This is a genomic window from Azospirillum oryzae, from assembly GCF_008364795.1.
Classification (GTDB): domain Bacteria; phylum Pseudomonadota; class Alphaproteobacteria; order Azospirillales; family Azospirillaceae; genus Azospirillum; species Azospirillum oryzae.
Window position 1 is genome coordinate 115,344 of sequence record NZ_VTTM01000011.1, and the last position, 57,049, is coordinate 172,392.

The 57,049-nt window shown below is 68.5% G+C and carries 50 protein-coding genes (2 of these 50 only partly in view); 34 read left to right on the top strand and 16 right to left on the bottom strand.

Features of this window, described 5'->3' with window-relative positions; translation table 11 throughout:
* Both FZ938_RS24300 and FZ938_RS24305 read left to right on the top strand, forming a co-directional pair.
* Nucleotides 1-781, top strand: the 3' portion of a protein-coding gene (locus tag FZ938_RS24300) for a cysteine peptidase family C39 domain-containing protein (RefSeq protein ID WP_174757016.1). Its footprint begins 1,223 nt before the window's first position; the window shows 781 of its 2,004 coding nt (coding positions 1,224-2,004); its start codon lies off the left edge, out of view; it ends in the stop codon at nt 779-781.
* Nucleotides 778-2,739 (top strand): ATP-binding cassette domain-containing protein, encoded by a 1,962-nt coding sequence (locus FZ938_RS24305; RefSeq protein WP_149200987.1) that lies wholly within the window; start codon nt 778-780, stop codon nt 2,737-2,739. Before FZ938_RS24300 ends, FZ938_RS24305 begins: the two co-directional genes overlap by 4 nt.
* A 19-nt stretch (nt 2,740-2,758) precedes the next feature.
* Here FZ938_RS24305 and FZ938_RS24310 read toward each other — a convergent pair whose 3' ends face one another.
* Complete coding sequence (locus tag FZ938_RS24310; RefSeq protein WP_149200988.1) at nt 2,759-3,658, bottom strand: LysR family transcriptional regulator; 900 nt, start codon at nt 3,656-3,658, stop codon at nt 2,759-2,761.
* A 135-nt stretch (nt 3,659-3,793) separates the two neighbouring features.
* Here FZ938_RS24310 and FZ938_RS24315 point away from each other — a divergent pair, with 135 nt between their 5' ends.
* Both FZ938_RS24315 and fghA read left to right on the top strand, forming a co-directional pair.
* Nucleotides 3,794-4,912 carry an S-(hydroxymethyl)glutathione dehydrogenase/class III alcohol dehydrogenase gene (locus tag FZ938_RS24315; protein ID WP_149200989.1) on the top strand — a complete coding sequence of 373 codons (1,119 nt, stop codon included), beginning with the start codon at nt 3,794-3,796 and terminating at the stop codon, nt 4,910-4,912.
* Between the two features lie 84 nt (nt 4,913-4,996).
* Nucleotides 4,997-5,848, top strand: a complete 852-nt coding sequence (gene fghA / locus FZ938_RS24320; protein ID WP_149200990.1) for an S-formylglutathione hydrolase — start codon at nt 4,997-4,999, stop codon at nt 5,846-5,848.
* Nucleotides 5,849-5,864: 16 nt separating this feature from the next.
* Here fghA and FZ938_RS24325 read toward each other — a convergent pair whose 3' ends face one another.
* The 9 genes from FZ938_RS24325 to FZ938_RS24365 all read right to left on the bottom strand — a co-directional run bounded on the left by FZ938_RS24325 (nt 5,865) and on the right by FZ938_RS24365 (nt 17,152).
* Nucleotides 5,865-7,010 (bottom strand): DUF1513 domain-containing protein, encoded by a 1,146-nt coding sequence (locus FZ938_RS24325; RefSeq protein WP_149200991.1) that lies wholly within the window; start codon nt 7,008-7,010, stop codon nt 5,865-5,867.
* A 2-nt stretch (nt 7,011-7,012) separates the two neighbouring features.
* Nucleotides 7,013-8,128, bottom strand: a complete 1,116-nt coding sequence (locus tag FZ938_RS24330) for an imelysin family protein (protein ID WP_149200992.1) — start codon at nt 8,126-8,128, stop codon at nt 7,013-7,015.
* A 51-nt stretch (nt 8,129-8,179) separates the two neighbouring features.
* Nucleotides 8,180-9,454 carry a di-heme oxidoredictase family protein gene (locus tag FZ938_RS24335; protein ID WP_149200993.1) on the bottom strand — a complete coding sequence of 425 codons (1,275 nt, stop codon included), beginning with the start codon at nt 9,452-9,454 and terminating at the stop codon, nt 8,180-8,182.
* On the bottom strand, nt 9,447-10,931 hold the full coding sequence (locus FZ938_RS24340) for a multicopper oxidase family protein (RefSeq protein ID WP_149200994.1): 1,485 nt from the start codon (nt 10,929-10,931) through the stop codon (nt 9,447-9,449). The genes FZ938_RS24335 and FZ938_RS24340 overlap by 8 nt, the downstream gene beginning before the upstream one ends.
* Before the next feature lie 140 nt (nt 10,932-11,071).
* On the bottom strand, nt 11,072-12,346 hold the full coding sequence (locus tag FZ938_RS24345) for an imelysin family protein (protein ID WP_149200995.1): 1,275 nt from the start codon (nt 12,344-12,346) through the stop codon (nt 11,072-11,074).
* Nucleotides 12,347-12,503: 157 nt separating this feature from the next.
* A complete protein-coding gene (locus tag FZ938_RS24350) occupies nt 12,504-13,661 on the bottom strand; it encodes a trans-sulfuration enzyme family protein (RefSeq protein WP_149200996.1) in 1,158 nt (385 codons plus the stop codon).
* A gap of 115 nt (nt 13,662-13,776) precedes the next feature.
* On the bottom strand, nt 13,777-14,859 hold the full coding sequence (locus FZ938_RS24355) for an AbrB family transcriptional regulator (protein WP_246457203.1): 1,083 nt from the start codon (nt 14,857-14,859) through the stop codon (nt 13,777-13,779).
* A gap of 128 nt (nt 14,860-14,987) precedes the next feature.
* Nucleotides 14,988-16,349 carry a globin-coupled sensor protein gene (locus tag FZ938_RS24360; RefSeq protein ID WP_149200997.1) on the bottom strand — a complete coding sequence of 454 codons (1,362 nt, stop codon included), beginning with the start codon at nt 16,347-16,349 and terminating at the stop codon, nt 14,988-14,990.
* 185 nt (nt 16,350-16,534) lie between these two features.
* Nucleotides 16,535-17,152, bottom strand: coding sequence for a TetR/AcrR family transcriptional regulator (locus tag FZ938_RS24365; protein ID WP_246457202.1), 618 nt, complete (start codon nt 17,150-17,152; stop codon nt 16,535-16,537).
* Between the two features lie 237 nt (nt 17,153-17,389).
* Between FZ938_RS24365 and FZ938_RS24370 the strand changes: the two genes are divergently transcribed.
* A complete protein-coding gene (locus FZ938_RS24370; protein ID WP_149200998.1) occupies nt 17,390-18,973 on the top strand; it encodes a fatty acyl-CoA synthetase in 1,584 nt (527 codons plus the stop codon).
* Nucleotides 18,970-20,742, top strand: coding sequence for an acyl-CoA dehydrogenase family protein (locus FZ938_RS24375; protein ID WP_149200999.1), 1,773 nt, complete (start codon nt 18,970-18,972; stop codon nt 20,740-20,742). Before FZ938_RS24370 ends, FZ938_RS24375 begins: the two co-directional genes overlap by 4 nt.
* 7 nt (nt 20,743-20,749) lie before the next feature.
* On the opposite strand, the gene FZ938_RS24380 is transcribed toward FZ938_RS24375, so the two are convergent.
* Both FZ938_RS24380 and FZ938_RS24385 read right to left on the bottom strand, forming a co-directional pair.
* The gene (locus tag FZ938_RS24380; protein ID WP_149201000.1) at nt 20,750-21,211 is read right to left on the bottom strand and encodes a DUF4126 domain-containing protein; all 462 of its coding nucleotides are present in this window, start codon (nt 21,209-21,211) and stop codon (nt 20,750-20,752) included.
* Nucleotides 21,212-21,240: 29 nt separating this feature from the next.
* Nucleotides 21,241-22,713, bottom strand: a complete 1,473-nt coding sequence (locus tag FZ938_RS24385; protein WP_246457201.1) for an aldehyde dehydrogenase family protein — start codon at nt 22,711-22,713, stop codon at nt 21,241-21,243.
* A 63-nt stretch (nt 22,714-22,776) separates the two neighbouring features.
* On the opposite strand from FZ938_RS24385, the gene crtI reads away from it, so the two are divergent.
* Genes crtI through FZ938_RS24410 form a run of 5 tightly spaced genes read left to right on the top strand, consistent with a single transcriptional unit; the run spans nt 22,777 to nt 28,959 of the window.
* Nucleotides 22,777-24,330, top strand: coding sequence for a phytoene desaturase family protein (crtI, locus tag FZ938_RS24390; RefSeq protein WP_149201001.1), 1,554 nt, complete (start codon nt 22,777-22,779; stop codon nt 24,328-24,330).
* The gene (locus tag FZ938_RS24395; RefSeq protein WP_149201002.1) at nt 24,327-25,856 is read left to right on the top strand and encodes a phytoene desaturase family protein; all 1,530 of its coding nucleotides are present in this window, start codon (nt 24,327-24,329) and stop codon (nt 25,854-25,856) included. The genes crtI and FZ938_RS24395 overlap by 4 nt, the downstream gene beginning before the upstream one ends.
* Nucleotides 25,857-25,886: 30 nt before the next feature.
* On the top strand, nt 25,887-26,702 hold the full coding sequence (locus FZ938_RS24400) for a lysophospholipid acyltransferase family protein (protein WP_149201003.1): 816 nt from the start codon (nt 25,887-25,889) through the stop codon (nt 26,700-26,702).
* On the top strand, nt 26,699-27,850 hold the full coding sequence (locus FZ938_RS24405; RefSeq protein WP_149201004.1) for a glycosyltransferase family 2 protein: 1,152 nt from the start codon (nt 26,699-26,701) through the stop codon (nt 27,848-27,850). The genes FZ938_RS24400 and FZ938_RS24405 overlap by 4 nt, the downstream gene beginning before the upstream one ends.
* Entirely contained in the window at nt 27,847-28,959 is a 1,113-nt protein-coding gene (locus FZ938_RS24410; protein ID WP_149201005.1) for a sulfotransferase family protein, read from the top strand. The genes FZ938_RS24405 and FZ938_RS24410 overlap by 4 nt, the downstream gene beginning before the upstream one ends.
* Before the next feature lie 4 nt (nt 28,960-28,963).
* On the opposite strand, the gene mazG is transcribed toward FZ938_RS24410, so the two are convergent.
* Nucleotides 28,964-29,773, bottom strand: coding sequence for a nucleoside triphosphate pyrophosphohydrolase (gene mazG / locus FZ938_RS24415; protein ID WP_149201006.1), 810 nt, complete (start codon nt 29,771-29,773; stop codon nt 28,964-28,966).
* A gap of 240 nt (nt 29,774-30,013) precedes the next feature.
* Between mazG and FZ938_RS24420 the strand changes: the two genes are divergently transcribed.
* From FZ938_RS24420 to FZ938_RS24450, 7 genes are all read left to right on the top strand, one after another.
* Nucleotides 30,014-30,466 carry a MarR family winged helix-turn-helix transcriptional regulator gene (locus FZ938_RS24420; RefSeq protein WP_149201007.1) on the top strand — a complete coding sequence of 151 codons (453 nt, stop codon included), beginning with the start codon at nt 30,014-30,016 and terminating at the stop codon, nt 30,464-30,466.
* A 106-nt stretch (nt 30,467-30,572) separates the two neighbouring features.
* Nucleotides 30,573-31,490, top strand: a complete 918-nt coding sequence (locus FZ938_RS24425; protein WP_246457199.1) for an efflux RND transporter periplasmic adaptor subunit — start codon at nt 30,573-30,575, stop codon at nt 31,488-31,490.
* Between the two features lie 10 nt (nt 31,491-31,500).
* A complete protein-coding gene (locus FZ938_RS24430) occupies nt 31,501-33,588 on the top strand; it encodes an FUSC family protein (RefSeq protein WP_149201008.1) in 2,088 nt (695 codons plus the stop codon).
* Nucleotides 33,585-33,794, top strand: coding sequence for a DUF1656 domain-containing protein (locus tag FZ938_RS24435; protein ID WP_149201009.1), 210 nt, complete (start codon nt 33,585-33,587; stop codon nt 33,792-33,794). The genes FZ938_RS24430 and FZ938_RS24435 overlap by 4 nt, the downstream gene beginning before the upstream one ends.
* 44 nt (nt 33,795-33,838) lie before the next feature.
* A complete protein-coding gene (locus FZ938_RS24440; protein ID WP_149201010.1) occupies nt 33,839-35,230 on the top strand; it encodes a sensor histidine kinase in 1,392 nt (463 codons plus the stop codon).
* Nucleotides 35,227-36,237 (top strand): NADH-quinone oxidoreductase subunit B family protein, encoded by a 1,011-nt coding sequence (locus FZ938_RS24445; protein WP_149201011.1) that lies wholly within the window; start codon nt 35,227-35,229, stop codon nt 36,235-36,237. The genes FZ938_RS24440 and FZ938_RS24445 overlap by 4 nt, the downstream gene beginning before the upstream one ends.
* A 4-nt stretch (nt 36,238-36,241) precedes the next feature.
* Nucleotides 36,242-37,705, top strand: a complete 1,464-nt coding sequence (locus FZ938_RS24450) for a nickel-dependent hydrogenase large subunit (RefSeq protein ID WP_149201012.1) — start codon at nt 36,242-36,244, stop codon at nt 37,703-37,705.
* 257 nt (nt 37,706-37,962) lie between these two features.
* Here FZ938_RS24450 and FZ938_RS24455 read toward each other — a convergent pair whose 3' ends face one another.
* Nucleotides 37,963-38,433 (bottom strand): hypothetical protein, encoded by a 471-nt coding sequence (locus FZ938_RS24455; RefSeq protein ID WP_149201013.1) that lies wholly within the window; start codon nt 38,431-38,433, stop codon nt 37,963-37,965.
* A gap of 19 nt (nt 38,434-38,452) precedes the next feature.
* Nucleotides 38,453-39,094, bottom strand: a complete 642-nt coding sequence (locus FZ938_RS24460; RefSeq protein ID WP_174757011.1) for an NlpC/P60 family protein — start codon at nt 39,092-39,094, stop codon at nt 38,453-38,455.
* A gap of 389 nt (nt 39,095-39,483) precedes the next feature.
* On the opposite strand from FZ938_RS24460, the gene FZ938_RS24465 reads away from it, so the two are divergent.
* The 13 genes from FZ938_RS24465 (at nt 39,484) to FZ938_RS24525 (ending at nt 51,826) form a co-directional block, all read left to right on the top strand.
* A complete protein-coding gene (locus tag FZ938_RS24465) occupies nt 39,484-40,110 on the top strand; it encodes a HyaD/HybD family hydrogenase maturation endopeptidase (RefSeq protein ID WP_149201015.1) in 627 nt (208 codons plus the stop codon).
* 15 nt (nt 40,111-40,125) lie between these two features.
* On the top strand, nt 40,126-40,437 hold the full coding sequence (locus FZ938_RS24470) for a HypC/HybG/HupF family hydrogenase formation chaperone (protein WP_149201016.1): 312 nt from the start codon (nt 40,126-40,128) through the stop codon (nt 40,435-40,437).
* A 5-nt stretch (nt 40,438-40,442) separates the two neighbouring features.
* Nucleotides 40,443-40,886, top strand: a complete 444-nt coding sequence (locus FZ938_RS24475; RefSeq protein WP_149201017.1) for a thioredoxin domain-containing protein — start codon at nt 40,443-40,445, stop codon at nt 40,884-40,886.
* Nucleotides 40,883-41,752 carry a hydrogenase expression/formation protein gene (locus tag FZ938_RS24480; protein ID WP_149201018.1) on the top strand — a complete coding sequence of 290 codons (870 nt, stop codon included), beginning with the start codon at nt 40,883-40,885 and terminating at the stop codon, nt 41,750-41,752. The genes FZ938_RS24475 and FZ938_RS24480 overlap by 4 nt, the downstream gene beginning before the upstream one ends.
* Nucleotides 41,749-42,585 carry a [NiFe]-hydrogenase assembly chaperone HybE gene (locus FZ938_RS24485; RefSeq protein WP_149201019.1) on the top strand — a complete coding sequence of 279 codons (837 nt, stop codon included), beginning with the start codon at nt 41,749-41,751 and terminating at the stop codon, nt 42,583-42,585. Before FZ938_RS24480 ends, FZ938_RS24485 begins: the two co-directional genes overlap by 4 nt.
* Entirely contained in the window at nt 42,578-42,919 is a 342-nt protein-coding gene (hypA, locus tag FZ938_RS24490; protein WP_149201020.1) for a hydrogenase maturation nickel metallochaperone HypA, read from the top strand. Before FZ938_RS24485 ends, hypA begins: the two co-directional genes overlap by 8 nt.
* Nucleotides 42,920-42,935: 16 nt before the next feature.
* Nucleotides 42,936-44,423 (top strand): sigma-54-dependent transcriptional regulator, encoded by a 1,488-nt coding sequence (locus tag FZ938_RS24495; protein WP_149201021.1) that lies wholly within the window; start codon nt 42,936-42,938, stop codon nt 44,421-44,423.
* 53 nt (nt 44,424-44,476) lie between these two features.
* A complete protein-coding gene (locus tag FZ938_RS24500) occupies nt 44,477-45,025 on the top strand; it encodes a HupE/UreJ family protein (protein WP_149201022.1) in 549 nt (182 codons plus the stop codon).
* A gap of 192 nt (nt 45,026-45,217) precedes the next feature.
* The gene (locus FZ938_RS24505; protein WP_174757009.1) at nt 45,218-46,291 is read left to right on the top strand and encodes a hydrogenase small subunit; all 1,074 of its coding nucleotides are present in this window, start codon (nt 45,218-45,220) and stop codon (nt 46,289-46,291) included.
* Between the two features lie 2 nt (nt 46,292-46,293).
* On the top strand, nt 46,294-48,108 hold the full coding sequence (locus tag FZ938_RS24510) for a nickel-dependent hydrogenase large subunit (RefSeq protein ID WP_149201023.1): 1,815 nt from the start codon (nt 46,294-46,296) through the stop codon (nt 48,106-48,108).
* A 24-nt stretch (nt 48,109-48,132) separates the two neighbouring features.
* Nucleotides 48,133-48,927: a Ni/Fe-hydrogenase, b-type cytochrome subunit gene (gene cybH / locus FZ938_RS24515; RefSeq protein ID WP_149201024.1), complete on the top strand. Its 795-nt coding sequence runs from the start codon at nt 48,133-48,135 to the stop codon at nt 48,925-48,927.
* Nucleotides 48,928-49,038: 111 nt separating this feature from the next.
* Entirely contained in the window at nt 49,039-51,327 is a 2,289-nt protein-coding gene (locus tag FZ938_RS24520; RefSeq protein WP_149201025.1) for an FkbM family methyltransferase, read from the top strand.
* Between the two features lie 136 nt (nt 51,328-51,463).
* Nucleotides 51,464-51,826 (top strand): hypothetical protein, encoded by a 363-nt coding sequence (locus FZ938_RS24525; protein WP_149201026.1) that lies wholly within the window; start codon nt 51,464-51,466, stop codon nt 51,824-51,826.
* Here FZ938_RS24525 and hypF read toward each other — a convergent pair.
* A complete protein-coding gene (gene hypF / locus FZ938_RS24530; protein ID WP_246799099.1) occupies nt 51,796-54,066 on the bottom strand; it encodes a carbamoyltransferase HypF in 2,271 nt (756 codons plus the stop codon). The genes FZ938_RS24525 and hypF overlap by 31 nt on opposite strands.
* Before the next feature lie 326 nt (nt 54,067-54,392).
* Here hypF and FZ938_RS24535 point away from each other — a divergent pair, with 326 nt between their 5' ends.
* The 3 genes in view from FZ938_RS24535 to FZ938_RS24545 are tightly spaced (at most 26 nt apart) and all read left to right on the top strand, a layout consistent with a single transcriptional unit that may run on beyond the window.
* The gene (locus FZ938_RS24535) at nt 54,393-55,451 is read left to right on the top strand and encodes a type III polyketide synthase (protein ID WP_149201027.1); all 1,059 of its coding nucleotides are present in this window, start codon (nt 54,393-54,395) and stop codon (nt 55,449-55,451) included.
* Nucleotides 55,452-55,453: 2 nt separating this feature from the next.
* The gene (locus tag FZ938_RS24540) at nt 55,454-56,047 is read left to right on the top strand and encodes an isoprenylcysteine carboxyl methyltransferase family protein (RefSeq protein WP_149201028.1); all 594 of its coding nucleotides are present in this window, start codon (nt 55,454-55,456) and stop codon (nt 56,045-56,047) included.
* 26 nt (nt 56,048-56,073) lie between these two features.
* On the top strand, nt 56,074-57,049 hold the 5' portion of the coding sequence (locus FZ938_RS24545) for an SDR family oxidoreductase (protein WP_149201029.1). Its footprint extends 50 nt past the window's final position; the window shows 976 of its 1,026 coding nt (coding positions 1-976); its start codon is at nt 56,074-56,076; the stop codon falls past the right edge of the window.

A 57,049-nucleotide genomic window follows, 5' to 3' on the forward strand; every position in this document is an offset into this window, starting at 1 on the left:
GGTCCTGCGCCTGGACCGCGTCATGCCGGCATTGCAGGATTTGAAAGCCGCCCTGCATCGCCTGGACGATCTGGAGGCGGCGGCGCCCGAGGCGGAGATTCACCCTGTGGCGGAGCGTCCGGCCGCCCGCCTGTGCGTCCAGTCCGCCGGGTTCCAACCAACGCCAATGGCGCCGCCGGTGCTGTCCGGAGTCGATCTGCGCCTGGAACCAGGGGAACGGTTGGGAGTTTGCGGTCCCTCCGGTTCCGGAAAGTCGGTGCTGGCCAAGCTCGCCTGCGGACTGCTGGAACCTTCGTCCGGAGGCATTCTGCTGGATGGTCGGCCGGTGGCGACGGTTTCCCGCCAATATCCCGGCGCGGTGGCCCTGGTCGACCGCTCCAGTCCGGTGATCGCCGGCACGGTTGCCGAAAATCTGCGGGTCGGCGACCTTTCCGCAAGCGATGCGGCGTTGGTGGCGGCGCTGGAGCAGGTCCGGCTTTGGAGCGATCTGGAACCGCGCGGCGGCCTTTTCCTGGAACTGGCCGAAGGCGGCCCGGAACTCAGCGGCGGACAGCGACGCCGGTTGACCTTGGCGCGGGTGCTTCTGCGCGATCCGGTCCTGCTGGTGATCGACGATGCTCTGGATGCGCTGGAGCCGGATTTGGCGCATCGGATTCTCGACGGGGTGCGGCGACCCGACCGTATCGTCCTGGTGACCAGCCGGCGCCCGGCGACGCTGGAAGGCTGTGAACACCGCCTTCAACTCGACCCGTCGGCGGGCGGTGCGGAGACGACGTCGTGACCGGCAATGCCCGCGACATCGTGGACGGACTGCGCACCCTGATCCGTGACGGGACCCGCGATGGCGGTCGGGAAGCGGACTTGCGTGCGGCGGCCCCGGCCTTTGGAATGCGCCTGCGCCGGGTGCGCTTGCCGCCGGGCAGCCGGGGAACGACGCCCTGGTGGCAGCGCGACCATGGGCCGCTTCTGGCCTTCCGGCAGTCCGATGGCGAACCGGTGCTGCTGCTCCCCGACCGGCGTGGCGGCTATCGTCTGGAGGAGGCCGACGGGCGGTCCCGCCCGCTGGATGCCACTCTCGCCGCGGCGCTTTCCCCCGATGCCTGTGCGCCTGTCCGCACCGGAGGTGTCGGGCCGCTGATGCCTGAGCGCTGGCTGAAGATCGCGCTGAGCGATGGCCGGGCCGACCGGATGCTGGCGCTGCTCGCGGCGTCCTGCGGTGGCGTGGCGGCGGTGCTGCCGGCGGTGGCGGTGCTGCTGCTGGGCGAGCGCGCCTTGGCGGGCGGCGCGACGGCGGTCGCCGCCCTGGCGGGGGTTATTCTGCTCGCGGCGACGGCGGCCGGACTGTGCGAACGGGTGCGGCGGGTCGCCTCGGCACGCTCCGGCGCGGCATCCGACCTCGGGCTGCAAGGCTTGCTGTGGGAGCGGCTTCTGGCCGTAGCGCCCGGCATGCTGCGGGCGGTTCCCGGTGCCGTTCAGGAAGACCGGCTGCGCGACGGCATCACCGCGATGCAGCAGGCGGTCGCACGCCGCCAAGCGATGGTCGAAACCTTGGTCCGGTTGGGGCCGGCGCTGGCGGTGATGGGATGGGCTGCACCTTGGCCGGCGCTGGCGGGCGGATGCGTGACCGTCGTCGGCGGGCTGCTGCGCGCGTGGCTGTTGCGCCGGTCTGCTCGGGCACGGAGGGCGGGGAGGGATGCTGCGGCCGCTTCCTGGCACAGGATCGAACTGCCCTCTGCCAGCCTGCCGCAGCTTCGCCTGCTGGGGGTCGACCTGTGGGCGACGGATCGGGCAGTGTCGGCCTTGCGCAGGCTGTCCACCCAGGTCGGCATCGCGGCGGCACGCAGGGCCGACGCCGATGCGGTCGCGCAGACCCTGATGCTGGGAGTGCCGCTTCTGGTCGGCGGGCTGGCGATACGGGAGGGCGGCGGCCTGCCGGTCGCAGCCGCCGCAGCCTTGGCGGCGTTGCCGGCGGTGCGGGCCGTGCTGGGTTTGGCAGGTGCGTTCGGCCGTCTTCCAGGTGGTGAACTGATCACCCCCCTGCGCCCGCTGCTTGAGGCAGCGCCCGACAGCCCGGTTGGCGCGCCCGATCCGGGACCGGTCGAGCGCCTTGATCTCTGTGACATCACCTTCACCCATCCGGGGGCGCCGGCGCCCTGCCTGCGCGGCGTGTCGCTCGGCCTTGCGCGGGGGCAGGTGGTGGCGGTCGCCGGCCCGTCCGGCAGCGGGAAATCGACCCTGATCGCGCTGGGGCTCGGCCTGCTTCGGCCGGATTCGGGGATAGTGCGGATCAATGGCCGCGACCTTCGCAGCCTGGATGCCGCCGCCGTCCGTGGCCGCATCGGCGCCGTTCTGCAGGACGAGCAGATCGGGGTGGCGACCATCAGGTCGGTCATCCTGGGCATGGCGCCGCTGCCGGTCGAGCGTGCATGGGAGGCGGCGCGGCTGGTCCGGCTCGACGCCGACATCGCGGCCCTGCCGATGGGCATCCAGACACTGGTGGGCGAAGACTCCTTCCCGGCCGGATTGATGCAGCGGCTGCTGATCGCCCGCGCGCTGGCCCGCGATCCGGACCTCCTGGTTCTCGACGAGGCGACCGCCGCGCTGGACGAGGAAATCCAGGCCGCCCTGTTCGCCGACCTGCGCGCCCGCGGCATCGCCGTGCTGGTGGCGAGCCATCGCCCGTCCACCCTCGCGCTCGCCGACCATGTGCTGGACCTGTCCAACTCCGCACCAAGCTGACCGTCCGGCTGCAGGCCGTTCACCGGTATTCCGGCCGCCGCGCCAGCCCGTCCTTCAAGTGCCGGATGGCCGCATGGACCTTCGCCGGCACATGCCGTTTCTGCGGATAGACCGCCCACACCGCCGTGTTCGGCGGCCGGTGCCGGTCCAGCAGGGAAACCAGCCGTCCCTCCGCCACCGGCCCGCGCACATAATAGTCCGGCAACTGGCACAGCCCGAATCCGCGCAGTGCCGCGTCCAGCACCGAGAATCCGCTGTTGCAGCGCCAGCGTCCGCGCGGACGGAACAGCCAGTCCTGACCGTTGTCGTCGAACAGCCAATGGTCGGTGGTGCCGATCAGGCATTGATGGGTGGCGAGGCTCGCCAGACTCTCTGGCGCACCATGGCGCTCCAGATAGCTCGGGGCGGCGCACAGATGCATGACGCGCGGGGCTATGCGGGTCGCCACCAGACTCGATTCGCTGAGGCGTCCGAGGCGGATCGCCAGATCATAGCCTTCCTGCACCAGATCGAGCTGGCGGTTGGTCAGTTCCACCTCGATGCTCAATTGCGGGTGGCGCTCCATCAGGTCGTTGATCAGCGGCATGATGAACTGCTCGCCATAGGCGGTGGCGCTGGTCATGCGCAGCAGCCCCTTCACCTCGCTGTCGCTGCCGCCCTGCAATGCGCCGACCGCGAGAAATGCGTCGTCGCGCTGTTCCGCCAGCCGCTGGCAGCGGGCGAGGAAAGCCCGGCCGCTCTCGGTCAGGCTGACCTTGCGGGTGGTGCGGTAGAACAGGCGGGCCTGCAGCCGGTCCTCCAGCCGCGCCACGCTGCGGCTGACATGGGAGGAGGAAACGCGCAGCCGTTCCGCCGCGCGGGAAAAGCTGCCGCTCTCCGCCACCGCCACGAATTCGTCGATGCCGTCCCAGCCGCTCATCGAATTACACCCTGAACCCGCAGCATTATCCCCGTACCGCAAAAATCTATTCCCGAAATCGCCGTTCTGGCAATGACCCGAGGCGTTTACACTGTGGGAATCAAAAAGCCATCCGCATTGGGGAAGGAAACCCACATGGTTCTGTCACGCGCCGCCGTCGCCTGGGAAGCCAACCGTCCGCTGGAGATCGAAGAAGTCGAGGTCGCGGCGCCCAAGGCCGGCGAGGTGATGGTCCGCATCGTCGCCACCGGCGTCTGCCACACCGACGCCTACACGCTGTCCGGCAAGGATTCCGAAGGCGTGTTCCCCTGCATCCTCGGCCATGAGGGCGGCGGCGTGGTGGTGGAGGTCGGCCCCGGCGTCACGTCCGTGGCGGTCGGCGACCACGTCATCCCGCTCTACACGCCGGAATGCGGAAAGTGCAAATTCTGCCTGTCCGGCAAGACCAACCTGTGCCAGGCGATCCGCGCCACCCAGGGCAAGGGCCTGATGCCGGACGGCACCAGCCGTTTCTCCCTGAAGGGCAAGCAGATCGCCCACTACATGGGCACCTCGACCTTCTCCGAATACACGGTGCTGCCGGAGATCGCGCTCGCCAATATCAACAAGGCCGCCCCGCTGGAGAAGGTCTGCCTGCTGGGCTGCGGCGTCACCACCGGCATGGGTGCCGTGATGAACACGGCGAAGGTGGAGCCGGGTTCGACCGTCGCCGTCTTCGGCCTGGGCGGCATCGGCCTGTCGGCCATCATCGGCGCCACCATGGCGAAGGCCAGCCGCATCATCGGCGTCGACATCAATCCGTCGAAGTTCGAGATCGCCAAGCAGTTGGGCGCCACCGACGTCATCAACCCGATGGACTATGACCGCCCGATCCAGGAAGTGCTGGTCGAACTGACCGACGGCGGCGTCGATTACAGCTTCGAGTGCATCGGCAACGTCAAGGTGATGCGCGCCGCGCTGGAATGCTGCCACAAGGGCTGGGGCGAGTCGGTCATCATCGGCGTCGCCGGCGCCGGCGAGGAGATCTCCACCCGTCCGTTCCAGCTGGTCACCGGCCGTGTCTGGCGCGGGTCGGCCTTCGGCGGCGTCAAGGGCCGGTCGGAGCTGCCGGAGTATGTGGAGCGCTACCTGCGCGGCGAGTTCGAACTGGACACCTTCATCACCCACACCATGGGTCTGGAGGATATCAACCACGCCTTCGACCTGATGCATGAGGGCAAGAGCATCCGCTCCGTCATCCTCTACAACCAGTAAGGTGACGAGGGCTCCCTTCTCTGCACCGGGCCTCCGCACCGGGAGAGGGAGCCTTCCCGCCATCGATTTTCAAAAGGCGTTTCCATGACCGACCCCCTGACCACCCTGTCGGAAGCCCGCGTCTTCGGCGGCCGGCTGAAACGGGTGCGGCACCAGTCCGCGGCGGTGAATTGCGAGATGACCTTCGCGATCTTCCTGCCGCCGCAGGTTGAGACCGGCGCGACGGTTCCGGTCTTCTACTGGCTGTCGGGCCTGACCTGCACCGACGAGAACTTCACCCAGAAGGCCGGCGCCTTCCGCGTCGCGGCCGAACTCGGCCTCGCCATCGTCGCCCCCGACACCAGCCCGCGCGGGGAGGGGGTGCCCGGCGATCCCGACGGCGCGTGGGACTTCGGCCAGGGCGCCGGATTCTATGTCGATGCGACCGAGGAGCCATGGGCGCACAACTACCGCATGCACGACTACGTGACGCGGGAACTGCCGGCGCTGATCGAGGCGAATTTCCCGGTCACCGACCGCCGGTCCATCGCCGGCCATTCGATGGGCGGGCATGGCGCGCTGGTTTGCGCGCTGAAGCATCCCGGCTTCTACAAGGCGGTATCGGCCTTCGCCCCCATCGTCAACCCGGCGGCGGTGCCCTGGGGCGAGAAGGCTTTCGGGCGCTATCTGGGGCCTGACCGCGACCGCTGGCTGGAGTGGGACGCCTGCGCGCTGATCAGGACCGCGCCGGAGCGGCTGCCGATCCTGATCGACCAGGGCGACCGCGACAGCTTCCTGGAAACGCAACTGAAACCGGAGGCACTGGTCACGGCGGCTCAGGAGGTCGGGCACCCGGTGACGCTGCGCATGCAGCCGGGTTACGACCACAGCTATTTCTTCATCAGCACGTTCATCGAGGACCATCTGCGCCACCATGCAGCGGCGCTGGTGGGGTAGGGTCTAACTCAGCCCCTCACGCCACCCGCCGCGTCAGATGGTTGTCCCAGCGGAAGGCCGGGGCCTTGCGCTCCGGTCCCGCTTCGACGCTGACCGACACCGGCTCGATCACGCCCAACCCGCTGGTCGCCAGATAGCCCTCGCCGTTCGGAGCCAGACCACAACCGTCGGCCAGCGCGGTGGAGCCCAGCCATGCCCCGTCCGCCGCATTCCACAGCCCGATGAGCCCGCCCATCGGCGAACTGGCGGCAACCGTCTTTCCGTCCGACGCGACGCTGCCGATATAGCCCTGCATGCGCGACAGCACATCCTCCGGTGCGTCGAACAGGCTGACCGCGCCGCCGCCGGGACGGTGGGCGCCGGTCAGGGGCTGCAGCATGCCGATGGGGCGCTCGTCCTGCACACCGAAGGCGACCCCGCCGTCGTCCAGCAGGGCGATGTGGCGGATGCCGAGGTTGGCGTGTTCCTCCGGCAGGCGGACCTTGTCGAGCAGCTTGCCGGTCGCCGCCTCCACATAGGTCAGCGAGCTGTCCATGCTGTCGAGGTTCAGCTTGGCCCGGCCGGTGTCCGGGTGGGTGATGACGCCGCCGTTGGCGACGGCCAATGTCGTGCCGTCGCGCATCAGGATCAGCTCGTGCGGACCAAGCCCATGGGTCGGGATGACGCCGATCCGGCGGTAGCCGTCGGTGGCGTCATAGACGCCGATGGCGCCCTCCTCGCGCGGGACGTCGTCCTCGGCGACATAGAGGATGCGACCATCGGCGGAATAATCGCCATGGCCGGTGAAGCGGCGGTCGTCGGGTGCCCGCACCACCGGGCCGGGGGTGCCGTCGGCCAGCGACAGGGTCTGGAACCAGCGGCCGGGACGGCGGGCGAAGACGACCGCCTCGGCCACGCCCGGCCGCGGCATGATGGCGTGGGCGCGGCCCGGCGTGGCGGTGGTGAACAGCACCTTGCCGCTGCGGTCCAGCGCCGCGACGCCGAAGCTCGGCTCCGCCCCGGCGGTGGCATAGGCGTTGAGGTAGAGCGTACCGGTGTCCGCCGCATGGGCCTTGCCGGTCAGCACCGCCAGCAGCCCACCGAAGATGCGCCCGCCCAGGGTGCGCCCGCCGAAGACCGGCCCTGCGACCATGCCCAGGATGTTCCTGCGGTCAATCGCCATGGTCAGTCTCCGTCCAACTCGTTGAAGCCCAGCGTGATGTCCAGAAGCGGGGCGAGCGTGCCCAGCATCTCCACCCGCGCCGCCTTGATCAGCCGCAGCGCGCTTTCGGTCTTCTTGCGAGTGGCGGGGTCGGTCACCGCCTTGTCCAGCGGACCGGGGATCGCCTCCACGGCGCCGATGGCGGCGGCGAAACTCTCGTCGATCGCTTGCTTGGCGGTGGCGCCGTCGTCGTTGGCCGGCAGCAGCGAGACGAAGCCCGGCCCGCCATGCTCCCCCATCAACAGGGCGCGCAGCCCCTCCAGGTTCAGTGCGATGTTGCGGAGCGACCGGCCGCTGCGCAGCGCCTCAACCACCAACGGCTTGGCGTCCTCGATGCCGGCGCCGAGCGGCGCCATCAGCTTCTGGTCGATCACCACCTGCATGGCGGTGATGGCGGCGGAGTAGAGCGTGTTGACCGCTTCCGAGGCGGTCGGGCCGAGGACGGTCGGCTGGCCGGCGGCGAGCGGGGCCTCCAGTTCCTTCCAGCCATCGCGCGCTTCGGTGGCGATGGCGGCGATGTTGCGGGCGGCGGCGACGGCCAGCTGCCCGCGGTACGTCTTGGTGTCGCTGCCGGTGAAATTATCCGCGGTGACGCCCTCGTCGAACAGCAGCCGTTCCAGCACGGTCAGCCCCTGCACCGCAGCGCTCTGGCGGGCTAGCGCGCCCGGCTGCAGCAGCTTCGGGTCATGGTCGCGCAGGATCTGGCCGATCTGGCGCTGGACCACGCCCGGCCGTTCCGGCCAGAAGGACATGCGGTCGGCGCGCAGGTTCATGGTCAGCGGACCCGGCCGCAGATGCTGCACGGAGGCCCAGGCATCGGTGACCTTGGCGTGGGCCGCGCGCGCCTCCTCCAGGCCGGCGGCGGTTGGACCGGCGGCGAAGCGGTCGAGCGTGTCGACATAACCGGTGGCGGCGGCAACCAGCGCGTCGAAGCGCGGCAGGGCATGGGTGCGGACCATGCCGCCCAGGAAGGCGGCATCCTTGTCGGACTGGCGGGCGGCGAAGGCCGGCGTCCGCGGCAGCAGAGCCGCCACGGCGGCGGCGGCCGACATCAGTCCAAGCACTATGCGGCGTCGCATACGATCAAATCCCTTCTGCCGTTGGCGCGGATCGAAGCCCCCACCCTTCCTTTACAAACCCAGCACGTAACGCACCAGCCGTTTCCGCTCGTCGCCCGGCAGCGACATGAAGCGGTCCTTCGCCCCTTCCGCCTCGCCGCCATGCCACAGGATCGCTTCGGTGACGCTGCGGGCGCGCCCGTCATGCAGGAGCGACAGCTGCCCGTCCTTGGCCGCCAGCCGGCTCAGGCCCCACAGCGGCGTGGTGCGCCAGTCCGACCCGCGCGCCTCGCCCATCGGCAGCTCGTCCCCCAATGCGGGACCGAGTTCGTGGAGAAGCATGTCGCTGTGCGGGAAGATCTCGCGGTTGGAAAGGGCCGGGTGATCCGGGTCCTCCGCCGTGCGCCAGGACGGACGGTGGCAGGCGGCACAGCCGGTGTCGGCGAACAGCTTGGTTCCCGCCTTGTCCTTCGGCGCCTCCAGGCTGCCGTCGGGCGGCAGGTCGCGCAGGTAGCCGTCGATCAGGCCGATGATCGTGCTGGGGATTTCCAGCCCCTCGAACTGCTTGGAATCGCCGTGCGGCGCCTCGCGGCAGGCGGTCTGCGCCGGGGTGCAGTCACCCCAGGGCTCGCGATAGGCCGGGGTCGACATGCCGATGTCGAGACTGAAGGCCTCCGAATTCTGATGCTCCAGCGTCGGATGCATCGCTTTCCAGCCGAAACGGCCGACCTGACGTTTGCCGTCCACCGTCACATGGTTCACCCGCCCGGCGACGGGACCGCCGGACGCGTGCTGCCGCGCCGCCTCGGCCTCGATGTCCTCGGACGGGATGCGGTCGAGCAGGCCCATGCCGTGGACGCGCGGCGGCACGCGGGCGGACATCACCGTCGCCTCGGCCAGCGGGCCATAGCCGAGATCCTCGACGACCGGCGTCGGATGGCGCAGGCGGACGGTCTCGCCGTCGGGAAAGCGGACCTCCTCCTCGCGGTAGGTGACGCGGGGGCGGCCTTCGATCACCTGTCCGAGAATGGCGTTGGACTGGATCTGCCGACCATAGACCGGGTCGCTGCTCAGCTTGATCGCATAGCCGACGCCCTGGTCGCCCGCCACCGCCGGATCGGGCGGGCGTCCGCCGCCGGCCCGCGGATGGCAGGTGGCGCAGGAGCGGGCGTTGTAGAGCGGTCCCAGTCCGTCCGCCGCTTGGGTCGCTGTGGGCGCGGCCACCCACATGCGACGGAACAGCGCCTCGCCGATGCGGTTGTCGAGGCTATCGGCGGCCTGGGCGGCGGGGGTCGCCAAAAGCAGTGCAGCGGCAAAAGCGATGCGGAAATGTGCGAACTCAAGCAACGCGGATGTACCCCATCATGCCGGTGTCCTGGTGTTCGATGATGTGGCAGTGGAACATCCAGTCGCCGGGATTATCGGCCTTGATCGCCACGCGCAGCCGCTCCTTCGGTTCCAGCAGCACGGTGTCGGCATGGTGGGGCACCACCTTGCGGCCGTCGGAGGACAGCACCCTGAAGGTGTAGCCGTGGATGTGGATCGGGTGCAGGTGGGGCGTCAGGTTGGCCAGCTCGAAGATGTAGCTGCGGCCTTTTTCCAGCGTGACCAGCGGCGGCGGCAGATGCTCGTGCCCGCCCTCCGGCCAGCTCTGCTGGTTGATCGCCCAGAAGGTCTTCGCCGACAGGCAAAGCGCGTCGGCATAGGGCAGGCCGGCCAGCACGTCCGGGGCGAAGCTCTGCGCCACCGCCGTGGCGGAGAAGGCCATCGGGACGATCGGCGCGTCCTTCAGGTCCGGTTCGGGAATGGCGGAGGCGGGCAGGGCCCGCGGCTTGAAGCGCTTGTTCGGCCGGGCGGGGCCGACGGCGCGGAACGTGGCCAGCGGCCGGGGCTCCGCCGAATAGACGTTGGTCAGCCGCAGGGTCTGGCCCGCCTTGGCCGGAGCACGGAACAGCACGTCGATGCGCATCGCCGGCCCCATCGGCCAGCCGTCCAGCGGGCGGGGCGGCAGCGGATTGCCGTCGACGGCGATGATCCAGGCCTCCGCCCCCTCAACCCGCAGATCGACGACGCGGGTGCTGTCGATGTTGTAGAGGCGGGCGCGGATGTCGCCGTTGGTGGGCACCTCGATCACCGGCTCGATGGCGCCGTTGACAGTGGACACGCTGCCGAAGGTGCCGGCGCGCGAGGCGCCGCGGTCGGTGGTGAAGGCGCCGAACCTGCCGGTCTTGTCCAACTGCCAGTCCTTGACCAGACAGACGAGGTCGGCGTCGAATTTCGGCGCGTCCGGCTCCTCGACAATCAGGACGCCGGCAAGGCCCCGGCCCAGCAGTTCCACCGTGTTGCAATGGGGATGGAAGAAGAACGACCCGGCATCCGGCGGGGTGAACTCGTAGACGTGGCGCTCGCCCGGCCTGGTCGGCGGCTGGGTCAGGTAGGGCACGCCGTCTTCCAGGTTCGGCAGGCGGATGCCGTGCCAGTGGACGGAGGTGTGCTCGTCCAGCTCATTCACCAGCGTGGCGCGCAGCCGCTGGCCCTTGCGCATGCGGATGATCGGGCCGGGGAAGTGGTCGGCATAGGTGATGAGCGGCGATGGTTCCGCCGGTTCGGGCAGGATGCGCTGCATCCGCTGCTTGGCGACCAGTTCGACCTCGACCAGATCACCGGTCGAGGTGATGGGCTCCGGGCCGGCGAGGCCGGGCTTCAGCGCGCCCGCATCGGGGGCCTTCAATCCGGTCCCGCCGAGCGCCGTCGCTGCGACGGCGGCACCTCCGGCACGCAGGAGGGCGCGGCGGGACAGAGGAACGGCGGGACGATGCGGCATGACGGCGGTCCAAAAACTTCAGGCGGGAAAAGTGCCGGCTCCGGTCCCGCCTCCGTCCCTCGCCGGATCGGCCCGGAAGGGAAGCGCGGGTGGTTCGGTCATGCGCGGGACGGCGCGGGACCGGGCCGGTTCAGGCGTGCTTACTTGCCGACCTTCGACGGGTCGTCGAGGCTGTCGGACCCCTTGACCTCGACCGAGACGCCGAGCGCGGCGACGGCGCCTTCCAGCGCCTTCTTCTGGGCGACCAGACCGTCGATGCCGTTGGCAACCAGCTTGTTGCCCTCGTCGTTGTCGGCGGCGATCATCTGGTCGTAGGCCATCTTGCCACTGTCGGCGGTGTCCTTGATCGCCTGCATCGCCTTCATGGTGTTGCCCATGGCGGTCTTCACCGCGGCGTCGGCGTCGGCGGACTTGGCGGCGACCAGCTGCGACAGCGAGGCGCCCGACACGGTCTTGCCGTCGGTGCGCTTGTAGCTGCCGTTGTAGACGTTCACCATGCCGACTTCGTCGTAATAGTGCGAGTTGTGGGTGTTGTCGGAGAAGCAGTCATGCTCCTCCTCCGGGTCGTGCAGCATCAGGCCGAGCTTCATGCGCTCGCCGGCCAGTTCGCCATAGCTCAGCGAGCCGAGGCCGGTCAGCATGCGGGCGACGCCCTCACCCTCCGGCGCCTTGGCGATGGAGACGCGGGCCTTGCCCTTGGCGGCCCAATCGGCCGTCATCTCGGACAGATCGTCGACCAGCATCTGGGTGGCGACCTTCAGATACTGCGCGCGGCGGTCGCAGTGGCCGTTGGTGCAGTCCTTGCCCTTGGCATAGTCGGTGGCCTTGCGCTCGCCCGCGCCCGGACCGGTGCCGTGCAGGTCCTGGCCCCACAGCAGGAATTCGATGGCGTGATAGCCGGTGGCGACGTTCGCCTCGACCTTGCCGGCCTCGTGCAGCTTGTCGGCCAGCAGCTCCTTGGTGATCTTGGTCGCGTCGATGGTCTTGCCGCCGGCGGTGATCTTCGGGTTGGCGATGACGTTCGCCTTGGCGTAGGGGTTGCTCTCGCCGCCGGCATAGCCCTCGTCGACATAGTCGATCAGGCCCTCGTCCAGCGGCCAGGCATTCACCTTGCCTTCCCACTCGTCGACGACGGGATTGCCGAAGCGGAAGGCTTCCGTCTGCATGTACGGAACGCGGGCGGCCTTCCAGGCCTCGCGCGCCTTCGCCAGATTATCCTCGGTCGGGTTGGCGACCAGGGCGTCCACCGCCTTCTTCAGCGCCTTGGCGCCGTTGGTGGCGTCCTGATAGGCGGCATGGGCGATGTCGGCGTAATTCTTCGCCACGTCCTTGTAAGCCGGACCGGCCGCCTGGGCGGCGAACGGCAGCAGGGCAACGACGGCTACGGCGGCGAAGCCGGCAGCGCGCTTCGACATGGAGGTCTCCTCGAACGTCGGTGGTCGGTAATGGCAGCAAGTGCGACTTATTCTCAGCGAATAACGTCGCGAATCATTCTCACTGTCAAGCCCTATCCGCGTTGGGGGTACTCGGAAAAGCGCATGCCGCCGGTGCCGCGTCGATATGTCCCGGCGCTCAGCCCTGGCCGGGTGGCTGGCAGAGCGCCTGATCCAGGTCGTCGTAAAGATCGTCGGGCGACTCCAGGCCGACCGACAGGCGCAGCAGGTCGCCCGGCACGGGGGAGGTCGGGCCTTCGATGCTGGCGCGATGCTCGATCAGGCTCTCAACCCCGCCGAGCGAGGTGGCGCGGCGCCAGATGCCGACGCGGGCGGCGGTGTCGATGGCGGCCTGGGTGCCGCCCTTCACACGGATTGACAGCATGCCGCCATAGCCGCCGGTCATCTGGCGCGAGGCGATGCCGTGGCCGTGGAAGCCGGGCAGGCCGGGATAGAGCACCTCCAACACCCGCGGACGGGCCGACAGCCGCTCCGCCAACGTCATCGCCGCTGCGCTCTGCCAGCGGACGCGGGCGAACAGGGTGCGAAGGCCGCGCTGCAGAAGCCATGCCTCGAAGCTGCCGAGGATGCCGCCCTGCTGGGTCTGCACCGCCTTGATGCGGCCCCAGAACTCGTCCTTGCGGGCGGTGGTCAGGGTGCCGGCGACGATGTCCGAATGACCGTTCAGGTATTTGGTCGCCGAATGCATGACGATGTCGGCGCCCAGTTCGATCGGCCGGGTCAGCACCGGCGTGGCGACCGTGCTGTCGACCGCCAGCCACGCCCCGGCCTCGTGCGCCAGTTCGGCGACGGCGGCGATGTCGGTGATGGTCCACAGCGGGTTGGCCGGCGTCTCCACCCAGACCAGCCGCGTCTGGCCGGGGCGGAGCGCGGAGCGCACCGCGTCGGTATCGCTGGTGTCCACCCCTTCGACCTTCAGCCCCCAGCGGGTGGCGGGTCCATGCACCCAGTTGCGGAATGCCCAGTACATCACGTCGGGCACCAGCACATGGTCGCCCGGATCCAAGGCCTGGAACACGGCGGTCGCCGCCGCCATGCCGGAGGCGAACAGCAGGGTGTCGGCGCCCTTTTCCAGTTCGGTGATCGTCCGCGACGGAATGTCGAAGGTGGGGTTGTCGGCGCGGGCATAGACCCGGCCGCGGCCATAGCCGTTGTCGGGGTCGCGGACATAGGTGGTGGACGGGTGGATCGGCGGAATGACCGCGCCGCTCGCCGCATCCTCGAAGCCCAGGGCGCCGGCAGCGATGGTTTCGGGACGGTGGGGACGGTCGGTCATTGCCGGGGCGCTCCGATATCGTGCCCGGGATCGGGCATGGGGGGCGACAACGATACGCTCCGCTCCGTCGTCGGCGCAACGTCCCGTCCCGGCTATCCGCTTTTGCCCGGAAGGTTCAGGCGTAACGGGCGATCAGCCGGGCCAGCGGCGGTCCCGACAACACCACCACGAACAGCCGCAAGGTCTGCAGCGCCAGCACGAGCGGCAAATCCACCCCACTGCCCAGCGCGATCACCACCACGGAATCGAGCCCGCCCGGACTGGTGGCGAGGAAGGCGGTCAGCGGGTCTGTCGGCAGCAGCGTGACCAGCACCCAGGCCGACAGGCTGCACAGCGCGATCATCAGCCCGGTCGACAGCAGCATCTGCGGCACTGCGCGCATCGCGTGGCGCAGCACCTCGCGGGTGAAGCGCAGGCCGATGCTCCAGCCGATGACGGTGTAGGTGACGGTCAGCAGCAGGTGCGGCAGCTGCAGGGTCACCCCGGCGCCGGCCTGGACCAGCGCGCCCAGCACCATCGGCACCAGGAGCGCGCCGGAGGGGATGCGGAACCGCTGGCCGATCCAGCCGCCCAGCCCGGCGACCAGCAGCGTCGCCGCCAGCCCCCGCAGGTCCAGCGCCTCCACCGGCGCCACCGGCAGGGCGCCGCCGTCCGGAGCGGCGGTCAGCGCGTGCGTGACCAGCGAGGCGCTGAGCACCACCAGAACCACGCGCAGATATTGCATCACCGCCACCAGCCGCGCGTCCGCGCCGTATTCCCCGGCCATGGCGACCATGGCGGCGGCGGCGCCCGGTGACACCCCCCAGGCGGCAGTGGTGCCGGGCAGGCTGCCGTAGCGGACGAACAGCCAGCCGACGATGCCGCTGACCAGCACCGTCAGCCCGACGGTTCCCAGCATCAGCGGCCAGTTCCGCGCGATGGACAACAGGATCGACGAGGTGACGGCATGGGCGACCAGACAGCCGATGATCGCCTGCGCCATGGTAAAGCCCGACGGCGGCACCCGGATGGACGCGCCGCCGACCCCGAGCGCAATGGCCCCGATCATCGGCCCGATCAGCCAGGCCGCCGGCAGCCCGACCGCCTCCAGTCCCAACGTCACCGCGGCCGACAGGGCGAGCAGGCCCGCCCATTGCGCCACCGTCCGCGCGCGGAGCTTCGGCCAGCCCCCCTCCGACCCGTCCCTTGTCCCGACCACGAACTCTTACCTGTACGAATGATTTGTGTCCCCGGCATGCTGCCTGCCACCGGCCTTGCCCGTCCAGCAGGCGAACGGGCGCGGCAGCCATGCGCGGCAGGAGCGGAACCGGGGAGCGGGGAGCCGGATCAGCGGGCGGTGCGGATACGGGTCAGGAAATCGCCGACGCCGCGGTTCAGGTCGTCCGCCTGCCGGTGCAGCAGGCCGGCGGCGGCCAGCACCTCCCGGGCGATGCCGCCGGTCTCCGACGAGGATTGCGTCACCTGACCGATGGAGTCGGTGACCCGGCGGGTGCCGACCGCAACCTCCTGCACGTTCCGGGTGATTTCCTGGGTCGCGGCGGTCTGCTGCTCCACCGTGGCGGCGACGGTGGTGACGATCTCGTTGATGTGGGTGATGGTGCGGCCGACAGCGTGGATCGCCTCGGCGGCATTGCCGGCGGCGCTCTGCATGCCGGCGATCTGGCTGGAGATGTCCTCGGTCGCCTTGGCGGTCTGGTTGGCGAGGTGCTTCACCTCGTTGGCGACGACGGCGAAGCCCTTGCCAGCCTCCCCGGCGCGGGCTGCCTCGATGGTGGCGTTCAGCGCCAGCAGGTTGGTCTGGCTGGCGATGTTGCTGATCAGCTTGACCACGTCGCCGATGCGCTTGGCCTCCTCGACCAGCCCGCTGACGGTGCTCTTCGTCCGCTCCGCCTCGTCGACGGCGGAGGAGGAGATGCGGGACGATTCGGTGACGTGGCGGCTGATGTCGGCGATGGAGATCGAGAGCTGTTCGGTCGCCGCGGCCACCGTCTGCATGCTGGACGAGGTGACTTCGGTTTCCGACGCCACGTCGGACGAGCGGCGGCTGGTGCTGGTGGCGATTTCCGACATGCGCTGGGCATGGGCCTGCATCTGGTTGGAGGCGGCGACCGTGCCCTCCACGATGCCTTTCACGCTGTCCTCGAAAGTGCCGGCGAGCCGGTCGAGCGTGGCGCGCTTGCTCTCCTCCTCCGCCTCGCGATAGGTCTCCAGAAGCAGCTCGATGTCGAACCACGCGATCTTGTTCAATGTCTCCAGCTGAGCGGCGCGGGTGCGGCGGGCGGCGGCGCCGAACAGGTTGGCGGCCAGACCATCGTCGCCACCGGTGAGGCCAAGCTCGCGGGCGATGTTGGAACTGACGACGTAATGGCAGATCGACACCGCATAGGCGGGAACGCCGTTCCGATAGAACAGGGTCGCGAGCCGTTTCGCGGATTCGGCGAACTCGGCATCGATCCGGCCGGACGCGGCCCGCGTCCAGTGGTCCAGCCGGGCGGCATGCACGTCGGGAAGCTTCAGCGCCGCCTGGATCTCCGGCCAGGCGTCGAAATGCCGGTGCCATTCATTCAGAAGCGCGGGAAGCCGCCGCTCCGCAAATTCGCGGTTGCCCCGAAGCCGGGCCAGATCGTCATTGGTGATGGAGAAGGTGGCAAGTCGCTTCGTCTGCGAATCAGTCAGCTCGGCGGTCATGATTTTCGACGATCCTCGGTTCAGGTGCCTCTCAAGGATCGTTCTACGCAATCTTGGCCGTTCCGGATTGCCGGAGAGCGGTCGCGGATGCCCCCTTTTTCTGCATACGCTGATATGCGTACGAAAGAGTTCAGCGGCCGATCATAGACGGAAGACGGCCTATGCGTCCGCGTACTTTCGACCTGTCATGCGGGTCGCGGGCGCAGGCCGTTCAACAAAAGGGCGATGGACTGCCGGGAGATCTCCGCCGGGTCCAGGTCACCGTCGGGACGATACCAGCGCGCGACCCAGCTGAGCGCGCCCGACAGGGTGAAGGCGGCGATCTTCGGATCGCAGGGGGCGATGCTGCCCTCTGCGATGCCCCGCTCAATCAGGCTGCGGAATTTCAGGTCGATGCGGCGCTTCAGGCCGCGCAGGGTGCGGCGGCTCTCCTCGGTCAGCGGCTCCTCGCCGACGCGGATCACGCACATGCCGAAATCCATGGTGACGATGCCGACATAGGTGCTCATCACCGCCACCAGCTCGTCATAGGCGCTGCCGCCATGGCCGATCACTTCGCTTGATGCGTTGTCGAGCAGTTCCAGCCCGATCCGCACGCACTCGAACAGGATTTCCTCCTTGTTCTTCACATAATAGTAGATCGTCGGCTTGGTGACGTTCAGCCGCCGGGCGATGTCGTCCAGCGAGGTTGCGTGATAGCCAAGCTCGTTGAACGCCTGCGCCGCGGTTCGCAGCACGGCGATCCGCTTTTCCTCGCGCTCGCTGCGGCGGTCGGCGGCGGTCTTCCATGGCGAGTCCGACATCCGGCACAGGCTCCCTTCGATCATTTCCCAAACCATTCCGCGGGGCTACGCGGCCCATCGCTTTCCCATTTGCCGGTGCCCATGTCCAGGGGCAGCATACATCCGTTTGTTCAGCAAACTTGTTTCCGTTCCTACTTTCAAGTAACTTGTGTTCCAGCCAGTAAAAAGAAATCCGGCCACGCCCGTTCTGCGGTGAGCGGCGCCGGTTGCGAAAACCTGAAAAACGGGAGGACACGCATGCCTACGGACGTTGCGAACAACGCGATCGCCGCAGCGCGCGGCATCAGCATCGGCGGCGCTCTGGCGCGGGCGGCGCGGCGGCATGGCGGCCGCATCGCGCTCCGCTATGAAGGGCGGGAATGGAACTTCAGCGATCTGCACACCGCCGCGAAGCGGGTGGCAAGGCGGTTCACGGACATGGGCCTGAAGCGGGGGGATCGGGTGGCGGCCTTCGGGCGCAATTCCGACGCCTACGTCGTGGCGTGGCTTGGCTGCGCGGTCGGCGGCTTCATCCATGTGCCGGTCAACTACGCCCTGACGGGGGAGGAGCTTTCCTACATCCTGACCCAGTCCGGCGCGCGGATGGTGCTGCACGATGCCGATCTCGCCGGCCCTCTGGCCGATGCCGGGAAGACCGCGCGGCTGGAATGGACCGGCACGCTGGCCGCCGGAACCGGCGAGCTGGACGTGCTCGCCATCGCAAAGGATGCGGGCGCATCGGCGGACATCGACGTGGTGGTGGACGCCGACACGGTGGTTCAGCTTCTCTACACCTCCGGCACCACGGCAGCGCCGAAGGGCGCGATGATGACCCACGGCAGCCTGCTGGCGGAGTATGAAAGCGCCATCCACGACTGCCGTTTCGCCGAAAGCGACCGGTCGCTGGCGGCGCTGCCGCTCTACCATTCGGCGCAGATGCACGTCTTCCTGATGCCGCAGCTGATGGTCGGCGCAACCACGCTGCTGATCCAGGCCCCGGCGTTGAAACAATGTCTGGATCTGATCGAGGCGCACCGCATCACCTCCTTCTTCGCGCCGCCCACCGTCTGGGTCGGGCTGCTGCGCCATCCGGATTTCGACGCGCATGATCTGGGGTCGCTGGAAAAGCTCTATTACGGCGCCTCGATCATGCCGGTGCCGGTGCTGCAGGAGCTTCGCCGGCGCCTGCCCAACGCCCGCGCCTTCAACTGCTACGGCCAGAGCGAGATCGGTCCGCTCGCCACCGTCCTGGCGCCGGAGGAGCATGAGGATCGCCCCGCCTCCGCCGGCCGCCCGGTGCTGAATGTCGAGACGCGGGTGGTCGATCTGGAAATGAACGATGTGCCGCCGGGCACCCATGGCGAGATCGTCCACCGCTCCCCCCAACTGATGGTCGGCTATTGGGACAAGGAGCGCGAGACGGAGGAGGCCTTCCAGGGCGGCTGGTTCCATTCCGGCGACGTCGGCTATCTCGACGAGGCCGGCTATCTCTACATCGTCGACCGCATCAAGGACGTCATCAACACCGGCGGCGTGGTGGTGGCCAGCCGCGAGGTGGAGGAGGCGATCTACACCCATCCCGCCGTCGCCGAGGTCGCGGTGGTGGCGCTGCCCGACCCGAAATGGATCGAGGCGGTGACCGCCTTCGTCGTGCTGCGCAGCGGCCAGAGCGTCGATACCGAGGGGCTGATCGCCCATTGCCGGGGCCATCTGGCACCCTTCAAGCTGCCCAAGCACGTGCATTTCGTCGACAGCCTGCCGCGCAACACCGCCGGCAAGCTGCTGAAACGCGAGCTTCGCCGTGCCTATGGCGAGACTGTGGGCAGTGAGACCGCCGCATGAGCGCCTATGAGCCGCCGTTGCAATCCGTCCGCTTCCTCGTCAACGAGGTGCTGAAGGCTCCCGAGGCGCTTGCCGCAGCGGGTTGGGAGGACACGACGCCCGACCTGTTCGAAGCGGTGCTGGCCCAGGCCGGGCGGCTGGCGGTAGACGTATTGCTGCCGCTCGACCGTTCCGGCGATGAAGAGGGCGCGCGGGTGGAGGGCGACGGCGTGCGGATGCCCGCCGGCTTCGGTGAGGCGTGGCGGCACTGGCGCGAGGGCGGCTGGAACGGGCTGGCCGGCGACCCGGCCTATGGCGGGCAGGGAATGCCGGCGCTGCTCGACACGCTGGTTACGGAGATGGTGTGCGCGGCGAACCTCGCCTTCAGCATCACCCCCGGCCTGACCCAGGGCGCCATCCGCGCGCTCGCCGCCCATGGCGACGCGGCGGTGAAGGAGCGCTGCCTGCCGCCGATGCTGGCCGGCGACTGGACCGGCGCCATGGCGCTGACAGAACCGCAGGCCGGCACCGACCTAGGCTTGCTGCGCACGCGGGCGGAACCGGCGGGCGACGGCACCTACCGGCTGGCCGGGCAGAAGATGTTCATCTCCTCGGCCGACCATGACCTGACCGGCAACCTGGTGCATCTGGTGCTGGCCCGTCTGCCGGATGCGCCGCCGGGTACCCGCGGCATCAGCCTGTTCGTCGTGCCGAAGCGCCTCCCCGACGGGACCCGCAACGGCTGGTCGGTGCTGTCGGTGGAACGCAAGATGGGCCTGCATGCCTCGCCCACCTGCGTGGTGTCCTACGAGGGGGCAGTCGGCTGGATGGTGGGAGAGCCGCACCGCGGCCTCGCTGCGATGTTCACGATGATGAATCACGAACGGCTGTTCGTCGGCATCCAGGGCATCGGGGTGGGAGAACGCGCGGCGCAGGCGGCCTTGGCCTATGCCCGTGATCGCGTGCAGGGCAGGGCGCCCGGTGGTGGCGGAACGGGTGGAGCGGGGGATCCGATCCTGCATCATCCCGACGTGCGGCGGATGGTGCTGACCGCCCGCCTGCTGACCGATGCCGGACGGGCGCTCGCCGGATGGGTGGCGCTGTGGCTTGACCGCGCCGCCAAGGATCCGTCGCTGGCGGAGGAGGCGGAAGATTGGGCGGCTCTGCTGACCCCGGTGGTGAAGGCCGCCGGCACCGATTTCGGCTTCGAGGCGGCGGTGCTGGCCCAGCAGGTGATGGGCGGCCACGGCTATATCCGCGACAATGGCGTCGAGCAGTTGGTCCGCGACGTGCGGGCGACGCAGATCTATGAGGGCACCAACGGCGTCCAGGCGCTCGACCTCGTGCAGCGAAAGCTGGACCTGCATGGCGGCCGGCCGCTGACGCGGATGCTGGACGCGGTGGAGGATGCCGCGGCGACGCTGGCCGACGATCCGGCGACGGCCGAATTGGCGGAGCCGCTGCGGAGCGCTGCCGACCGGCTGCGCGGCCTCGCCTGCTGGCTGCGGCAGGAGGGGCGCGACCCGCGCGACGGGGCAGCCGGGGCGACCGACCTGCTGCGGCTGACGGCGCTGGTCGCCTATGGCTGGATGTGGGGGCTGACCGCCTCCGCCGCGGCCCGGCGGCCGGACGGTTACGACCCGGCATTCCTCGATGCGCGCATCGGGTTGGCGCGGCTCTTCATGACGCGCCTGCTGCCGGAGACCGCCATGCTGGATGCGCGCATCCGCAGCGGCTATGCCGGGCTGGACGCGGGGCTGTCCGACCGGCTGGAGGGCGTCGAGGGATAGCGACCCCTCAGGCCGCCGCGACGATCAGTACGGCCGCGATCAGCGCCACCGCGTCTTCCAGCAGGGCGGCGGGGCGGTCGCGGCCGAAGGCGGCGGCCAGCCGCATGCGCGCGGCGTAACCGACGAGCGTGCCTGTGACGGCGCCGATGCCGCCGGCTACCAGACCGCCGATCCAGAAACCGACGTTCGCCCCGATGGCGGCCCCGGCGATGGCGCCGCCGGCGACGCGGCTGGCAAAGGGGAAGGGCTGTTTGCGGCTGGGGGTGGTCGGCAGCTTGTCGACGATCAGTTCCACCACGGCCATCGCGGTGAAGACCCAGGGCGACACCGTATGCCCGAGAAAGAACAGCCAGCTTCCCGACACATCGAGCCAGCCGCCATAGGCGGCCCAGCTGACCGCGGCAGGGCCAAACAGCGTGCGCGAGCCGGAGACGGCGCCAATCAAAAAGGCGAGGATCAGGGCAAGCATACTGTCATCCACCGTCAATTACAGAATCGTCAATTACGGGACCGTCCACGCACCGCCCGCAACATCCGCCGGAGCGCCCCGGTTCTGGTACCGGGGCCGCCATGGAACAGGCGCAGGGCCGCCAGCATCAGCGCGTCGTCGCTTTCGCGCGGAGCGTCGAAATGCGGGCGCAACCGCCCCCTGCGCACCGAGACGGTCTTCACCTGCGTCATCTCCAGAAGTCCTTCGGCACCACGGGTGACGCCCCAGCCGCTGGCATGCCGTCCGCCGAAGGGCAGGCGCGGGTCGGCAGTCGGCACGATCAGGTCGTTGATCGTCACCGTCCCGGCATCGATCCGTCCCGCCAGTTCCCGCGCCTGCGCCACCGGCCCGAAGACCGACGCCCCCAGCGCATAGGGGCTCTGGGCCGCCGCCTCCAGTGCCTCCTCCATGTCATGCACCGGCACCAGCGACAGGACAGGGGCGAAGATCTCCTCGCGCAGCAACGCCATCCCTGGCCGCGCGTCGGCGAGGATCAGCGGCGTCATGGCGGGGTCCTCATCCTCCGGCACATTCCCCAGCGCACGCGCCCCCTCCGCCACCGCATCCCGCGCCAGGGTGGCAACCCGCCGTCTGGTCGGCAGGGGCACCGGCACCTGCGGGATCGCGGCGGCCTGACGGACGAGGGCATCCTCCAGCCCTGCGGCCATCCCGCGCGGCACGAAGACCCGCCGTGGCGCGATGCAGGTGGCGGAGCCGTTGAGCCGCAGGCCGAAGGCCAGCGCCCGGGCGACCTGCTCCACCTCCGCGCCCGGCAGAACGAAGACGGCATCGTTGCCCGACAGCTCCATCGTCGAGGGCACCAGATGGCGGGCGAGTTGTTCCGCCACCGCCCGGCCGGTGTCGGCAGATCCGGTCAGCACCAGCTTGTCGATGCCGGCCGCGATAGCTTCTGCGACTGCCCCAGCGGACTCGTCCAGCACCCGGAACAGTCCCGGCGGCAGGCCGGCCTCCTCCAGCCATTCCCCCAGCAGGACCATCGGCGCGCCGCATCCCGGCGCCGGCTTGACCAGCACCCTGTTGCCGGCCGCCAGCGCCTGGACCGCCTGCACGCCCGGCAGCAGCAGCGGGTAGTTGGACGGCCCGACGATCAGGACCGCGCCGACTGGCTCCCGCCGCACCTCCGCCTCCACCCCGAACAGCCAGAGCGGGCGCCCGCGCCGGCCCAGCCGCCTTGGCGCCAACAGGCCGGCCGCCTCGCGTTCCAGAAACCGGCAGGCCTCAGCCAGCGGCAGGATTTCGGCGCTCACGCTTTCCGCGACACGTCGGCCCGGTCGTGTTTCCAGTGATCGCACGAGCCTTTCGGCATTAACCGCGATGCGGTGGCGAAGTCCGCGAATAACCGAAAGTCGTAGTGAAACACCTTGGGCGTTCCACGCCGTATAATCGGCGGATTGCCGATACCTTTCATTTCTTACCGAAAGGGTTACGACATCAGGAGAAGGGCTGTTGTTGCGATCCATTTTCGACCCGGCTTCGTAACCATGACGACAGAGTTCGGCAGCGCAGGAGCGTTTGGCAAGCGGATGGAACGACAAGTCGTGATCATCGGCGCGGGACCGGGCGGATTGGCATCCGCGATGCTCCTGGCGCTTACGGGTGCGAAGGTGACGGTGCTGGAACGGCAGGACCGTATCGGCGGCCGGTCGGCCGGCTTCTCGATGGACGGATACCGCTTCGACACCGGACCAACCTTCTTCCTCTATCCCCGCATTCTGGAGGAGATCTTCGAGGCCTGCGGACGGCGCCTGTCGGACGAGGTCGACCTGATCCGCCTCGACCCGCTCTACCGTCTGGTGTTCGAAGGCGGCGGCGAGTTGCGCGTCCAGGCCCAGATGACGGCGCTGATGACGGAAATCGCCAAGCTCAGCCCGCGCGACGCCGAGGGTCTGCCGCGCTTCCTTGCCGACAACCGGGCGAAGATGGAACGCTTCCGCCCGGTTCTGGAATCCGACTTCTCCAGCCCCTGGGCCCTGGCCTCGCTGCCGATGCTGAAGGCGTTGGGCAGGCTGTCTCCGCACCGGTCGGTGGACCGCGACCTGTCCCGGTATTTCCAGGACCCGCGCATCCGCCTCGCCTTCTCGTTCCAGAGCAAATATCTGGGCATGTCGCCCTTCCGCTGCCCCAGCCTGTTCACCATCCTGTCCTTCCTGGAGCATGAACACGGCGTCTTCCACCCCCGTGGCGGGACGGAGGCGGTGATGGAGGCGATGCGCCGCGTGGCGGAAAGCCTGGGCGTCACCGTGCGGCTGAACGAGACGGTGCGCCACATCAGGTTCCAGGGCCGCCGCGCCGTCGGCGTGCGGACGGAGGCCGGCGATTATCCGTCCGACGCGCTGGTCATCAATGCCGACTTCGCGCGGGCGATGACGACGCTGGTGCCCGACGACCTGCGCCGGCGCTGGAGCGACGCCCGCCTCGCCACCAAGAAATTCTCCTGCTCCACCTTCATGCTTTATCTGGGCATCGAGGGCAGGGTGGACGGGCTGGACCACCACACCGTCTATCTGGCGGAGGATTACGCCCGCAACCTCGCGGAGATCGAGGAGTGCCGGGAACTGCCGCGCCGCCCGTCGATTTACGTCCAGAACGCCTGCGTCACCGATCCGGAGATGGCGCCGCCCGGCGGCAGCACCCTCTACATCCTGGTGCCGGTCGGGCACCAGCGCGGCCACATCGACTGGAAGGCGGAGGCGCCGCATTACCGCCGGCTCGTGCTGGACCGGCTGGCCGGCTTCGGGCTCGGCGATCTGGAGCGTCGCATCCGGGTGGAACGGGTGGTGACGCCGGCCGACTGGGAAAGCCGGTTCGCCATCCATCGCGGCGCCACCTTCAATCTGGCGCACAGCCTGGACCAGATGCTCCACCGCCGTCCGCGCAACCGGTTCGAGGATTTGGACGGCGTCTATCTGGTGGGCGGCGGCACCCATCCCGGCAGCGGATTGCCGGTCATCTTCGAAGGCGCACGCATCACGGCACGGCTGCTGGCTCAGGAACTGGGCCTGCCGACGCCCTGGCGCACGAAGACCATGGGTTTGTCCGGCATGCTGCGGCAGGCCGTTGCAGGGGGGATGGCATGACGGATCGGATCGCGGTGATCGGCGGGGGCCTGGGCGGGCTGGCGGCGGCGGTCGTGCTGGCGGCGCGCGGGCACAAGGTGACCCTGCTGGAAAGGAATGCCTGGGTCGGCGGCAAGGCGGCGGTGCTGGAGGACAGCGGCTTCCGCTTCGACATGGGGCCGACCATCCTGACGGTGCCGCGCGTCCTGCGCCGCATCCTGGACGAGGCCGGCTGCGACCTCGACCGCGAGTTGGAGATGGTGCGGCTGGAGCCGCAATGGCGCTGCTTCTTCGACGACGGCACGGTGCTGGACCTGTCGGAGAATGTCGGGACCATGGCGGCCGAACTGGACCGGCTGGCCCCCGGACGCGGGGCGGGGGAGGGCTATCGCCGCTTCCAGGCGATGTCGGAACGGCTGCACGGCATCTCCGAACGCTTCTTCTTCTGGAAGTCGGTGGAGGATTTGGGCGATACGCTGAACTTCCGCAACAGCTTCAACGCCAGCACCCTGTCCGACGTGCTGGCCCTGCGGATGGGCAGCACGGTGGCGGGCACCATCCGCAACCATGTGCCGGATGCGCGGGCGGCGCAGATGCTGGACCATTTCACCCAGTATGTCGGCTCCTCCCCCTACGGCTCGCCGGCGGTACTGTGCGCCATCGCCCATATGCAGACCAATGATGGCGTCTGGTATCCGATGGGCGGCACCCGTGCCGTGCCGGCGGCGCTGGAGCGGGTGGCGCGGCGGCTGGGCGTCGACATCCGCACCGACACCGGCGTCCGCCGCCTGCAGGTGGAGCGCGGGCGCGTGGTGGCGGTCGAGACCGACGGGGGCGATCGCATCCCGGTCTCCGCCGCGGTGTCGAACATGGATTCCGTCCGGACCTACCGGGAGCTGGTCGGGGGTCAGCCGGCCAAACGGTTCGCCAGACGACGCAGCTACGAGCCGGCCTGTTCCGGCGTGGTGTTCTATCTGGGGCTGGACCGCGCCTACGATCACCTGCTGCACCACGACTTCGTCTTCTCCCGCGATCCGGAGGAGGAATTCGACTGGATCTATCGTCAGGGGGAACCGGCGCCCGACCCGACCTGCTACATCGCCGCCCCGGCCCGCACCGAGCCGGGCGTCGCGCCAAAGGGCGGCGAGGCGCTGTATGTGCTGGTCCACACCCCCTATCTGCGCGAGCGCCATGATTGGAGCCGCATGCTGCCGGCCTATCGCCGCGTGGTGTTCGACAAGCTGAAGCGCACCGCCGGCATGCCCGATCTGGAGGACCGCATCCGGGTCGAACATGTGCTGACGCCCCAGGACATCCACGACCGCTACAATGTGCTGAACGGTGCCATCTACGGCTTGGCGAGCCACGGCCGCTTCATGGGCGCCTTCAAACCCGGCAACCGTTCGCGCGATGTGGAGGGGCTGTATCTGGCCGGCGGGGCCGCCCATCCGGGGCCGGGCATGCCGATGGTGCTGATGTCGGGCTGGATCGCCGCCGACAGCCTGGACCACGACCTGCGCGGCAGCGCCATTCGCGCCGTGGCCTGACGGAAGGCGACGGGAGGTATGACGGAAAGGATGCCCGACGATCCGGTTGCGTTACGGTCGCGGCTGCTCTGCTGGTTCTTCGGCGGAGTGATGGCCCGGCGTTTGCGGCGCGGCTTCCATGCCGTGCGGCTGGCGCGGCCGGGTTGGCCGGTGCTGCCGTCGGGACGGCCGGTCATCGTCTATCTGAACCACCCGTCCTGGTGGGATCCCGCCCTGCTGATCGTGATGGGGACCACCCGGTTCCGCGGCCGGCCCGGCTTTGGGCCGATCGATGGGGAAATGTTGCGCCGCTATCGCTTCATGCGCCGGATCGGGCTGTTCGGGTTGGAACCCGGCCGCGCCGGATCCGTCACCTTCCTGCGCAATGCCGAGCATATCCTGGCCGATCCGCGCGCGATGCTGTGGATCACCGCCGAGGGCGCATTCACCGATCCACGCCGCCGCCCGGTGACCCTGCGGCCGGGAATCGCCCATCTGGTCCGCCGTGCGCCCTCGGCCCTGGTGGTGCCCCTGGCCGTCGAATACCCGTTCTGGGACGAATGCACGCCGGAGGCTCTGCTCCGTTTCGGCGAGCCGATGGATGCCGCCTCCTTCGCCGAACTGCCGGTGCCGGAGATCGCGGCGGATCTGGAAGGGCGGCTGGAGATGGTGATGGACCAGTTGGCGCTCGACGCGCAAAGCCGCGACCCGGCGCGTTTCCTGACGCTGATGGAGGGAACGGTGGGGGTCGGCGGCGTTTACGACCTGTGGCGCCGGGCGCGGGCCTGGGCCGGCGGACGGGCATTTTCCGCGGCACACAACGATGGGCAGGGGCGGATTCAGCGGCGGGAGGTGAAACGGCCATGAGCGTCATCGACCTGATCGCCGGCCTGTCGCTGGCTCTGGCTCTGCTGCCGCTGGGGCAGGGGATGCTCAACCTGTATCTCTATCGCCGTCCGACCACCGCGCCGCCGCTGGGCACCGCCGTCAGCATCCTGATCCCCGCCCGCAACGAGGAGACCGGCATCGCCGCCGCCGTCGATGCGGCGCTGCTCAGCCGCGGTGTCGAGGTGGAGGTCGTGGTGCTCGACGATCATTCCACCGACCGCACGGCGGAGATCGTCCGAGCCATCGCCGCCCGTGACCCGCGCGTCCGGCTGGAACCCGCACCGCCGCTGCCGCCGGGCTGGTCGGGCAAGCAGCATGCCTGTCAGGTGCTTGCCGGTCTGGCACGCTATCCCGTGCTGCTGTTCCAGGATGCCGACGTGCGGTTGTCCCCCGCCGCGGCCCGCTTGACCGCCGGCGCCCTGCTGTCGGGCGGGAACGGCCTGATCAGCGGCTTCCCGCGCGAGGAGACCGGGACGCTGGCCGAGGCGCTGGTGATCCCGCTGATCCATTTCCTCCTGCTCGGCTACCTGCCGATGGCGGGGATGCGGCGCTCGACCGACCCGCGCTTCGGCGCCGCCTGCGGCCAACTGATCGCGGTGAGGAAGGAGGCTTATCTTCAGGCCGGCGGCCATGCCGCCATCGCCGCCTCGCTGCATGACGGGGTGACGCTGCCGCGCGCCTTCCGCCGGGCCGGGCAGGGCACCGACCTGTTCGACGCCACCGGCCTTGCCCGCTGCCGGATGTATCGCGGCTGGCGCGAGGTGTGGTCCGGCTTCTCCAAGAACGCGACGGAGGGGATGGCGACACCGGCCGCCCTGCCGGTCTGGACCCTGCTGCTGTTCGGCGGCCATGTGCTGCCCTGGATGCTGTTGGGCTGGGCGGCTCTGCACCCGCTGCCCATGACGGCGGTCGTCATAGCGGGGTTGGCGGCGATGGCCGGGGTGATCTTCCGCCTGCTGCTGGCCGTCCACTTCCGTCAGAGCGTCGTCGGCGCCCTGCTGCACCCGGTCGGCATCCTCATCATGCTGGCGATTCAATGGTCGGCGCTGCTGCGCGCGCGCCATGGCAAGCCGGCGGAATGGCGGGGTCGGGCCTATCCGGCCGGGCCGGGACCGGAGGCGCCATGACGCCCTGGCTGCGCCGGAACGGGCACCGCATCTTCCACCCGCTGGCCGGGGCCGACGCCGCCACGCTGGCGACCGTGCTGCGCGACGGCGGCGGTGTCGGGCTGCTGCACCTGCACCGCGTAGCCACCGCGCTGGGGGCCGCCGCGATCCGCGCGCCGCTGGACCTGCTGGAGCAGCGGCGGGTGAAGCGGCTGGCGAGGCAGGGCAGGACCGCCGGACCGCCGCCGCTGTTCATCCTCGGTCACTGGCGCAGCGGCACCACCCATCTGCTGAACCTGCTGGCCCAGGACCCGCGCTTTGCCGCCCCCGATCCGCTGGCGGTCGGCCTGCCATGGGGCTTTCTGGGCTTGAGTTCCTTCTGGCGCTCCCGGCTGGAGGAATGGCTGCCGCCCGACCGAATCATCGACGCCATGCCGGTCGACCCCACCTCTCCGCAGGAGGACGAACTGGCCCTCGCCCTGATGCAGCCGCTGTCCTATTACCACGGCATCTTCTTCCCCAAACATCTGCGCCGCGCCTTCCGCCGGGGCGTGCTTTTCGAGGATTGCCGCCCGGAGGCCGTCGACCTGTGGCGCCGTCGGATGGCCCTCTACCTGACCAAGATGCAGATCAATTACGGCGGCCGGCGCCTGCTGATCAAGAATCCGGCCCACACGCCCAAGCTGGCGGAACTGCTGGCCCTACGTCCCGACGCCGTCTTCGTCCACATTCACCGCGATCCATACGAGGTCTTCAGCTCCACACGCCGCATGTTGCTGACCCTGCTGCGGGAGTTCTCGCTGCAATCCTATGATCCGCGGGCGGTGGACGGTCTGGTGCTGGACCTCTACCCGGCGATGATGGCGCGGTTCGACCGCGACCGGGCGCTGCTGCCACCCGGCCGGCTGGTGGAAATCCGCTATGACCGCTTCGTCGCCGACCCGCTGGAGACGCTGGGCGAGGTTTATGACGGGCTTGCACTCGGCCCGTTCGAGCCGGTACGGCCGCGGGTCGAGCGCTACCTCGCCGACGTCCGCGACTACCGCCGGGCTCGTCACGACCTGGAGGACCCGGCCCGCAGCGCCGTGCGCCGGCGCTGGGCCTTCGCCTTCGACCGCTGGGGCTATTGAACCGTCAGGCTTCGCCGCGTTCCTCGCGCTTTGCCTGCTGCCACAGCGCTTCCATCTCGTCCAGCGTCGCGTCCTGCGGCTTGCGCCCCACGGTGGACAACAGCGCCTCGATGCGGTGGAAGCGGCGTTCGAACTTGGCGTTGGTGCCGCGCAGCGCCGCTTCCGGCTCCACCTTCAGCCGGCGGGCGAGATTGACCAGCGCGAACAGCAGGTCGCCCAACTCGTCGGCCACCCGTTCCTGAGCCGAACCGGCGTCCATCTCCGCCCGCAACTCCCGCACCTCCTCCTCGATCTTGTCGAGGATGTCGCGGGCATCCGTCCAGTCGAAGCCGACGCGCGCCGCGCGGTTCTGCAGCTTCAGCGCGCGGGTCAGCGCCGGCAGCCCGGCAATCACGCCCTCCAGCGCCGACGGCGCCCGGCCTTCCTCGGCAGCCTTCGCCGCGCGCTCGGCCGCCTTGTGGTCCTCCCAGCGCGAAGTTTGATGGTCCGACGATTTCACCTCTTCCGGTCCGAAGACGTGGGGGTGACGGCGGATCATCTTGTCGGTGATGACGCCGGCGACCTCGTCGAAGTCGAACAGTCCTTCCTCGCGGGCCATCTGGCTGTAATAGACGACCTGGAACAGCAGATCGCCCAGTTCCTCGCGCAGGGCGACCTTGTCGTCCTTCTCGATGGCGTCGGCGACCTCATAGGCCTCTTCGATCGTGTGCGGCGCGATGGAGCGATAAGTCTGCTCCAAATCCCACGGACACCCGCCGTCGGGATTCCGCAGCCGCGCCATCACGTCGAGCAGCCGGTCGATGTTGCGGGTCATGTCGTGCCGTCTCCGATTGCGGGGAGGGGAAAGTCCGCGACGATAGCGGACGGGCGCCGACGGGGGAAGGTTCGCGGCATCGGCACTGACATTCCTACTTTGCGGGCGCTCATTGAACACATAATCCACATTATGGAAATTTATCCCTCCCGCACCGCAGCAATCCAGCCATGCGGCAAGCAGAGCCGCAGGCGCACTCTGCCCCTTGCCAAAATTCGATAGCAAACCTATTAAATAGGAATGCTACAAGATAAGCCTCTACGCCTTCCTCCCAATTTCGGCCTGCACCTGTTCCGCGCCTCCCATCTGTGGCGGCGGGCGGCGAACAAGGTGCTGGCGGACAGCGGGTTTTCCACCTCGGCCATCGCGCCGCTGATGCTGCTGGCCGAACTCGGCGACGGGTTGCGGCAGCGCGAACTGGCGGAGGAGATGGCCGTGGAAGGCCCGTCGCTCGTCCGCCTTCTCGACGGGCTGGAAGCGGCCGGGCTGCTGGAACGGCGCGAGGATGCCTGCGACCGCCGGGCGAAGACCCTGCACATGACCGACGCCGGCCGTCAGCTGTTGGTTCAGGTGAACGAGGCGTTGAACGACGTCCGCCAACGGCTGATGGCAGAGGCGACGGAGGCCGATGTGGAGGCCTGCTATCGCGTGCTATCCATCATCGAGGCCAACGCCAAGCGTGAACAGACCTGACCGCAGCGTGTTTTCCGGGGGCGTGTTTTCGGAACAGCGCCACGGCCGGCACCGGCCGCGCTGCGCCTCCGGTCGCATCGCACGCGGTGATCGAGGAACCCTGACCGTGACATTCCTTCCTTCCTTCCGGGCCATGGCCCGGATCGCCGTGACCCTGCTGGTGACCGTGGCGGCGGTCGGCGGCGGACTGTGGCTTTGGGATTACTATATGAATGAGCCCTGGACCCGAGACGGCCGCGTCCGCGCCGACATCGTCCAGATCTCCTCCGACGTCGCCGGTCTGGTGACCGACGTGCGGGTGGCCGACAACCAGCTGGTCCGCAAGGGCGAGGTGCTGTTCGTCGTCGATCCCGGCCGCTACCGGCTGGCGGAGGAGCAGGCGCAGGCCAACCTCGACAGCGCCAAGGCCGAGCTGGCCTATCGCACCGCCGAGGCACACCGGTACGAACAGTTGGGCAACAACGTCGTCTCGACCGCCCAGCGCCAGGAGGTGATGTCGGCGATGGCCAAGGCGGCCGCCGCAGCCAAGCAGGCGGAGGCCGCACTCGACCTCGCCCGCTTCAACCTCGGCCGCACGGAGGTGAGGGCGACCGTCGACGGCTATGTCACCAACCTGCAGATGAAGGCCGGCAACTATGTCGCCGCCGGGCAGGCGGTGGTGGCGCTGATCGACAGCCATTCCTTCTATGTCATGGGCTATTTCGAAGAGACCAAGCTGCCGCGCATCCGTGTCGGCGCCCCTGTGTCGGTCCGGATCATGGGCGTGAGCACCGAACTGCGCGGCCGGGTCGACAGCATCGCCCGCGCCATCGTCGACCGCGACCGGGCGGAGGGCACCGGGCTGGTCGCCAACGTCAACCCGACCTTCAACTGGGTGCGGCTGGCCCAGCGCATCCCCGTGCGCATCGCCCTGGACGAAGTGCCGGAATCGCTCCAGCTGGTTGCCGGGCGCACCGCGACGGTGTCGGTGGTGGGCGCGCCCGACGGCACGCCGAAGGTCGCCCAGCTGCCGGCCGGGCAGTGAGCGCGCGCCGATGCCCAAGGCCCCTACCCTCGACGAGCTGGTCTTTTCGCTGAAGTCCTTCGCCGCCTCCATGCTGGCGCTCTACATCGCGTTCGGCATGGGGCTGCCGCGTCCCTTCTGGGCGATGCTGACCGCCTATGTGGTGTCGAGCCCGCTGTCGGGCACCGTGCGGTCGAAGGCAGTCTATCGCGTCGCCGGCACGGTGGTCGGCAGCATCGCCGCCGTCGTCCTGACGGTGGAACTGGTCAATGCGCCGGAGTTGCTGTCGCTGGCGGTCGGGCTTTGGGTCGGCGGCTGCCTGTTCATCTCGCTGCTGGACCGCACGCCGCGCAGCTACGCCTTCATGCTCGCGGGCTACACCGCCGGGCTGATCGTCTTCCCGGCCGTCTCCAATCCGGAGGCGATCTTCGACACCGGGTTGGCGCGGGTGGAGGAAATCATCCTCGGCATCGTCTGCGCCACAGTCATCCACAGCGTGATCCTGCCGCGCGGCATGGGACCGGTGCTGCTCGGCAAGCTCGACGCAGCCCTGCGCGATGCGGAACGCTGGACGCTGGATGCTTTGGACGGGGTCGGGATGGACGCGCGCCTGCGCGACCGCCACAAGATGGCGACCGACCTGACCGAATTGCGGGTGATGACGACCCATCTGCCCTACGACACCTCCGACCTGCGGTGGATGACCCGGCCGATGCGGGCCTTGCAGGACCGGATGGTCTATCTGCTGCCGGTGTTGACCGCGGTGCAGGACCGGCTGATCGCGCTGCGCGGCCCGCAGGGCGAACTGCCCGCCGATGTGGCCCCGGTTCTAGCGGCGACACGCGGCTGGATCGCCGCCGGCGCCGATGCCGATCCGACGGAGGCCGGGCGGCTGATCGGCTGGCTCGATCGGCTGGAGGCGGAGGAGGCGGGGCGGGCATCGGCCGGCTGGCAGGCGGCGACACGCTTCAGCTTCATCCGGCGCCTGCGGTCGCTGGTGGAGATCCACCGCGACTGCCGGGACCTGCGGGCACACATCGCGACCGGCGACCGCGACCTGCCCGACCATCTCGACCCGCTGGCCCGCAAGCGCTCGCGCGGCGTTTTCCATCTGGACCAGGGCATGGCGGCATGGTCGGCGGCGGCGGCCCTGCTGGGCATCACCACCGTCTGCGCCTTCTGGATCCTGACCGGCTGGTCGTCGGGGTCGGCGGCGGCGATGATGGTGGCGGTGTTCACCTGCTTCTTCGCATCCTTCGACGACCCGGTGCCGGGCATCCGCCTGTTCCTGGTCTACACGCTGGCGTCCATTCCGCTGTCGGCCTTCTATCTGCTGGTGGTGCTGCCGTCCTTCGACAGCTTCCCCATGCTGGTGCTGTGTTTGGCGCCGACGCTGGTGACGCTGGGCATCTTCGTCGCCCGGCCGGCGACGATGGGCAAGGCGATGGCGCTGATCTTCGGCGTCGGCGGTTCTCTCAGCCTGCTCGATACCGGAAACGGCGATTTCGCGTCCTTCCTGAACAGCAGCACCGGGCAGATCGTCGGCATCGTCACCGCGATGCTGGTCACCCGCATGTGCCGGTCGGTCGGCGCGGCCTGGAGCGCGCGGCGCCTGCTGCACATCGGCTGGCGCGAGATCGCCGATCTGGCGCGGATGCGCGGGGTGCCGGCGAATGACGGCTTCGAAAGCCGCATGCTGGACCGCGTCGGGCTGCTGTCGGCCCGGCTGGCGCAGGCGGGCGGATCGGTGGATGTGGACGCCATCGACGCCGTGCGGGACCTGCGGGTCGGGCTGAACGTGGTGGAACTTCAGCGGGCCCGCCCGGTTCTGGGGCCGGCCGGCGGGGCGGCTCTGGAGCGTCTGCTGCGCGGTGTCGCCGGCCATTTCCGCGCCCTGTGCGCCAAGCGGCCCGACCCGGCGCCGGCCGGGCTCCTGGACAGCATGGACGACCTGCTGTCGGCGATCGACGACGCCCCGCCCTGCCCCGAGCGCGACCGTGCGGTGGTGGCGCTGGCCGCCCTGCGGCGCGCCCTGTTCCCGGACGCGGCCCTGGAGGCGCAACCGATTGCCCCGGATGGCACCCACAAGTCATTGCGACAGGAAAGGGCACGCGCATGATCGGCGAAATCGACGTCTACGGCCTGTTCCTGCCGCCCTTGCTGATCCTGGCGGTGGTGGCCTGGGCTGTGTCGGCGCTGCTGCGCCGGGGGCTGCGCGCCATCGGTGCCTATGGCTGGGTCTGGCACGCGCCGCTGTTCGACTTCGCGCTCTATGTGCTGGTGCTGAGCGGCCTCGCCGGCCTGTGGTCGATCTTGTCCGCCTGAAATCGTCCACACCATGGCTGTTGCGGCGTGCTAGTCTGCGCGCCATGACCGCCCCGCTGTCGCAGCCATTTTCCATGCCCGGCATGATGCCCGATGCCGACGCAGAGAGCGCCTGGATCGAAGTGATCCGGAAGATGGACGAGACCTATGCCAATCTCGTGACGCAGCAGGTGGAACTGGAACGCAAGAATGCCGAGCTGGAGGAGGCGCAGGCCTTCATCGCCAGCGTCCTCGGCTCCATGACCGACGTTCTGATCGCCTGCGACCGCGACGGCCGGATCGAGCAGACCAACCCGGCGGCCGAACGGGCGCTGGGCTGTGCCGGGCGTGAGCTGACCGGGCAGCCGTTGCGCGATTTCCTTGAACCCTCCTTCCATCCCGCCTTCGCCCGCTTGTGCAGCGCCGCCCTTCAGCGCGAGGAGGTCAGCGATGTCGAGCTATCGCTCCGCGGGCCGGCCGGTCCCTTCCCCATCGCGGTCAACAGCACGGTGCGCTACGACCAGCGCGGCCACGCCATCGGGCTGGTTCTGGTCGGTCGGCCGGTCGGCGAGCTGCGCCGCGCCTACCGCGACCTCGCCGCCGCCCATGAAGGGCTGAAGCAGACCCAGCAGCAGCTCGTCCATTCGGAAAAGATGGCCTCGCTCGGCCGTCTGGTCGCCGGCGTGGCCCATGAATTGAACAATCCGATCTCCTTCGTCTATGGCAATGCCCATGCCATGCGCCGCTATGTCGACCGCATGACCGCCTATCTCGACCGCGTTCACGAGGGGGCCGCGCCGGCGGAGCTGGCCTGCCTGCGCAAGGAACTGCGCATCGACCGTGCCCGCGCCGACGCCGCGGCGACGCTGGACGGTATGCTGGAAGGGACCGAGCGGGTGCGCGACATCGTGGCGGAGCTTCGCCGCTTCTCATCCGAACAGAAGCACGCCTCGGAACGCTTTGATCTGACGGCACTTCTGCGCTCCGCCGTTACCTGGGTGGCCAAGGCGCAGATGCCGGACCTGACCGTCGTCTTCGACCTGCCCGACACGCTGGACATCGCCGGCCATCCCGGCCACCTGCATCAGGTCGCCATGAATCTGGTCCAGAACGCCATCGACGCCATGGCCGGCGCGCCGGTCAAGCGGCTGGAACTGCACGGACGGGAGGAGGAGGGAACGGTCGTCGTCACCATCCGCGACACCGGACACGGCATTCCCGACGCGATCGTCGGCCGTGTTTTCGATCCCTTCTTCACCACCAAGCCGGTCGGCAAGGGCACCGGGCTCGGCCTGTCAATCAGCTATCAGCTGGTGCGCGACCATGGCGGCGAACTGGCCGCCGCGAACCATCCGGATGGCGGGGCGCTGTTCACCCTCACCCTGCCGGCCGCGGGGGGCCGGGCCAAGGGTCGGGCCAAGGATCCGGCCAAGGATCCGGAAGGAGCCGCAAGATGAGGGCGCGTCCGCTATCGGTGCTGTGGCTGCAATCGGGCGGTTGCGGCGGCTGCACCATGTCGCTGCTCTGCGCCGAATCCCCGGACCTGCTCACTCTGCTGGAGACCGCCGGCATCCGTCTGCTCTGGCACCCAAGCCTGTCGGAGGAAAGCGGGGCCGAGGCGGTGGATCTGTTCGAGCGCATCCTGTCGGGGGCCGAACCGCTGGACGTGCTGTGCGTGGAGGGATCGCTTCTGCGCGGGCCGAACGGCACCGGACGTTTCCATGTGCTGGCGGGGACCGGGCGGGCGACCATCGACTGGGCGCGCGATCTGGCCGCCGTCGCCGGCACAGTGGTCGCCGTCGGCACCTGTGCGGCCTTCGGGGGCATCACCGCGGGGGGCGAGAACATCGCCGATGCCTGCGGCCTGCAGTATGAGGGCACGCAGCGCGGCGGCGCCCTGGGCGCGGAGTTCCGGGCGCGCGGCGGCCTGCCGGTGGTCAATGTCGCCGGCTGCCCGACCCATCCGAACTGGGTGACCGAGACGCTGATGCTGCTGGCCGAAGAGGCGCTCGCCGCCGGGGACCTGGACGTCTACCAGCGCCCGTGCTTCTACGCCGACCATCTGGTCCACCATGGCTGCCCGCGCAACGAGTATTACGAGTACAAGGCCAGTGCCGAAAAACCGTCCGATCTCGGCTGCCTGATGGAGCATATGGGCTGTCTCGGCACCCAGGCGCATGCGGACTGCAACACCCGCCTGTGGAACGGCGAGGGATCCTGCACCCGCGGCGGCTATGCCTGCATCAACTGCACCGCGCCGGGGTTCGAGGAGCCGGGGCACCCGTTCCAGCAGACGCCGAAATTTGCCGGCATTCCCATCGGCCTGCCCACCGACATGCCCAAGGCGTGGTTCGTGGCACTGGCATCTCTCGCCAAGGCGGCGACGCCGGAGCGGGTGCGCCGCAATGCCGCCGCCGACCGCATCGTCGTCGCCCCCACCGTCCGCCCCACCCGGAAAGGCTGACCCGGTGAGCGAAGAGCCCAAACGCCGCCTGATCGTCGGTCCTTTCAACCGTGTGGAGGGCGATCTTGAGGTCAGACTTGAGATTTCCGGCGCAAGTGTCTCTGCCGCCTATGTGAATTCGCCGCTGTTCCGCGGGTTCGAGCGCATTCTGGAGGGCCGCGACCCGATGGATGCGCTTGTGGTGGCGCCGCGCATCTGCGGCATCTGCTCGGTTTCGCAAAGTCATGCGGCGGCGCTGGCGCTGGCCGGGGTCATGGGGGTGGAGGTGCCGCGCAACGGCCAGCTCGCCAGCAATCTGATGACGGCAACGGAGAATGTCGCCGACCATCTGACCCATTTCCACCTGTTCTTCATGCCCGACTTCGCCCGGCCCGCCTATGAAGGGCGACCCTGGTTCGAGCGGGCTGAGGCGCGATTCAAGGCCGCGCAGGGCAGCGCCGTGCGCGGCGCCACATCGGCGCGGGCGGAGCTGTTCCATGTGCTGGGCATTCTGGGCGGCAAGTGGCCCCACACCCTGACGCTCCAGCCCGGCGGCGTCACGCGCGCGGTGGACGCGCGCGACCGGGTGCGACTGCTCGCGACCGTCCGCAGTTTCCGGCGCTTTTTGGAAGACAGCCTGTTCGGCGCGCCGCTGGAGCGCGTGCTGGCGCTTGGCGCACCGGAGGATTTGGAGCGCTGGCGGATTTCCGGCCCCGCCGGGGACTTCCGCCTGTTCCTGGAGATCGCCGACGATCTGGATCTCGGGCATCTCGGCCGCGCCTATGGCCGCTTCCTCAGTCACGGTGCCTATGCCGGCATGGAGGGCGGACATCTGTACCGCCGCGGCACCTTCGCCGACGGACAGGACGCTCCCTTCGATCCGGATCAGGTGGCGGAGCATCACCGCTTCAGCCGCATGGCCGGGCAGGACCGCCCTCACCCACCCTTCGCCGGCTCGACCGTGCCGGACGGGATGGACGAAACCGGGTATAGCTGGTGCAAGGCGCCGCGGCTTGCCGGACTGCCCTACGAGACCGGCGCAATTGCCCGGCAGTTGGTGGACGGCCATCCGCTGATCCGGGCGCTGGTGGCGCAGGATGGCGGATCGGTGCGCAGCCGCGTCGTCGCCCGCCTTCTGGAATTGGCTCGCACCACCGACGCGATGGAAGGCTGGCTGCGCGCCATCGATCCTGCCGCCCCCTGGTGCGCGGCGGCGGAGATGCCGGACAGCGCCCAGGCGGTGGGATTGACGGAAGCGGCGCGGGGAGCGTTGGGACACTGGCTGCGGGTGGAGCGCGGGCGTATCGCCGGCTATCAGATCATTGCCCCGACCACTTGGAACTTCTCACCCCGCGACCTCAATGAGGTGCCCGGTCCGCTGGAGCAGGCCCTGGTCGGCGCCCCGGTGCGGGAGGGGGAGCGTACGCCGCTGTCGGTGCAGCACATCGTCCGGTCCTTCGACCCCTGCATGGTGTGTACGGTTCATTGAGAGGAAAATACACGTCCGTGCAAGGTGTTGGAATGGAATGCTGAAGCGACGTCATAGGATGATCGTCAGGAGACGATGAACGCCGCGTAGGACATGACGCCGACGAACATCAGAAGCGAAACCATGCGTGCCATTTGAACCTCCATCGGGCGGCAAGCTGTCCGCCCTGATGGAAGAGATCTAATCCCGCGTGGGGCCGGGATAAACACACGGATCCTGATTTCACCGTTCGACCGGCGCGAACAATCGCACGCGCTTCAGTCTTCCTCCAGATACACCCTGACGAGCTTCCAACCCGGTCCCATCTTCTGGAACTGAAAGGGTCCGACGCGGGAAACTTTGTCGGTCATGCTGACCGCTCGGGTCGTTCGGTCGATATCCGAAAGCCTTTCGACCAATGTGCGGTTGGTGACACGTTCCCGCAGCGAGGTGCCGCTGTCTTGCGAAAGCACCTGATCGATCACGAGAGCAAGCTTATCCTCGGTGATTTTTCGAATTGGGATGCTGTCGTCGACGCCCCGCACCTCCAGCGGCACGCGGGTCAGTGCCGCCAACTGCTCATTGTTGCCGGACAGCAGAGCATTCCGCAATGCCGGCCATTGTGCGCGGAAGAAATCCGACGGTTGCCCCGCACTGGCCGTCGGCGCAGTCTGAGCCGGTGACGGTGACGCTCCGCTGATAACCACGAATGCCGTGAGTACTGCGACCAGGCAGGGCCGACGGATCATGATCGCTCCGAGCGGGAGATTACGGCCAGCGATAGGCCCGGATCGTGTATCCGCCATGGGAGAAGCGGGAGACCTTGACCGAGTCGCTTTGATTGCCGCCGAGCAGTTCAAAGTGAGTGCCGTCGGAGCGCAGGAAGAAACCAACATGGAATCCGCTGGTCGATCCGGTTCTGGCGTCATGCCCGGCTCCGTTCTTCTTGATGACGGTTATGGCACCATATCGTGGATCGGTCGATTTTCCCCAGTTCATCCAACTTGCCGCAGCGGCACTGTTGGTTCCGACATGGCCGGCCTGGCGCATGACCCAATTCACGAAGGATGAGCACCAGGCGACCTCGTCGCTCGTGGCAGCCAGCGAGGTCGTCGCATGGTAGACCAGAATGCGGGGATTGTGCCGGCTGCCGGCAATTTCATGCTGACCAAGTTCGCTCTCGGCGATGGCCATCCATGCCGGAGCCTCCGCTCCATGGTCGTAGGCCTGTTGAGAGGCAGGCGATGGGCCGGCTGTGATCAGCGTGCCCGGATTGTTGCCGAGCGCCCTCGATTGCAACCTTTGCAATGCTTCCAGGGCTGTGCGTGTACGTGGTCCGAAAAGGCCGTCCACCTTCAGGTTGGGTGAGGGCCGCAATGTGCCGTTCAGCTTCGCCTGAAGCTGTTTCACCTGGTCCTTCGACATTCCGACAGGCATGGCCACCACGCACCGATCAGTCCATAGATGGAAAAGTGATACGCTGGCAAGCAGCTTCGGTCAACAGCTGCACAACTCGTGCGTGCGCAGAATTTGAACACGGAATGATCTTCCCCGACCTCCATTCGACGGACTTTTCACGAAGCGGCAGCAAACCATCCAGACTGGCAAGTTAGTAGCCAGCTCAGGTTCCATCTGTAATGTTTATATCCACAATCGCTGATCTGCCAAACAGCCAGCGTGATCCAACTGGCCCTCTGCAAGGGGTTGGGAAGCTATCCCCGATTGGCACGAAAATTGTAGTACGCATGGATAAGCGGCAATCCGCGACGAAAATGAGGCCTTTGGGGAGCGACCGGATAATGTCTGGCGATGGCCATATCCTGGTGTTGGGCATCGGCAACATCCTGTGGGCCGACGAGGGATTCGGTGTCCGCACGGTGGAACGTCTGGCGGCCGATTGGCGCTTTCCCGACAACGTCACCCTGATGGATGGCGGAACCCAGGGGCTGTACCTGCTGCCGCATCTGGAATCCGCCGATGCGTTGATCGTGGTCGACGCCATCGACTATGGCCTGCCGCCCGGCACCCGCCGGGTGTTCCATGGCGACGACGTGCCGGCCTTCCTCGGCGCCAAGAAGATGAGCCTGCACCAGACCGGCTTTCAGGAGGTGCTGGCGAGCGCCATGTTCCTCGGCCGCTGCCCGCAAAAACTGATCCTGGTCGGTGTCCAGCCGGAATGCCTGGAGGATTACGGCGGCGGCCTGACCGACACCGTCGCCACGCAGGTCGCCCCCACCATCGACGTCATCCTGACTCTTCTGCGCGACGAGTTCGGCGTGGAGGGCACGCCCCGAGACGCCGCCGCCGACATCGCCGCCCCGGCCATCGCCCGCGACGCCTACGAGGGTGGGCGCCCGAGCGCCGAGGACGCCTGCCGCATCGGCGACGCCCGCATTCTGGCGGCGCTGTCCGCCCCTGAGACCTGAGCGGAGCGCCCGGCCATGTGCATCGGCATTCCCCTGCGCCTGACCCATGTCGACGGCGTCGCCGGACGGACGGAGGATGGCTCGCTCATCGACCTGTCGCTGGTCCCCGATGCCGGTCCCGGCGACTGGGTGCTCGGCTTCCTGGGCGCGGCGCGCCGCCTGCTGGAACCGGAGGAGGCAGCCCGGATCCTCGACGCGCTGGCCGCGATGGCCGCGGCGCTGGACGGGGAACGGCTCGACAGCGCCTTCGCCGACCTGACCGACCGCGAACCGACCCTTCCCCCCCACCTGGAGGCGGCCCGCGCGGCCGGCCTGACGGAGGCCTGACGCCCATGACCGACCTTGCCCCGCCGCTCGCCAAGCCGCGGCTCCCCCTGCCGCCGCTGGTCGATCTGCTGACCGATGTCCATGGCTATCTGCGTCTCGACCATGCCGACGACCGGCCCTGGCTGGACGATTTGGGCAAGGATTGGCCGGTCAAGGAATGGGTGGTCTTCCTCCCCGGCCATGGCAAGGGCAATGCGGAGACCGCCGACGTTGCCGTCATCCTGCCGGAACTGGTCCGTGCCCTGCACCCGCGCCTGACCCCGGCGGTGGCCGGCGAAGCGGCGGAGCGTGCGATCCTGGCCCTGACCGGCATGATGAGCCTGCCGGCACTGGTCTTCCTGCGCGGCGACCGGCTGCTGGGCAGCATCCCGCGCGTGCGCGACTGGGACGATTATCTCCAGCGGATCGGCGAGATTCTGGAAGGCGCTTCGGAAGGCGGTGCGGCATGAACTCCATGTTCGGCATGACCCATCCGCCGGTCGGCTTCGGCCCTGGCAGCCAGCCCGACGCGACCGAGGAAGGGCTGGAATATCTGCCGATGCCGTCGGGCATGCGCGTCTATGAACCGCACCTGCCGGAGGTCGCCGATCCCGCCCGCGCCGCCGCCGCCCGTGCCGTGCTGACCCGCATCCACGAGGGGCTGGTCAACTGGACCGCCGGCGAGGAAATCCGCATCCCGGTCGATGATCTCGACGCCCCGGTGCTGGCCCTGGTCGACGAGGCGCTGGGCGAGGGCGAAGTCGCGGTCATGGTGCAGCGGGCCGGCGATCGGCTGGAGATTCAGGAGGCTTCCCTGGCCGGCGTCTGGCGCGTGCGTGGCTTCGGTGACGGGGCCGTGCGCGAAAGCCTGCTGATTGGCGCCTTCCCGCGGGTGGCGCTGAACCGCGCCTTCACCGCCGTGGCACCTGTGGTCAACGGGCCGGCGCCGGCCGGACTGATGAACGGCCAGCCGATCCTGACCGAATTGCTGGACCGCAGCGCCGCCTGGCGCCGCGGCGATGCGCCCCATGCGGTGAATTTCAGCCTGCTTCCCCACACGCCGGAGGATCTGGCCTTCGTCGAGCAGCGGCTGGGTGTGGGGGCCACCACCATTCTGTCGCGCGGCTACGGCAATTGCCGCGTCACCGCAACCGCGACGCCGAATGTCTGGTGGGTGCGCTATTACAACTCGGTCGACACGCTGATCCTCGATACGGTGGAGATCGTCGACGTGCCGGCGGTGGTCTGCGCCGCGGCGGAGGACATTGCCGACAGCGCCGAACGGCTGGCCGAGATCCTCGACGCGCTGGCGACCGATCTGGAGCGGGCGCGATGAGCGCCGGCGCCTCCCGCTTCGAGGGCACCTATCTCGGCGACGCCACGCGCATCGGCGCGGCCACCCGGATGGAATGCAAGATCTGCTGGCATGTCTACGACCCGGCACAGGGCTGCGAGCACTGGCAGGTGCCGCCCGGCACGGGCTTTGCCGCCCTGCCCGACCATTGGCGCTGCCCGGTCTGCGATGGCGCCCGCGACCAGTTCATGGCGCTGGATGGCGAGCTTGTGACGACCGAAGCGGCGGCGACGGCTGCGGTCCCGTTGGCGGATGCCGGCCCTGCCCTGCCGACCGAGACCATCGCCCGACTGGAAGCGGCGTTCCGCGAGGTCCACACCGCGCAGATGCGCGGCCTGCCCATCGTCAACGATGCGCTGGCGGTGAAGGCCGTGGGCTTCCGCCGCCATGGCGAGCGCTGGCTCGGCGCGCTGGTGACGCCATGGTTCCTGAACCTCGTCCTGCTGCCCGGTGAAGGCGACGAGTGGTCGGAGTTGGTGCCGGGCGCGAAGGAGCTGATCGAGTTCCCGTCCGGCCGCTATGAATTCGTCCATGCCAACCGCAAGGGCGTCGGCGCCTACAAGGCCTGCTCGCTGTTCTCACCGATGTTCGAATTCGCTTCCATGCTCCAGGCGACCGAAACGGCCTCGGCGGCTCTGGTCTCCCTCTTCGACCCCTCCATCCGCGAAGACGGCGCCCAAACCGCCGAAATCCGCCGCCGGCGCGAGGAGGAACTGGCCCCGCCGCCCGATTCCGTGCCGGTCCAGGCCGACCCGGTGCGCCCGTCGCGCCGGGCGCTGCTCGGCATGGGGTCCGCAGAGGCTGCCGATGCATGAGATGGCGCTCTGCGAAAGCCTGCTCCAGGCGATGGAGGAGGCCGGGCGGGCAAACGGCTTCAGCCGCGTGACCAGGATCCGGCTGGAGATCGGCCGCTTTGCCGGGGTGGAGGTTGAGGCGCTGCGCTTCGGCTTCGACGTGGTGACGCGCGGGTCCCTGGCCGACGGGGCGGAACTGGTGGTGCTGGAGGTGCCGGGCCGCGGCTGGTGCTTCGACTGCAACGACACGGTGGATCTGGACGACCGGCTGTCGCCCTGCCCACACTGCGGCGGCAGCCGGCTGCACCCCAACGGCGGCACCGAAATGACGATCAAGGATCTTGAGGTCGAATGAGAAAGGACCCGGCGCGATGACCGATCCCGCCCGCCCCGGCATCCTGGTGGTGGATGACGAGCCGCGCTCCGTCGAGGTCATCGCCCGCCTGCTGGATGAAGAGTTCGAGGTCTTCACCGCCCTGTCGGCGGAGGACGCCCTGCGCCTGCTGGAAACCGAATGGATCCAGGTGGTCTTCTCCGACCAGCGGATGCCGGAGGTCAGCGGCGTGGAGTTCCTGACCCAGGTGCGCGAACGTTGGCCCGACGTGGTGCGCATCGTCATCACCGGCTATATCGACCCCGAGGACATCATCGGCGCCATCAACACCGCCGGCATCCACCAGTTCATCACCAAGCCCTGGCACCCCGACCATCTGCTGCTGACCGCCCGCAACGCCGCGAAACTGTACCAGCTCCAGCGCGAGCATGACCGGCTGACCAGCGAGTTGAAGCTGCTGCCGCCGCTGGCCGAAACCCGGGTGGCGACCAAGCGGGACCGGGTGCGCCAGTCCTATCGCTTCGACGGCCTGATCCGTGCCGAGGGCAGCCCGGTCGAGGAGGTCTGCCGGCAAGCGGAGCGGGTGGCCGGATTCAACGTCCCGGTTCTGGTGCTGGGCGAGACCGGCACCGGCAAGGAGCTGCTGGCCCGCGCCATCCATTACGGCAGCCCGCGGTCCGACCAGCCCTTCTACTGCGAGAATTGCGGCGCCATTCCGGACGAACTGCTGGAAAGCGAACTGTTCGGCCACAAGAAGGGTGCCTTCACCGGTGCCCACACCAACCGTGTCGGCCTGCTGGAACAGGCGGACGGCGGCACCATCTTCCTCGACGAGATCGGCGACATCAGCCCGGCCTTCCAGGTCCGGCTGCTGCGCTTCCTGCAGGAGGGCGAGATCCGGCCGGTGGGGTCCAACGAGACGCGGCGGGTCGATGTCCGCGTCGTCGCCGCCACCCACCGCGACCTGACCGCCGAGGTGAAGGCCGGCCGCTTCCGCGAGGATCTCTATTACCGGCTCAGCACCATGACGCTGACCATGCCGCCCTTGCGCGACCGGCCGGACGATATCCCGGTGCTCGCCCACCACATCCTGGACCGGCTGTCCGCCGCCCATGGCAAGCCTGTCGCCGGCTTCACCCCCGACACGCTGGCCTGCCTGGAAGCCTATGGCTGGCCCGGCAATGTGCGGGAGTTGCAGAACGAGATCATGCGCATGCTGGTGCTGTGCGAGGGCGACACGCTGGGGGCCGACCTGCTGTCCGACCACGTGCTGCGCGGTGCGGCGCTGAACGCCCGCCCGGCCTCGCCGGAGGACGGACCGCTGCCGCCGCTCGACCTGATCGGCCAGGGCGGGCCACTGAAGTCGCGGATCGAGCGGGTGGAGGCCGGCATCCTGATGGAAACACTGGTCCGCTGCCGTTGGAACAAGAGCAAGGCTGCCGACGAGCTTGGCCTGTCGCGCATGGGCCTGCGGGCAAAGCTGGAACGCTACGGCATCGAGCGCGGCCCGGCGCAGCGGCATTGATGCCGCGTTTTTCCATTCACCAAAACCACAAGAACCCCGAGGAGCCGTTCGATATGTCGAAGATCACTCGCATTGCCGCCGTCTCTGCGGCCATCGCGCTTGCCGCCACCCCTGCCCTTGCCCATCCCGGCCACCTCGCCGGTGCCGGCTTTCTCGACGGCGCCGCGCATCCGCTGGGCGGGCTCGACCACCTGATCGCCATGGTCACCGTTGGCGTCTATGGCGCCACCATCGGCGGGCGTGCCGTGCTGGCGGTGCCGGGCGCGTTTCTGGCCGCCATGCTTGCCGGTGGCCTGTTCGCGCTGACCGGCGGCGAGTTGCCGCTCGTCGAGCCGACCATTTACGCCTCGACCGTGGTGCTGGCCCTGCTGTGCGTCATGCCGATGTCGCGCAACAGCCTGATCGGCGGCGTCTTCGCCGCCGGATTCGGCCTGTTCCACGGCTTCGCCCATTGGGCGGAGATGCCGGCCGATGCTGCGGCGCTGGGCTATGCCGCCGGCTTCCTCGCCAGCACCGCCGGGCTGCATGCGGCCGGCGTGGCGATTGGCTACGCGATCCATCGCCTGATCGGCCGGCCGGAAGAGGAAGGCCGGACGGCCTGACCCCACCGGCAACTCACCTTCCACCCCGGCCGTCGTTTCGGCCGGGGAGTTGCCAGCGGCAGAGGCGCCTACAGCTTTGTGACCGTTGGTTTGCCCAATGTTCGTACTACGGCACGATTGTTGCCTATGGCCCGCGGAGAAGCGCACCGGATCCTCGCACGCCGGTGCCGCCCGACGGGAGAAAACAAACCGATGGCAACGCTGGAAACCTTCTACGAGGTGATGCGGCGGCAGGGGATCACACGCCGTTCGTTCCTGAAATACTGCTCGCTGACCGCGGCGGCACTCGGCCTCGGACCGGAGCTGGTACCGCAGATCGTCCACGCCATGGAAACCAAGCCGCGCACCCCGGTGCTGTGGCTGCACGGGCTGGAATGCACCTGCTGCTCCGAATCCTTCATCCGCTCGGCGCATCCGCTGGTGAAGGACGTCGTGCTGTCGATGATCTCGCTGGATTACGACGACACGCTGATGGCGTCGGCCGGCCACCATGCCGAGGCGATCCTCGACGAGGTGATGGAGAAGTACAAGGGCAACTACATCCTGGCGGTGGAAGGAAATCCGCCGCTGAACCAGGACGGCATGTCCTGCATCGTCGGCGGCAAGCCCTTCACCGACCAGCTGCGCAAGGTCGCCAAGGACGCCAAGGCGATCATCTCCTGGGGCTCCTGCGCCTCCTTTGGCTGCGTCCAGGCGGCGCGCCCGAACCCGACCCGCGCCACCCCGGTGCATGAGGTCATCACCGACAAGCCGATCATCAAGGTGCCCGGCTGCCCGCCGATCGCCGAGGTAATGACCGGCGTCATCACCTACATGCTGACCTTCGACCGCATTCCGGAACTGGACCGCCAGGGCCGGCCGAAGATGTTCTACAGCCAGCGCATCCACGACAAATGCTATCGCCGGCCGCATTTCGACGCCGGCCAGTTCGTGGAATCCTTCGACGACGAGGGCGCGCGCAAGGGCTATTGCCTCTACAAGGTCGGCTGCAAGGGTCCGACCACCTACAACGCCTGTTCCACCGTCCGCTGGAACGAGGGCACCAGCTTCCCCATCCAGTCCGGCCACGGCTGCATCGGCTGCTCGGAGGACGGCTTCTGGGACAAGGGGTCCTGGTACGCCCGCCAGTCCGACATTCTCCAGTTTGGGATCGAGGCCAACGCCGACCAGATCGGCACCACCGCCGCCATCGGCGTCGGCAGCATCATCGCCGCCCACGCGGCCGTCAGCGCCCTGAAGCGCGCGCAGCACAAGGGAGACGTCTGACCATGGGCATCGTCCAGACCCCGAACGGGTTCTCGCTCGACAATGGCGGCAAGCGCATCGTCGTCGATCCGGTCACCCGCATCGAAGGCCACATGCGCTGCGAGGTGAACGTCGACAGCGACAACATCATCCGCAACGCGGTGTCCACCGGCACGATGTGGCGTGGCCTCGAAGTGATCCTGAAGGGCCGTGACCCGCGCGACGCCTGGGCCTTCGTGGAGCGCATCTGCGGCGTCTGCACCGGTTGCCATGCGCTGACCTCGGTCCGCGCGGTGGAGGATGCGCTGCAGATCCGCATCCCCAAGAACGCCCACCTGATCCGCGAGATCATGGCGAAGACGCTGCAGGTCCATGACCACATCGTCCATTTCTATCACCTGCACGCGCTGGATTGGGTCAATCCGGTCAATGCGCTGAAGGCCGATCCGCAGGCGACCTCGGCGCTGCAGCAGGCGGTGTCGCCGCGCCATGCCAAGTCCAGCCCCGGCTATTTCCGCGATGTCCAGACCCGCCTGAAGAAGTTCGTGGAGAGTGGCCAGCTCGGCATCTTCAAGAACGGATACTGGGACAACCCGGCCTACAAGCTGTCGCCGGAAGCCGACCTGATGGCGGTGACCCATTACCTGGAGGCGCTGGATCTCCAGAAGGACATCGTCAAGATCCACACCATCCTGGGCGGCAAGAACCCGCACCCGAACTACATGGTCGGCGGCGTTCCCTGCGCCATCAACATGGACGGCACCGGGTCGTCGGGCGCGCCGCTGAACATGGAGCGGCTGAACTTCATCCGCGCCCGCATCCAGGAGGCCACGGCCTTCGTCGAGAACGTCTATCTGCCGGACGTGCTCGCCATAGCCAGCTTCTACAAGGACTGGCTCTATGGCGGCGGGCTGTCGGCGACCAATGTCATGGACTACGGCGATTACGAGAAGGTGCCGTACGACCATTCGACCTGCCAGTTGCCGGGCGGCGTCATCCTGAACGGCAACTGGAACGAGGTCCACCCCATCGACCCGCGCGATCCGGCGCAGGTGCAGGAGTTCGTCGCCCACAGCTGGTATCACTACGAGGACGAGAGCAAGGGCTTGCACCCGTGGGATGGCGTGACTCAGGCCAAGTTCGAGCTGGGCGCCAACACCAAGGGCACCCGCACCGACATCAAGGAACTGGACGAGGCCGCCAAGTATTCCTGGATCAAGGCGCCGCGCTGGCGCGGCCACGCGGTGGAGGTCGGTCCCCTGCCCCGCTACATCCTGGCCTATGCCCAGGGCGTCGGCTATGTGAAGGACCAGATCACCGAATCGCTCGGCGCCTTCAACAAGCTGGCCGGCACCAGCTTCACGCCGCAGCAGGCGCTGCCGACCACCATCGGCCGCACCCTGGCCCGCGCGCTGGAATGCCAATACTGCTGCACCATGATGATGGACGACTGGAACGCCCTGATCGCCAACATCAAGGCCGGCGACACCGCCACCGCCAATGTGGAGAAGTGGGACCCGAAGACCTGGCCGAAGGAGGCCAAGGGCGTCGGCACCGTCGCCGCCCCGCGCGGCGGTCTCGGCCACTGGATCAAGATCAAGGACGGCAAGATCGACAACTACCAGTGCGTCGTGCCGACGACCTGGAACGGCAGCCCGCGCGACCCCAAGGGCAACATCGGCGCCTTCGAGGCGTCGCTGCTGAACACGCCGATGGCCCGCCCGGACGAGCCGGTGGAGATCCTGCGCACCCTGCACAGCTTCGACCCGTGCCTTGCCTGCTCCACCCACGTCATGGCGCCCGACGGTGCCGAACTGGCCCGCGTCACCGTGCGCTGACCGGCAACCGAGGAGGATTACGTCATGGCTCCTCTCGACGATGCGAAACCGGTCGCGACACCGGATGAGGAAGGGACGGCCGCTCCGGCGGCCGGCCGCTTCCTGAAGGCGATCTATGTGTACGAGGTGCCGGTGCGGGTCTGGCACTGGGTCAACGCGCTGGCTATCATGGTGTTGTCGGTCACCGGCTACCTGATCGCCAACCCGCTGCCGACCATGCCGGGCGAGGCCAGCGCCAATTTCCTGATGGGCTACATCCGCTTCGTCCATTTCGCCGCGGCCTACATCTTCGCCGTCGGCTTCATCGGCCGGCTCTATTGGGCCTTCGCCGGCAACCACCATGCCCGGCAGCTGTTCCGTTTCCCCTTCTGGGACCGCCATTGGTGGGGGGAGCTGTTCCTGGAAGCCCGTTGGTACCTGTTCCTGGAGCGCAAGCCGAAGCTGTATGTCGGGCACAACCCGCTGGCGCAGTTCGCCATGTTCTGGGCGATCGCCGTCGGCAGCGTCTTCATGATCGTCACCGGCTTCGCGCTCTACAGCGAGGGTGCCGGTCAGGGCAGCTGGCAGGACCGGCTGTTCGGCTGGGTCATCCCGCTGTTCGGCCAGAGCATGGACGTCCACACCTGGCACCATCTGGGCATGTGGGCGATCCTGCTGTTCGTGATCGTCCACGTCTATGCCGCGGTGCGCGAGGACATCATGTCCCGCCAGTCGATCATCTCCACCATGATCAGCGGCGTCCGCACCTTCAAGGACACCGAAGCCCCGGCGGACGAGGAGCATGAGCGGCCGGTGAAGAAGGCGGCACGGGTGGGGTAAGGTTGCGTTGCCGCCGATCGGCCGCGTGGCGAATGAATTTGAGCCACTCTTGCGTTGATACCCTGGCAGCGCGTATCGATTGACGATCGATCACGCCGCCGGGGACCGGACATGGGTTTCGCCAAAGAACTCTACACCCGTGAATATTTCACCGGGCGCGACGCCAAGGGAAACAAGCTCCACTATGGCGCGATCGGGATGGAGGAATGGGAGGTCGGCGGCATCTCCCCCATCCACCGCAAGTTGATCGATCAGTTCCCGCTCACCGATGCCCATGTGCTGGAAATCGGCTACGGGCGTGCCGAAAGCGCCCGTTACCTGCTGTCCACCGGAAAGGCCGCCCGTTACGTCGGCGTGGATTTCTCAGAAGCCGCATATACGCTGGCCGGGGAGACGCTGAAGGAAATCCCCGCGGATCGCTGGCAGGTCCAGTGCGACGATGCCTTGCAGTTCGTCACGTCCAAAGGCTTCCGGAACGCTTTCGACGCGATCCTGATGCTGGACGTGATCGAGCATATTCCCAAATCGGAGGTGCGGTCCCTTCTCCCCCACCTCTTTGCCGCGTTGCGTCCCGGCGGCTACCTGATCGTCAACACCCCATTTTACGCGGTGGACGAGGATTATATTGCGCAGAATTTCGAATACATCATGCCGTCGGCCACCGATCTCTTCCCCGAGACGCGCGGCATGCACTGTAACAAATACACCGAACAACGCTTGCATCAGGAATTGGCCGCAGCCGGTTTCTTCCGCATCGGCCCGGCCCTGTTCCGCCGTGCGCCCGAATTGGCGGAAAGCGCCAAATGCGCCGTGGTGATCCCGGTCGGGCCCGGACATCAGACACATTACCAGCAGGCGATCAATTCCGTGATGGCCGCCGCGCAACACGATCCCGGCCCCTTCACCGACTTCGATTGCGTCGTGATCGACGATACCGCAGGCATCAAGGGCAGGTCCGCCGCCCGCAATGAAGGTGTGCGCGAGGCGGCCGCCCGTGGAGCCGACTGGCTGTTCTTCCTGGATGCGGACGACCTGATGATGCCGCAGGCGTTCCAGCAGATGGCTCCGCACATGGACCGGGCCGACGCCGTGTGGGGTCTGATCCTGGAAAGCGTGGATGGCGGGCTTGGCCAGGAGACGGTTTCCGGCCGGATTCGTCTTCCGCAATTGCCGCGGATCGAAACAGTGAGCGATCTTCTGCTCCATGACCCCTACGTCACTTTGCAGATGGGACACTTCGTCCGCACCTCGGTCGCTCTGGCAACTCCGTTCGACGAATCGCTCGATGTGGGGGAGGATTTCGAATACTACCTGCGTGTCTGGAACAGTGCCCGGTGCGCGAAGATTACCGCACCGCTGTTCCTGAACCGCAGGGGAATGCATTCCTCCGGGCCGCGCTCCGGCAATGGCGCCGATTGGCGGGAGTCGGTCGGTCGGGTTCTGGAGAAGGCGCGGCAGGCACACGGCCTGGATCCCGACGGCGCTGCGGCGATCGAGGCCCGCAACGCGGCCACGGCGGACACCCGCATCTGGCAGCGTGGCTTCGGCGCAGTAGAACCCGGAAGCCATTATTCCATCAGCCGTCAGTTCCCCTATCACGGATTCCTGGAAATCGAGCCGACCATCGGCGAACCGATCGTTTTGTTTGACGACAACGACGACCTTGTCTGCATGAACCTGGGCTGGCGTGGCCGCTATCAGCCTGCGTCCCTGCGGCTCTGGCAGGCTCTGGCCACGCAAGGGCAGGTCATCTTCGATATCGGCGCCTACACCGGCATCTACACGCTGATGGCGGCGCGGGCCAACCCGGAGGCGCGCATCGTCGCGGTGGAGCCGGTCTCGGCAAATCTGGCGCGGTTGAAGAAGAACCTGGACGCCAACGGCTGCGACGGCCGTGCTTTGGCGGTGCAGGCCGTGGTCCTGGACCAACCGGGCGAGGCGGTGGTGTCGCGGGACGCCCCCCACGATATCCTCACCCCCGGAACGCTCATCGTCCGGGCCGCTTTGGGAGAAAACAATTCCACCGAAGTGGTTCAGGGCGTTACCGGGGTCGAACTGCTGGCACTGCTCGGCGAGACGACCGTAGACCTCGTGAGGATCGACCTGAAGGGTGCCGAGGCGCCGGCACTCGCCAGCATGGCCGAAATTCTGGGGCGCAGCGGTCCCGACCTGCTGATCGCCTGCCCGGACGAGGAGTCATCCGCCGAGATCGATGCGATTCTGCGACCGCTCGGCTACCGGTTCTATACCATTGACGACGAGGCCTTTCGGGTGGAAGAGATCGGGCGGTTCGTGGCTCCCGGCGGTGAGAACTCGCTCAACTGTTGGGCGACACGACGCGATCGTGCCGCCGTGGAAGACCTCGTGCGGACCGCTTTGCTGAGCGTCGCCCAAAGCTGATCGGTGGGTAGAGTCCTGCGTTGAAACCGTTGCAAACCTTGATTTGTTGCGCATACGTTCCCATATCCAGGAGGTTCCGAAACAACGGAGTCTCCCAGATCGGCGCCACCCAATGCGGGTGCGCCAGGAGGACGTCATGCCTTATCTTCCGACCATAGACTTGACCCCGCAGGTGAAAATGCTGCTGGCCCGCGGGGCGTTGACGCTGAACCCGGGCCAGTGGGTGCGGGGGGAGAAGGGGCGCGGCCGGTTCCTGCGCACCGATCCCCGCACCGGCACCACCTATGTCAGCTGGCTGCAACCGGGCGACGATTGGGAAACCGCATCGCAGCGTTTCCACCGCGCCTGCCGCAAAGGCTATATCGGCAAGTACCGCGGGCTGTACGCGTTCGACAAGGTGAACCGCGTCGCCGAAACCCCGCCCCTGCGCAAGAAGGTCCGGGCACCGGTCCAGATGCCGCTGTTCCCCTACAAGGCGAAGGACGCCGTCCACGCCTGACCGAGGCTGAGCCCGCCGTCATTGGCGGGAGCCAGCCTCGGCAGCAGCGCCTCCACCCCGGCCGCGCGAAAGCCGGCGACCAGCGCCTCCGCAAGCACCGCGTTCATCAGGCAGCCACCGGACAACACCACCCGGCGGAAACCGTGGGAACGGAGTGCCGGCAGCGTCCAATCCACCAGCGCCGCGGCCAGCGTGCCGTGGAAAAGCTCCGCCCCCTCCGTCGCGTCGGCAACGGACAGCAGGCGCTCCAGCAGGGGCGTCAGGTCGAGCTCGCCGTTCTCGATCCGCCACGCGCCCTCCGCCACCCGTGGCCGGCGCACCAGCGATTCCAGCGCCATCGGCGCCTCTCCCTCGAAGCCCGCCACGGCGCGGACGCCCAGCAACCCGCAGGCGGCGTCGAACCAGCGCCCGCAGGAACTGGTGAGCGGCGCGTTGATGCCGCGCTCGATCATCCGCCGCACGCCCTCGGCCGGTCCATGGCCGGCGAAGCGGGGGACGATCTCGTCGGCGCGGCCCATCCGCACCAGGGCGGATGCCGCCATCCGCCAGGGCTGGCGGGCGGCGACGTCGCCGCCGGGCTGGGCGAGCGGAGCGAGGCTGCCGATCCGCTCGGCCCGCAGCCCGTCGACCAGCAGCATCTCGCCCCCCCAGGACCCGCCGCCCTCCCCCAGCCCGAAACCGTCGAGCGCAAGGCCCAGCGCCGGCCCGTCGATGCGGTGTTCGGCCATCACGGCGGCGACATGGGCATGGTGGTGCTGGACCGCGATGGCCGGCAGGCCGCTCATCTCGGCGAAGCGGGTGGACTGGAAGTCCGGGTGCTTGTCATGGGCGACCGCCATCGGCTCCACGCCCAGGATGTGCAGCAGATGGGCGACCGTCTCCGCCAGAAAGCCCAGCGTCGCGGCGTTGTCGAGGTCGCCGATGTGCTGGGACAGGAAGGCCTCGTCGCCGCGGGTGACGCAGACCGTCGCCTTCAGATGGCCGCCGACCGCCAGGATCGGCGGCACGGGGCGGGCCAGCCGGATCGGCTCAGGCACATGGCCGCGGCCCCGGCGCAGGAAGGCGGGCGCGCCGGCCAGCTTCCGCACCACGCTGTCGTCGGCGCGGACGACGATGTCGCGGTCGTGATCGACGATCAGATCGGCGATGCCGTCCAGCCTCTCCCGCGCCTCGCCATTGCCAATGGCCAGCGGTTCGCCGCCGGGATTGGCGGAGGTCATCACCAGCGTCAGGTCCTGCGGCTCGCCCAGCCAGCCGGTGCCGTTCGGCCGGCCGGCCGCCTCGTGGAACAGCAGGTAATGCAGCGGCGTGTAGGGCAGCATCACGCCCAGCCACGCCAGATCCGGGGCGATGTCGGGTGCCAGTTCCGGCGCGTCCTCCCGCCGCCGCAGCAGGACGATGGGGCGCGCCACGCCCTCCAGCAATTGGCGTTCGTCGGCATCCATCCGGACATGGCGGGCGGCGGACTCCGCATTGGCGACCATCAGGGCAAAGGGCTTGCCGTTGCGCTGCTTGACCCGCCGCAGCCGCTCCACCGCATCCGCCCGCGTGGCGTCGCAGGCAAGATGGAAACCGCCCAGCCCCTTGATGGCAACGATCCTGCCGGCCTGCAGGGCGGCCAGGATATCCTCCGGCGGGTGCGACAGCTGGGGACCGCAGATCGGGCAAGCGGTCGGCTGGGCATGGAAGCGGCGGTCGGCCGGATCCCGGTACTCCGCCAAGCAGTCCGGGCAGAGCGTGAAGCCGGCCATCGCCGTCTGCGGCCGGTCATAGGGAAGCCGCCGGGTAATGGTATAGCGCGGGCCACAATGTGTGCAGTTCAGAAAGGCATAGCGATAGCGGCGGTCGGCCGGATCGAACAGTTCGGCGAGACAGGCCGGGCAAACCGCGGCGTCCGGTCCGATGCCGGTGGCGACGGCGCCCGCCGACACGCTGTGGTGGATAGTGAAGGAGTCCTCGCCGGAAAGCGGGGTGACGGTCTCGCACTCCACCGCGTCGATGCGGGCCAGCGGCGGAGCCTCAGCCGTCAGGGCGGCGAGCAGATCGGCGGCGGCGATGCCCTGCACCTCGATCAGCACGCCCTGCGGGTCGTTCAGAACCCAGCCGGTCAGGCCGAAACGCCGGGCAAGCGCATGGACATGCGGGCGGAATCCCACCCCCTGCACCCGTCCCCGCACGCGGATGCGCAAACGTATGTCGTCGTGGGACATGAAGGCCTGTTGGATGATCTTCGGCTGCACCGAACCCCGTCATCCTAACCGTCTCCCCTGGGGGGAGAAGGGATTTCTGCGCCGACGGGAGTGCTGTAACAAGGATCAAGTTCCGCGACACCACCCCGCTGAAGCCGCGTCAGGCTTAACGGAACGGGCTTCACCAGAGGTTGCTCTATGTTGGACATCATTCTTGGCAAGGTGCGCCCGCGCGCCCGAAAGTCGATAGACTTTTGAGCAGGCGGGCGCCGGCGCAACGGCCGCACAATATTCCTGTTGCCTGATATGGCGGGATCGTCGCCCCCCTTGGTTTTTCCCGGCGGCATTTTACCCGGCGGCAGCATGCAGGAGGCAGGATGTCACCCGATCCGCGGCTGTTGTCGGTCGCCACGGCGCTACCGCCCCACCGGTTCGAACAGGCGGAGACACTGACCGTCGCCCGGTCGGTGTTCGCTCATCGCTTGCGCGATTTCGACAGGCTGGCCCCCGTCTTCGCCAACACCGGCATCCGCACCCGCCATGCCGCCTGCCCGCTGGACTGGTATCTGGAGCCGCATGGCTGGGCCGAACGCGCCGCCGTGTTCGAACGGGTGGCGCTGAACTTGCTGGAAGAGGCGGCGGCCAAGGCGCTGTCCGCTGCCGGCCTGCGCCCCGCCGATGTCGACGTCATCGTCTGCGCCACCACCACCGGCATCGCCACCCCCAGTCTGGAGGCGCTGCTGCTCGACCGCATGGGCTTCCGGCCCGACACGGTGCGGCTGCCGGTCTTCGGGCTGGGCTGCGCCGGCGGTGCGCTGGGGCTGGCGCGGGCCGGCATGATGGCGCGTGCAATGCCCGGCCGCACCGTGCTGTTCCTGGTGGTCGAGTTGTGCACCCTGTCGCACCGGCCGGAGGAGGCCACCGCCACCAATGTCGTCGCCAGCGCGCTGTTCGCCGACGGTGCCGCCGCCGCCCTTCTGCGGACCCCGGCGGCCGATGACGACACCCCCGCTCCGCGCTTCGTCGACAGTGCCGAGCATACTTGGCCCGGCACGCGGCGGATCATGGGCTGGCGCATCGAGGACGAGGGCTTCGGCGTCGTCTTCAGTCAGGACATTCCCCGCCTGATCCGCGAAAGGCTACCCCCGGTGATCGACGGCTTCCTGACCGGCCGCGGCATGTCCCGCGCCGATCTGGCCGGAGTGATCTGCCACACCGGCGGCGCCAAGGTCCTGCAGGCGCTGACCGAGGTGCTTGCCCCCGCCATCGCCGGCATGGACGATTCCTGGGCGGTGCTGGGCGACTGCGGCAACATGTCGGCCGCCAGCGTGATGTTCGTTCTGGACCGGCGGATGCGCAGCGGGGCGACCGGACCGCACCTGATGCTGGCGCTCGGCCCCGGCTTCACCGCCGGTCTCACCCTGCTGGATCTGTGACGATGGACTCCATCGGCTGGCCGCAGATCATCCTGCTGGCGGTGGCGGCGCAACGGCTGCTGGAACTGGTGATCGCCCGCCGCAACACCGCACGTCTGCTGGCCGACGGCGCGCGGGAAGTCGGGGCGGCGCATTACCCACTGTTCGTCGCGCTGCATGCGGGCTGGCTGCTTGCGTTGTTCGTCGTGGTGCCGGCAGACGCGCCGGTGCATGGCTGGCTACTGGCGCTGTTCATTCTGCTCCAGGCAGGGCGGGTCTGGGTGATCGCCACGCTCGGCCGTTTCTGGACGACGCGGATCATCACGCTGGACGGCGCGCCGCTGGTCCGCCGCGGCCCCTTCCGCTGGGTCCGGCATCCCAACTACGTCGTGGTGGCGGGAGAGCTTGCGGTTCTGCCGCTGGTTTTCGGCGAGGTCTGGATCGCCATCGCCGCCACGCTGCTGAACATTCCGCTGACCCTGCACCGCATCCGGGTGGAAGAGCGGGCGTTGAGCGGACGGGACGGAACCGGGGGCGGTGCCGCGAGTTGGACAGGATGGAGCGGCCGACGTCCAACCCCCCGGCCAACCCCCCGGCCAACCCCCGACCGCTTCTGAGGCGCAATAAGAACAGGACCATCGCCATGTACCCGACCAACGGCCTCCCCAATTCCCCTGTCGTCTGCATCACCGGCGCATCCGCCGGGGTCGGCCGCGCCACCGCGCTGGCCTTCGCCGCCTACCGCAAGGCATCCATCGGCCTGATCGCCCGCTCGGCCGATGCACTGGCGGAGGTGAAGGCGGAGGTCGAACGGCTGGGCGGCCGGGCGCTGGTCCTGCCGCTGGACGTCGCCGATCCGGACGCGCTGGATGCTGCCGCCGACCGGGTGGAGGAGGCTTTCGGCCCCATCGACGCCTGGATCAACGTGGCAATGGTGACCGTCTTCGGCCCGGTTCATGCCGTGACGCCGAAGGAACTGAAGCGGGTGACCGAGGTGACCTATCTCGGCTCCGCTTTCGGCATCCAGACGGCGTTGCGCCGGATGCGGCCGCGCAATGCCGGCACGATCCTGCAGGTCGGCTCGGCGCTGGCCTACCGGTCGATTCCGCTGCAGTCGGCCTATTGCGCGGCCAAGCATGCGATCACCGGCTTCATCGACAGCCTGCATTCCGAACTGATCCACGAGGACAGCGGCGTCAGGCTGACCACCGTGCATCTGCCGGCGGTCAACACGCCGCAGTTCGATTGGGCGCGCAGCCACATGCCCCGCCGGGCGCGGCCGATGGGCACCATCTTCCAGCCGGAAGACATCGCCCGCGCCATCCTGCATGCCGCCGAAAATCCCCGCCGCGAATATTGGCTGGGTTGGTCGGCGATGCAGGCGATCCTGGGCAACTCCCTGGCGCCGGCCTTCGCCGACCGCTACCTCGCCAACAACGCGGTGGACGGCCAGATGACGGAGGAACGCGAGACGCCCGGCCGGCCCGACAACCTGTTCCATCCCGTCGAGGGGCTGCACCGCACCCGTGGGCGCTTCGGCCTGCCGCACAACAGCTTGCGGCTGGAGGCTCCAAGCGCGGCCGCCCGCGGCGTCGCGGTGGCGGCCGGATTTCTCCTGG

Bases quoted from the DNA above. Each gene is read 5' to 3' on its own strand.
- FZ938_RS24310 (WP_149200988.1), bottom strand. From the start codon at position 3,658: ATGAGCGGCTGGGACGGCATCGACGAATTCGTGGCGGTGGCGGAGAGC.
- FZ938_RS24505 (WP_174757009.1), top strand. From the start codon at position 45,218: ATGGCAACGCTGGAAACCTTCTACGAGGTGATGCGGCGGCAGGGGATC.
- FZ938_RS24500 (WP_149201022.1), top strand. From the start codon at position 44,477: ATGTCGAAGATCACTCGCATTGCCGCCGTCTCTGCGGCCATCGCGCTT.
- FZ938_RS24385 (WP_246457201.1), bottom strand. From the start codon at position 22,713: ATGGATCGCAACAACAGCCCTTCTCCTGATGTCGTAACCCTTTCGGTA.
- FZ938_RS24395 (WP_149201002.1), top strand. From the start codon at position 24,327: ATGACGGATCGGATCGCGGTGATCGGCGGGGGCCTGGGCGGGCTGGCG.
- FZ938_RS24340 (WP_149200994.1), bottom strand. From the start codon at position 10,931: ATGCCGCATCGTCCCGCCGTTCCTCTGTCCCGCCGCGCCCTCCTGCGT.
- FZ938_RS24375 (WP_149200999.1), top strand. From the start codon at position 18,970: ATGAGCGCCTATGAGCCGCCGTTGCAATCCGTCCGCTTCCTCGTCAAC.
- FZ938_RS24345 (WP_149200995.1), bottom strand. From the start codon at position 12,346: ATGTCGAAGCGCGCTGCCGGCTTCGCCGCCGTAGCCGTCGTTGCCCTG.
- FZ938_RS24430 (WP_149201008.1), top strand. From the start codon at position 31,501: ATGCCCAAGGCCCCTACCCTCGACGAGCTGGTCTTTTCGCTGAAGTCC.
- FZ938_RS24475 (WP_149201017.1), top strand. From the start codon at position 40,443: ATGACCGACCTTGCCCCGCCGCTCGCCAAGCCGCGGCTCCCCCTGCCG.
- FZ938_RS24540 (WP_149201028.1), top strand. From the start codon at position 55,454: ATGGACTCCATCGGCTGGCCGCAGATCATCCTGCTGGCGGTGGCGGCG.
- FZ938_RS24380 (WP_149201000.1), bottom strand. From the start codon at position 21,211: ATGCTTGCCCTGATCCTCGCCTTTTTGATTGGCGCCGTCTCCGGCTCG.
- FZ938_RS24360 (WP_149200997.1), bottom strand. From the start codon at position 16,349: ATGACCGCCGAGCTGACTGATTCGCAGACGAAGCGACTTGCCACCTTC.
- FZ938_RS24480 (WP_149201018.1), top strand. From the start codon at position 40,883: ATGAACTCCATGTTCGGCATGACCCATCCGCCGGTCGGCTTCGGCCCT.
- FZ938_RS24410 (WP_149201005.1), top strand. From the start codon at position 27,847: ATGACGCCCTGGCTGCGCCGGAACGGGCACCGCATCTTCCACCCGCTG.
- FZ938_RS24520 (WP_149201025.1), top strand. From the start codon at position 49,039: ATGGGTTTCGCCAAAGAACTCTACACCCGTGAATATTTCACCGGGCGC.
- fghA (WP_149200990.1), top strand. From the start codon at position 4,997: ATGACCGACCCCCTGACCACCCTGTCGGAAGCCCGCGTCTTCGGCGGC.
- FZ938_RS24325 (WP_149200991.1), bottom strand. From the start codon at position 7,010: ATGGCGATTGACCGCAGGAACATCCTGGGCATGGTCGCAGGGCCGGTC.
- FZ938_RS24370 (WP_149200998.1), top strand. From the start codon at position 17,390: ATGCCTACGGACGTTGCGAACAACGCGATCGCCGCAGCGCGCGGCATC.
- FZ938_RS24535 (WP_149201027.1), top strand. From the start codon at position 54,393: ATGTCACCCGATCCGCGGCTGTTGTCGGTCGCCACGGCGCTACCGCCC.
- FZ938_RS24420 (WP_149201007.1), top strand. From the start codon at position 30,014: ATGCTACAAGATAAGCCTCTACGCCTTCCTCCCAATTTCGGCCTGCAC.
- FZ938_RS24435 (WP_149201009.1), top strand. From the start codon at position 33,585: ATGATCGGCGAAATCGACGTCTACGGCCTGTTCCTGCCGCCCTTGCTG.
- FZ938_RS24455 (WP_149201013.1), bottom strand. From the start codon at position 38,433: ATGATCCGTCGGCCCTGCCTGGTCGCAGTACTCACGGCATTCGTGGTT.
- FZ938_RS24350 (WP_149200996.1), bottom strand. From the start codon at position 13,661: ATGACCGACCGTCCCCACCGTCCCGAAACCATCGCTGCCGGCGCCCTG.
- hypA (WP_149201020.1), top strand. From the start codon at position 42,578: ATGCATGAGATGGCGCTCTGCGAAAGCCTGCTCCAGGCGATGGAGGAG.
- FZ938_RS24440 (WP_149201010.1), top strand. From the start codon at position 33,839: ATGACCGCCCCGCTGTCGCAGCCATTTTCCATGCCCGGCATGATGCCC.
- FZ938_RS24445 (WP_149201011.1), top strand. From the start codon at position 35,227: ATGAGGGCGCGTCCGCTATCGGTGCTGTGGCTGCAATCGGGCGGTTGC.
- FZ938_RS24510 (WP_149201023.1), top strand. From the start codon at position 46,294: ATGGGCATCGTCCAGACCCCGAACGGGTTCTCGCTCGACAATGGCGGC.
- FZ938_RS24405 (WP_149201004.1), top strand. From the start codon at position 26,699: ATGAGCGTCATCGACCTGATCGCCGGCCTGTCGCTGGCTCTGGCTCTG.
- FZ938_RS24525 (WP_149201026.1), top strand. From the start codon at position 51,464: ATGCCTTATCTTCCGACCATAGACTTGACCCCGCAGGTGAAAATGCTG.
- FZ938_RS24365 (WP_246457202.1), bottom strand. From the start codon at position 17,152: ATGTCGGACTCGCCATGGAAGACCGCCGCCGACCGCCGCAGCGAGCGC.
- FZ938_RS24485 (WP_149201019.1), top strand. From the start codon at position 41,749: ATGAGCGCCGGCGCCTCCCGCTTCGAGGGCACCTATCTCGGCGACGCC.
- FZ938_RS24495 (WP_149201021.1), top strand. From the start codon at position 42,936: ATGACCGATCCCGCCCGCCCCGGCATCCTGGTGGTGGATGACGAGCCG.
- FZ938_RS24330 (WP_149200992.1), bottom strand. From the start codon at position 8,128: ATGCGACGCCGCATAGTGCTTGGACTGATGTCGGCCGCCGCCGCCGTG.
- mazG (WP_149201006.1), bottom strand. From the start codon at position 29,773: ATGACCCGCAACATCGACCGGCTGCTCGACGTGATGGCGCGGCTGCGG.
- FZ938_RS24315 (WP_149200989.1), top strand. From the start codon at position 3,794: ATGGTTCTGTCACGCGCCGCCGTCGCCTGGGAAGCCAACCGTCCGCTG.
- FZ938_RS24400 (WP_149201003.1), top strand. From the start codon at position 25,887: ATGCCCGACGATCCGGTTGCGTTACGGTCGCGGCTGCTCTGCTGGTTC.
- cybH (WP_149201024.1), top strand. From the start codon at position 48,133: ATGGCTCCTCTCGACGATGCGAAACCGGTCGCGACACCGGATGAGGAA.
- crtI (WP_149201001.1), top strand. From the start codon at position 22,777: ATGGAACGACAAGTCGTGATCATCGGCGCGGGACCGGGCGGATTGGCA.
- FZ938_RS24470 (WP_149201016.1), top strand. From the start codon at position 40,126: ATGTGCATCGGCATTCCCCTGCGCCTGACCCATGTCGACGGCGTCGCC.
- FZ938_RS24465 (WP_149201015.1), top strand. From the start codon at position 39,484: ATGTCTGGCGATGGCCATATCCTGGTGTTGGGCATCGGCAACATCCTG.